Source organism: Candidatus Limnocylindrales bacterium (assembly GCA_035626395.1).
GTDB lineage: Bacteria > Desulfobacterota > Binatia > UBA1149 > CAITLU01 > DASPNH01.
Map to the genome: position 1 here is coordinate 1 of DASPNR010000035.1, position 40,971 is coordinate 40,971.

Here is a 40,971-nt window from a genome sequence, read left to right on the forward strand (position 1 = left end):
CGGAGCTGTTCGAGTGCCTGCTCGCCTTTCAGCTGCTGCAGGCCCAGTTCGAGGTGCGCCTTCAGCTGCGCGAGCTGCACGTCGCGCTCGCCCTTGACGGCATCCGTGTCGATGATGCGCTGCAGCTCCTGGACCTTCGCCATGGCCGCTTCGACCATCTGCTGTGCCTGGGCGAGCTGCTGCTGGACCTGCGGCGGCAGCACCTGGCCGCCGTCCTTCGCCTGCTTGACGGGCGCCGGCAGCATCGTCTCGAGCCGTTTGGCCATCTCGTCGCCAATCGGCCCGAGGTTCTTCAACTTGATGACGAGGTCGCCGATGAGCGCGAAGACCTCCGGCCGCGCGCCGATGAGCGTGTCGGCGAATGTGCTCGCCTGCTCACGCTCGCTCTCGAAGCTGGGGCCGGTCGAGATCGTCACGTCGTAATCGCCCTCGGTCAGGATGATGGGCTGCTGCGACTCCTCGTCGACGGTGTTCGGATCGTTGATGCGCAGCTGGATCGGCGTGTCGTCCGGCTTGCGCACGTGAATATCGCGCGCCGTGTCGTAGTAGTGGGGAATCAGGTCGTTCAAGACGACGCCGCAGTGCCGGAGCGCGTCCTCGTAGTGGTCGATGAAGTGATACGAGCCCTTTTGCGCGCTCGTCTCGATCTGCCGGAGTGCGACGCCGCTCTTTTCGTTGCGCCGCTGGGCCTGCGTCGGGAGAAACCCGCTACCCATCGCCGACTGGATGGCCCGGCGAGCCGCTTCAGCGCCGACCTCGAGGCCGGCAATCGGCGGCTCGTACGGTTGCCGCGCAGGGAATGACAGCACGGTCCCTGCCGGCACACCCTCGACGGTCGGCTTCACCGTGACGACGGCGACTGGCTCGTGCAGCGACTTCTGGAGGTTCTTCAACTGCGCGGGCGTGAGTTGCCCCTCGTACGCGAAGTACGGGAACTTCGGCGTCATACCTACGAGCTCCGCCTCGCATGAGCGGTAGTAGCAGTAGAGCATGTAGGGATCGCGGGCCAGGCGAATGAGCGACAGAACCTTGCGTTTCGGACCATTCCCTTCGTCGACCCAGATCACTTTGCCGAGGCACGCGACGATCGGGATGTACTCGCCTGGCCAGTCGACCGTTTTGAAGATCTCGAGACCGTTGGTGAGCTTTTGACAGACGTACGGCGCGTCGACCTCACGCTCGCGGATGACGCGACCTTTCTCCGCGCGCCAGTCGGCATCGGTCATCGTGTCGCGCCAGACCGCCTGCGGTTCCCCGTCCTTTGGATGTGTCGGATGCGGCAACAGCACCAGCGTGCGCGGCTTGGACTCGATAGCCCAGGCCTCCGCGACCCACACTTTCTTGTCGTTCAGCCAGAGCGGCCCCGCCTCACTGAAGACGTTGTTGCCCGAGAAGTTCTTGATCGTCGCGCCGCGAAACAGCGGGTTGCGCTTGAAGTCCTCGTGCAGCCAGGCCTCGCGCACGAAGGCGTACCGCTGATCGCTCATGTCCGGACGGAGCGCGTCAGGGTCCGGCGTCACCAGGTCGGGATTAACGATCGGATCGATGCGCAGCTCCTGGTCGAAGCTGCGGGCGGTGGGTTTGTCCACGGTGCGCTGCGCGTACGTGGCGGAGACCCGCAGAAACCCGTACCCACGCTGGACCGCGTTCTCGAATGCGGTGGTGTACGCCATCTGCGCGTGCGACTTGTATTCGATCTGGCGAATCAGGTTCGCGCGCGCGTTGGCGAGGGCGTCGTTGGCGCCGTTGCCGGTCGCCGTGATCCGGATCGCGCGCTTCGACGCGCGGACGTCGTTCACGAGCTGATTGACGTACTGCCCGAGCTCGTCGAGCGAGAGCACCGGGCGCTTCGCCTCCTCGCGCGCCCGGCGATCCTTCGGATCCCACGGGTCGCCGGCGATGTAGCGCATGTCCTTGGCGCCTTCCTCGCGGATCGGCTGCCACTCGTTATGCGCGTATTCGAAGCGCTCGCGGAGTTCCTTCAGCGCGCCGTCGTCGGTGTCGGCCATGGTCAGACGTGCCGCGTGAAGATGCGATCCTTACACCCGCACCGGAGCCGGATCTCGCCGCCGAGCAGCGGCTCACGCCGAATCGTCGGATCCGGACACGCCGGCGCCTCGCACCGGAACACGAGCGCCAGCGCGCGGCCCTTCAGCAGCTTGCTGGCCTTCTCGATCGCGCGCCATTCGTCGAACGTCCACACCTCGCGGGCGCGGGCGTGCTCTTCGGGGACGTAGAGACCGGCGGCGTTCGGCTTGAAGCCAGCGGTGGGGACCATCAGGCGTGCCCCTGCGGGGCGGGGATGACGGCGACGAGCGCGGCGCCGTGCGGCCAGTCCCGTGCGGCCTCAGCGGCTTCGCGCTGCTGGTCGGCGAGCTCGCGGGCGACGCGGGCGAAGGCGACGCGGGCGCAGAAGTCGTGCACCGTGCGCTCGGTGGGGGTCACGCGCAGCAGAATGCGCGAATGGTTGAGATCGGCGCAACCGATTACACGGTTGAGTCGGGGTCGACGATCGTCTGGATGTGCTGAAAGTAGTCGCGCACCTCTGGCACGAACTGCGACCCAGACCCGTCACCGGCGAGCTCGTAGCGCAAGATGCCGTTCACTTGGCGCTGCCCGCGCGCATCTTCGGTCGGCGGGTGTTGCTCGATCACTCGCCATCGCCGTCCGCCGAGCGCAAATTCGTCGCCAGGCCGCAGTTTGTCGGCCGGCACGCTGTACAGGTTGCCGACGAGAGCGTTCGCCGCTGTTTTGAGGTAGCTGGCGCGCAGTTGTCGCGAGAGCCAGACGAGGCGCGCCATGGCCGGATCCGCCGGCGGGTCCGCTTCGGTCTCTGCCCACTCCCGCGCCAGCGCCGCCAGGCGGGCGTCAATCAGCTGCTCGCGAAAAGCCCGTTCGAGGAACAGCGCGAGCGTCACGTCGTCACGCGTCATCCCCATGGGCTCACCGGCCGATACGGCTCGGGCTCTTCCTCCTCGACCGGCTTCTTCCACGGCGCCCCGAAGTTCACCTCGAGGTACTCCGCGCAGTTCTGGCCGTGCTCATACCAGCCGTCCTTCTTCGGCACCCGCACGGGCTTGTTGTTGACGCTCACCGTGTGCGGCGACCAGACGTAGCCGGCCTCGAACCCGTCGGTAAGGAACCGATCCACGACGACGTTGTCGGCCGAGATGCGCAGCCAGCGATCACTGTTCGACACGAGGAAGGCCTCGCTCCCGTCCGCCGCCCGCTTGCGCATCTGCCCCGCCATGCGCTCGATCATCGCCAGGCGCACGATCGGGGAGTTGCTGTCGGGCACGGACCGCGGGTGGACGCCCTTCTCACGCAGCGTGGCGACCGCCCCCTTCGTGCCGTGACTCGTGTCGGTCGCGCCGGCCGGGTCGCAGCACTCGGCGATCTCGATCGCGCCCGGGAACCAGAGCGCGCGGTAGTGCAGCACCAGATCCATGAACGCGTCGAGATAGAGCGACTGCCCCAGGATGCCGGCGAGGAACCGCGCCTGGCCGAACGCGCTGATCTGTTTGAACACGACGCAGGGATGGTGCTTGCCGAAGTCGAGCGCCATCAGCAGCCGCAGCGTCGCGTCGAACTCCGCCGGGCCCTCGTGCCGCTTCCGCTCGAACGCGCCCTTGTAGACCGGCTCGCCGATGACGTTCAGCCCGCGCTTGCCGAGCACCATTGTGCGGTGCTTCGGGTGCGACGGCGGATAGAGCCGCTCAAGCGTCGGGATGACCTCCGGCGCCAGGTTGTGGGCATTGTCGTGCACGCTCAGGGAGATGTACTTGCGCTGCGGGAGAAAACGATTGTCGGTCGGGAACTCACGGGCGATCCAGTGCGTTTCCTCGACCGCGTTCGGCGAGATGGTGATCTGGTGCGGAAAGCCCTTCTGCGAGAGCCGCGCCGCGAGCTCGAGGTACACGTCGTGCGGCAGCTCCTCGGCCTGGTCGACGTAGACCCGTGACAACGTCAGGCCGCGGAACTTCGCATAGCGCAGCGTCTGATCCTGCGTCTTCAGTCCGCGGATGTAGACGCGCGCCTTGTTCGGGAGCTCGTCGTACTGCTCCTCGGCGTGCCACTTGAGCGCGACGCCGGCCTTCGCGCAGATCGCGCGCCACACCGGTTTCAGGAGTGAATGCGTCGCGTCGTCGGTCCAGCGACACAACATGCCGTGCATGCCGGGGTGATTGAGATAGGCGTTGAGCTCCTTCCAGAGGCAGATGGTCGTCTTGCTGGCGCGGAGCGCGCCCTCGACGTCGAGCTCGCGCGTGGTGTCCTTCAGCGCGACCGACTGCTGGCCGCGCCAGTGCATGCGGCACTCGTCGTCGGCCGGCGGCGGCAGCGTAGCCGCGGCGGCCTTACGCCGGCGTGCCATCTTCGTGCACGTGGACGATCTTCTTGATGACCATCGAGAGGTCCCCGCCCTCGGGCCCGGTGATCGCTTGCGGGGCCTTGCCGTGGGCGCGATCGAGGATCTCCTTCGCGGCGGCGATGCGCGCGCGGTCGTCGGCCTTCGGGTTCTTCATGATCGCGACGAGCGTCTTGATCGCCTCGTCGGAGTGCTTCGCAGCCGCGGCTTTCACGTCGGCGGTCGCTTTATTCGGCGTGCCTTTGCGACGGCCGCCGGTCTTCTGGCCCTTCATGTCTAGATCGCTCTACTTTTGAAAACTGTCGATCGCCTGCTCGATCGGCCGAGCGAGGACGTTCATCGCCGGGTGCAGACAGCGCCGCAGCAAATCTGCACGATCCTCCTCAATGCGGCCCAGGTCGATAACCCACGCAGCGAACGGCTTTTCGCCGGCGTCGATGCGCGCCTGCAGCCGCGTGCCGGTGTCATCACCCTCGAACAACTCCGCGCGCAGCACCAGAATCACAACCGCTCCTTGGGAATGACTTTCAGCGTCCGCGAGCTGGCCGCGCGCTGGTACGACCGCTGATAGACGCCGGCGCGACGGCCGCCCGGCTTCGTGCCGACCTTCACGACGCGCCCGGTCCGCAGCAGGTAGTGCACCCACGAGTGCGCGGTTTTCCAGGGCCACCTGAGCGCCGCCGCGACGTCGGCGATGGTGCGCGGCTGTTTGAGGGCGCGCAGCACTCTGCGGACCATGCGGCCGTCGTGGGCGGGCCGATCGCCGTCGTCGTCGAATCTCACGGCGTCCACATCAGAGTGCATGGTTGAGTCGGCGGGCGCAAACGATTACACGGTCACTCGCCGATGCGGCCGCGCAGCACGGCACGCTCAAGCTCGGTGAGGTCCCACACGGCGACGACGGCGTAGAACGGTCCACCGAGCGGCTTCAGAAGCATCGGATCGCGGGGCGCTTCGCGCGTCCACACCGCCTCCCACAAGATGCAGAACCGCTCAAGGCTCGCCTTCGGACGCAACTCCGCGGGCACCGTCGGCGTGAGGGCCTTCGCCTTTCGTGACCAATCACTGGGGCGATTCACGTATTGGGCGGTGTTCCGCTCGTTGTTCCAGCGCGTAGACCAGGTCTCAAACGTGCCAGCGGGCAGTTCGGCACGGGTCGATGCCGCAGGGCGACCGCGGTAATACTTACCAGGGTCGTAGCCGGTGAACACCGCCCCGCCGCCGGCGAACATCTCCACCCAGCAGTGCGCCTTGTCGGCCCGGCCGATGGCGAGCTTCGGGTAGAAGTCTGCACCGAGACCGGCGGCGCGCATGGTGTGCGGCAGGTCGATAACGGGGTTGCCGCGCGCGATCTCGCGATACGCGCGCATCAAGGCGGCGTCCTCGTTGCGCCGGCGCTGATCCTCGGCGTCGCGATCGCGGGTCACGAGTTTGCGGTACTCGAGGTACGCCTTCCGGGCTTGGGTGCGCGGCATTACGAGCGTGACGGCGTGCATGGGGCCTCCTGTGCGTTGCGAAACGTGGCGGGCCCGCGCGGCGGCCCGAAATACACATTGGTGAGCGGGACGCCGTTCGACACGATGACCCACTGGTCACCTTTCGGCCCGCCCGGCTGCATGTGCAGATCCTCGATGCGCCCGAAACGCGTCACCAGGTCGACCAGGTCGACGACGTGCGCGGTCGGTTTCGAGGGATGCGGACGCAGCACGCGCCCGACCATCTGGTAGTAGAGCGCCAGCGACATCGTCGGCCGCGCGAGCACGACGGTCGTCAGCTCGGGATAGTCGAACCCCACGGTAAGCACGCCAACGTTCGTGACGACGCGGATCCGCCCGTCGCGAAACCCCTGCAGGATGCCGGCGCGCTCATGGTCCGGCGTGTCCGCGGTGACGACTGCGGCGCCCGGGATGGCCTGCGCGAGGGCACGCGCTTCGTCCGTGAACCGCGTGAAGACGAGGACGTTCCGATGGCCCTCGGCGAGCAGCTGCTCGACGCGGGCCCGGAGCCGCGCGGCGAAGCCGATCTCCGCGAAGTGCTGCTGCACCGCCTGGTTGTCGTAATCCGCGCCGGTCGAATTCAACCGGAGCTGCGCCTGGTCGAGGAGCGGCTCGCGGTGATACGCGATCGGCGCCAGGAAGCCGGCGCGAAACAACGGCGCCAGGTTCGTGTACTGCACGACGTCCTGGAACACCCGCGGCCGCGTCCGCGTGAGGAAGCGCAACTGCGAGCCGAGTGCATTCGAGGCGAGCCGATAGGGCGTCGCTGTGAGCCCCAGGATGCGCGCGTGCTGCAGGCCGTCGAGAAACTGGCGATACATGCCCTGTTTTGCGTTCACGAGGTGACACTCGTCGATCAGCACGTAGCGGAATGCTTGGAACTGCGCGGCGTGCTTGACGACGCTGCCGATCGTCGCGAGCGTGATCGCGCCGATGCGCTTGCGATTGAGCGAGGCCGAGAAGATCTCCGGCGCGTAGCCGTAGCCGCGCAGCTTCTCGGCGTTCTGCGCGAGGATCTCGCGTGAGGGCTGGAACACGATACAGGGCGCGTCGAGCGCCGTCGCGATCGCCGCGATGATGAGCGACTTGCCGGATCCGGTCGGCGCGACGATGACGCCGTGGCGGCCCGTGAACCGCCGATCAGTCAGATACATCCGCGCGCGCTTGACGGCGTTGTCCTGGTAGACGCGCAACTGGTAGCCGGTCGACGCGGCGGCAAGCAGGCTGCTCATGCGTGGGGTCCGACGCGGTGCCGCTTCTTCGGCATGGTCATACTCGGTTTCCGCTTCTCGGGCAGATCGGGCTTCGCGTCCTCGCGCATCGGTTCCGCCGTCGACGCCGAAATGCCGGACGGGATCCGCGCCCAGCTGCACACGCGACACTGGCGACGGCCGCAATCGCGGAGGGCGCAGCACATCGGCTCAGCCTCGCTGTTCCTCGCGGCTCGCGTGTTCGTAGAGCCACACGTACGCCTGGCGCCGCACCGTCGGATCGATCGGCCGCGCCGAGCCGTGGAGCTCCGCGAGCAGGGCGACGATCACCCGCTCGGCGGCGCGCAGCTCCTTCTCGCGCGACTGTGCCAGCGCGAGGTCGATCGTGCGCTCGAGCGCCGGCGTGTCGTCGAGATGCGGCATGTCAGGCATGTCAGGCGATCGACTTCTTCTCAATCGGCAGCCCGAGCTGACCGCCGAGCCAACGGTTGTATCTGATCGCCGGCCCGCGCGTGAAGAACGGCCGCGACATGCGTTTCCCACCGGGTTGCACGCGGAACACCTGCAGGCACCGCACCGCGCAGCTGTCCCCGACGCGCACGAGCCAGCTACGATCGAGCCGCAGTCGGTCACTACCACCGTTCGCGATCCACATCGTGTGAAACCAGATCACGCGCTCTTTCGCGATGAACGCGGCACCGCGGAGCAGCTGCTGTTTCATCTGCTGGTTAATCGACACATACGGCGGATCGAGAATGACGACGTCGAACGCGTCCTGACGAAACGGAGGCAACCATGCGTCCGCGATCACGTCTGGCCGCACGATGGGATCGATATCGATTCGCGTGCCGAAACGGGCTCGGCCGCCGAACAGATGACAGACGCGCTTGCCAGCCGTCATCGCTCGCAAGTGCCGATCGACGGCTGGCGGGAATGACCAGCCGTTGCCGAACGCTTCCGTTGGTTGCTGCACCACAGCACGCCGATCGGGCGACGACCGCCCCCCCCTGTCATGCCACGGTCCTCGGCTGCTGAATGCGGGTGATGATGGCGGCCAGGCGCCAGAGGCCGCTCTCTACTTGCACGAGTGCGAGTCGCTGCCCGCGCGCGGCGCCGTAGCGGGCCCGTGCCTGCTGCGACCGCACGACGCGACACAGGAAGCAATGCGCGAAGCCGAGCGCGTTGGCCGGCAGCGACTGGCCACAGCGCCGGCAGCCGCCACGTCGCGAGACGCGACGGCTCCATGCGGTGCGCCGATCGACGCGGCGATTCATGCGCGCCTCGCGATGGGCTCGTCCCATTTACCGTGTCCGCGCCTTCGCGACCTTCTTCGCCGGCGCCGCGGCTGTCTCGGGCCCCGGGTTCGGCGCGTGCTTGTCGCGCACCGCCTCGAGCTTCTTGATGTCCAGGCCGAGCGGCTTCGCCGTGTCTTTCACGAATTCGTCGAACGACTCGTAATAGCCGCCCTCGATCGCCAGCACCATCAGTCCCGCCGCCAGGTTCTTGTGCCAGTCCGAACCGAGGTGCTTTTTCAGTGTGGTGACGGAGCTATACAGATCGAGGCTGGCGTCATCAAAGATCCACCGGGCCTGAGCCGACGTCAGCGCCTTGATGGACTTGATCTGGCTGATCGCCGCGGCTTCGATCAGCGGCTCGAGCTTCTTCCACGCCTCCTGCGCACGTTGCCGTGCCGCAGCCTCCTCCCGCCGCTTCGCCTCTGTTGCCGCCTCGCGCTGATTCGCCTGTCCGCCCTTGCCCTGGACGCGGAGCTTCTGATTCTTCTCGCGATCGCGAATCACCTTGCCCCAATGCACCAGGCACTTGTCGCGATTGACACAGACGCGCAGCGTCGTGCCCTGGCCCGGACCGGCGACGAACACGCCAAGGACGCTGTGATCGCAGATCTTCGAGCCGTCCTTGCCGTCGGCGCGTTCCCACGACTCGCGACCGAACGTCCGTTCCTTGTCGTCGCGAGCGTCGTCGCTGACGCGGTACTCGTGCGTGATCGCGATGACCTTCTTGCCGCGGCCGGGCTCGGCCTTCGCGGCGTCGACCTCCTGCTTGACGGCGGCGAAGTCGAGCGGCGCCGCGGCCGCCATGTGCTCGACGTCGAACCGCACGTGATGCGCGATCCAGCTCTCGAGCTCCTTCACGGTGACCGGCTTCAACCCGCGATAGAGGTTCTTCGCGGTCGGCTCGCCGTCCTCGTCGTCGTCGATCGCGAGGCGGGCGTGTTCGTCCTGCCAGAGCCCCTTCCCGCGATTGAAGCGATCCGGCACGTCGAGCGCGCGCTCCTGATCCTCGGGCTTCAACTTCGCGAGCAGCTCCGCGTGCCCTACGAGGATCCGCTCGGCGTCGAGCAGCTTCTGCAGCACCGGAATCAGATCGAGCAGCTTCATCCGGTCGTGCACGTACTTCTCGCTGCGCCCGATCTTGTCGGCGATGTACGCGGCGCTGTAGCGCGACGGGTTCGACTTGATGAGATCGCGATACCCGCGCGCCTCCTCCAGCGGCGTCAGGTCCTGCCGCTGAATCGCCGACACGAGCTGAATCTCGAGGACCTCGCCGTCGGTGAGCTCGCGCACGACGACGAGCGCCGAGCGGAAGGCCTCGCCGTACTCGCCGTTCGTGACCTTCGCCAGGTCCTGCAGCGCCCGAAAACGCCGCTCGCCGTCGACGATCTCGACGCGACCCTTCTTCCCCGGCCGGCCGAGCATCGGCACGAGGACGCCTTTGTGTGATTCGATGCTGCGCTTCAGGTCCTCGAGGTATGCGGTCTCGAAGCGCTTGCGCGGATTGAGCGGAGACGGGTCGAGCAGCGTGATCGGGATCCGCTCGACGCGATCCGCAGGTGCCGTAACAGTGTCCATCGTGACTGTGCTCCTGTGAAAGCCGGACGTTGACGGGGGTCAGTGCGCGTGCGGCCGCTCCTCGGCGGCCGCCTGACGCGCGGTCGGTTCGAGCTCGTCGAGCGGCGTGCCCGTGATGCGGGCCTGCCAGGCCTTCCAGCACGCGCAGCGCTTTACCGCGCCGTCGGTGCGGGTCGGGTCGGGGACCCAGCCCGGCGTGCCCGCGCACGATTCGCACGGGCTGAAGCCGACCATCGCCGCGCGACGCAGCGCCTGGGCCATGCGCTCGAGGTCGTGCTTGTAGAGGCCGTGGCGCTCCGGCACCACATGGAACTCCTCGATGTCATGCTTGCGAAGGCGATACACGGGTCGCCCGCGCTCGTCGACCACCGGCTCGCCGTCGCGATCGAGCGTGATCGCCGCATGACAGAGCTCGTGATCGAGCAGCGCCGCGCGGTGCCGGTCCTCGATCAGCGGATCCGTCCAGTAGGCCTTCGACAGCAGAATCACGAAGTCGAACGCCATGAACTCGCGATCGAGATCCGAGGCCTTCTTGCACTTGCCGATCGTGACCTTGCCGTCGACGTCGGGCTTCCACGACGTGCACCAGGCCAGCGCGATCCGCGCGAAGCGGATCTCGTGATGGTGCTCGCGCACGAGCGCGTCGAGCAGGCGATACATCGGCTCGCCGCGCGGCGAGTCGCGCGGGATGAACTCGTAGCTGACCGTCTTGCCGCTGCTCGTGCGCGGCTGCTTACGTCTCGGGCGAGGCATGATCGCGTCCCTTCGTGTAGTGCGCGGCGACCGCGTCGGCCCGGAGATAGCCGTGCGTCACCAACCAGGCAATGACGGCGTCGATGCCGCCGACGACATGCGCGATCCCGGCGGCCTGGCAGCACGCGCGGTACTCGCGTTGTTCCGGCCGCAGGCGGCCGCCGGCGGCTTTGCATTCGATCTCGAGCAGCACGCGCGTGTCGGGCGTCTGCCCCTTCAGGAACGCGCGCACGTCCGGGAGCCCGGGCGTCTGCATCGTGCCCGGGTAGTCGCCGCGGCGCCGCACGGTGCCGAGCACGTAGACCTTCGCGCCGAGCGATCGCAGCAACCGCACGATGCCCGCCTGTTCTACCTTCTCAGGGCGAGCCGCGGGCTCGCCCACCAGACGCCGGCGGCTCATGCCGTCCCGTCCTTGCGCGCCCCGTCGAGCAGCACCGTGAGATCTGGAATGCCGGCGGTCTCGCGCACCAGGTGCGTGACGGCGCGCGCGAACAGCCGCGCGTATTCCTCACGCGAGACGCGCACGCGATAACTCGCGAGCTCCGCGGCCGCCGCGGCTTCAATCTCGGGAATGACGACGGCCGCGCGTGCGGCCGCGAGCAGCTCCGCGTCGAGCCGCCGCAGGGTCGCCTCGCTGCACGGCTCACTCAGCGCGCGCGACACCTTCGCGCACACCTGGCCGAGCGGGGTGTCCGCCGGCGGCTGCGCGAGCTGCCGCAGGATCCGCGCGTGCGTGTCGGCATACCAATCGCGCGGCGCCGCGGTGCGGAGGGCCCCTTCGGTGCGCAGCTGCTGCTCGTACTGCGTCACGCGGTGCTTGAGCACGTGCACGCCGTAATCGCTGTTGCGCACCCAGGGGTCGCGCCGATCCGCCCACATACGGAGCGTGATCGCCTGCAGCTCGCCGATCGAGCGCCCCCGCAGCAGCTCGCGCACGACGCGCTCGGCTTTCACCGGATCGACCTGGTAGAGGCCGCCGCGATGCGTCGGGTACTCCGCGACGAACCAGTCAAGGAAGACTTCTGCTGCTGCTTTCGCGTCGTCGGACTCAGCAGTAGCAGTACTCTTCTGGATCAAGGTACGTACAGCACGATCCTCAGAAGAGATCCCGCGCAAATCCGGACAAGTTGACCGCTTTTTTCCGGACATCTTGTCCGCCGATGAATCGGACATCTTGTCCGCCTTTTCGGCGCGCGGCGGCGATTCAAAACCGGACAAGTTGTCCGCTTTCTCGTCGTCGCCCACCACGAAGAGCGGCCCGACCAAGCGGGGCATCGCGTAGATCGCCTTCTTGCCGCGGCGCACGCGCCGCACTTCGCCGACGGACTCGAGGACGTCGAGGCACCGGCGCACCTGGCGCTCGGTCAGCAGCGTGAGGCGCTGCAACTGCGCGAGCGACGTCGGGCCCGTCTTGGCCTTCTGGCGTCGCACGCGTGTGGCGATCGCGAGCAGCACGAGCCGCGGGCTGCCCTTCACCTCGGGCTGCTGACAAGTCCACGCGTATTTGATCGCGTGCCAGCTCACACGCGCGCTCCGATCGATCGATGCGTGCGCCGAGTACGCCTCGGCGAGATCGCCCCGAAGGTTGGCAGTGCTGCGACCGATCTCCGGCGTGGCCCTCTCACGCCGACACGCATCGAACCTGAAAGCCGCATCGCGTCAGAACCGATTCAGGGAGGCGATCGTGTGACGGCGTTCGAGGAGCTCGTGCACGTCGATGTAGCCGAGCGCGATCGCTTCCTGCAGGCACCAGAGGACAGTTTCGATTTCTGGCGTGATGCGCTGCGCAAACTGCTCGTGACGCCGAGCGTCCACGATCGCGGTCTGCGCACGGCGCTGCGCGCGTGATCGGATCGACTCAGTGAACGCGCGCGTCTCGCCGCCGGCGTCGGCGAGGAAACCGGATTCGGGATTCGCACAGCCGGAAACGGTGCCATGGGGGCGCTTGGGAACGTCCGCGTAGATCTCGTCCATCACTACTCCTTGAAAGGGCCGGATTGCTCTCCCTCCGGCGTAAGTCACGTCTAGCCGCGATCCGTGCGACTGCTCGTGGTGTATCTCGCTCTTCGCTCTCTCTCCGACTTGCTGTTCAGTGCCCGACCTCTGATTTGCGCGGGGGTCGATCTCGCATCGACCATCGGTCAGCACCTCAGGACCGCCGACCCACCCGGCCCGCGCAAGCTCTCGTTACCGCGCCGGCGTCGGCAACTTGCCGCGGCCGCCGCGACTGGCGATGCCGCCGAGGCGGCCGGCCTCGCGCGCTTCCTCCGGCGTCCACGTGTGCGCGGTGCCCTTCGCGTGCGCGGCCTTGCCGCCCTGGCTCGCGATCGCGCGCTGCTTTTCAGGCGGCATCGAGCCAAAGCCTCGTCGTGCCTTCTTGGACGGGATCACGCGGACGCTCCTTCGACGGCGGCGACGGCGGGCGCCGGAATCGGTTCGCCGTCTTCGGTGACTTCAAACACAGGCGCACAGACGCGCGGCGCTTTCACCTTGGTCGGGTAGTCGGGGTTCGGATGCACGCGAATGTCGTCGACGCGCACGGGGCAGGCGATATACCGCGCATCCTCGGCGTTATAGAACGCGCGCGCGTGGCCCGGTGACGGGCAGAAGTGCAGCCCGACGCCGCACTCGTGCGCGTCCATCCGCGGCACCGACGGCAGCGTGCCAGGCCGCCAGAAAAACGCCGGATCGTGGTTGCTCGCAAAGTCGTGACGGACTGCCTTGTAGAGCGTGACCACGCCGTCGACGATCGGGAGCCCATAGAACGCGCACCATTCCGCTGCGGTGCTGCGCTCGAGCCGCGTCTGCTGTCCGCCCTCGACCTGCGGCGCTGCGCCCTCAATCAGGACCGAGCACTGCGGGCCCGCGGTAACCGTGGTGCGGCCGCTGACCGACAGCTGGACGTAGCCCCTCGCCTCGACGCGCGGCTGCGAGCTGTCCCTCGCCACGACGCGCGGCTGCGAGCTGCCCCACGCCTCGACGCGCGGCTGCGAGCTCTCCCTCGCCTCGACGCGCGGCTGCGAGCTGCCCCACGCCTCGACGCGCGGCTGCGAGCTGTCCCTCGCCACGACGCGCGGCTGCGAGCTGTCCCTCGCCACGACGCGCGGCTGCGAGCTGCCGACGACCTGCAGCAGCAGCTCGTCGGCGCTGGTGACGACGATGGTGACGTCACCGTCGATGGTGATCTCGCGGCCGCCGGCGGCGATCGCGGCGTCGAACTCAGCTTGTGTGCGGACGACGATCACGATCGCGCTCCTGCGGTGAGAGAAGCGGCCTGGCGCTCCTCGCGTGCGATCGCGTCTTCGCGGCACTCGATGGCGCTGACAGTGACGGAGCTCCCCGTGAAGCTCTCGTAGACGGTGAGCGTGCGGCTGCCGACATACAGGTCGCGGCCGCCGTTGAATCCCACTTCGGTGAGCACGAGGACCTCGTCGCCGAGGCGTTCGCGCACGTCCTCGAGCGCGCGCAGCAGCTCGCCGAGCGTGCTGCGCTGCAGAATGATGGGCGCCGGCATTACGCGGCCTCCGCTTTGTGCTGGCGCTCGCGCAGTAATCCGTCGAGCCCTTTGGCGCGGACGTAGTCGGCAAACCGCGCGACGAGCTCGCGGCACTCCTGATGCAACGCCGGATATGGATAGAGCGTGAACGTCTCGATGCTCTTGAGCTCGATGACGCCGGTCGACCCCTCGTAGAGGCAGAACACGTGATAGGTGCACGCGGCCGCTTCGAACAGGTCGAGCATGAAGCGCCACTGGCAGCTCTTGGCGTACTTGTCGAAGTCGAACGTCGAGAGCGTCGTCTTGTTCTCGATGATGCGCGTCCCGATCAGTTGATCGGCCTTCGCGACGACGGTGCAGTCGCCGTACGCCTTCGTCGTCTTCGCTTCGAACACGCCGCGGCGATCGAACAGCGCGAGGGGCTCGGCCATCACGTCGTCGCCGAACGCGAAGCCGTTGCAGATGTAGCCGCTCCGCACCCTGTAGCGGTCTGGATCCTCGAGCACGCGGCCGAAGGCCTGCCCGAGGAGCACGGCGTGCGTCGGGACGAACTCCCCGCGGATCGTCGCGAGGAGCTCGTCTTCGGTCATCCAGTCGTTGTCCGGCTCGCAAAAGAGCCGGTACGACTCGAGCGTCGTGGTGCTGATGCGCATGGCGTCGCTCAGAGCAGGCTGCCGACCGGTTCCGGCTCCGGCGTCGCCGGCGCAAGGAACCGCTTCGTCACCTTGTCGAACGGGATGCCTTTGCGCTCCGCAGCCTCGAGCAGCAGCTTGGCCACCTGCGGCAGCACCACCGGTGCGAGCTGCTTGATCTCCGTCACCGCGCGGTTGAATTCGTCGGCGGTCGTGAACGTGTCGATCTGCGCGCGCCAGTCGTCGACCTGCTGCGTCGCGATCGCGCTCGCCTCGCTGATCTTCCCGAGCGCCTCGCGGCCCTGCGCGTAGAGGTCCGCCATGAAGGCCTGCGCTTTGCCGATCGGCGGGATCGGGAACGGCGCCCAGCCCGCCGGGTTCTTCCCGATCCAGCGGTCCGTCGGGTTGAAATCGAGCACGCGCTCGCGGCCGTTCATGTAGACGTAGCCGACGAAGTCCGCGATCTTCATCACTTCGCCGTAGGAGCCGCCGACGATCTCGGGCCGCACGACGCGGACGTCGCCGTCTTTGTCTTCCTTGTCGTGCGCGATGAGCAGGACGTCCTTGCCGAGCGCGCGCAGCGAGGCGATCCACGTGCGGAAGCGCGTCTTGAGCGTGCCCCAGCCCTGTTGCGACAGGTTGCCGTTCGGCGCCAGCTTCGGGCTCTCGCGCGCGATCTCCGCGGTCATCACATCGAGGCAGCGGCCGACCGTGTCGACGACCACGGAGCGATACGGGTCGAGCGCCTGGCCGGCGTGCATCAGCGCGGTGACGTCCGCCCAGCTGTCGATGATGAGCGTGTCCTTGCGGTTCGCCGCGCGGTGCGCGCCCTTGTCGAAGTCGAGCGTGAGCACGTCGGGCATCGAGTAGCCGAGGCTCGACTTGCAGATCCCCGGCTGGCCAAACAGCAGGAAGACCGGATGCTCGACGGGGATCGCATCGGTCGCTTTGACAATCTTCATCATCGGGAGACTCCTTCGGGATGGACGTGACCAGGGGACCGCAACGCGGCGCAGCTCGCGCACGTGGCGACGGTGAAACGGCCGCAGTGCCGGACTTTGCACAGCCAGCCGGTGCGGCAGACGAGACAGGTGTGCGTGTGCCAGTGCTGCGAGAGGCGCGCGACGAGCGCGCGGACAACGCGCGTCATCGCACCCGCCCGTCGGCTTTGGCAAGCAGGATGAGGGCGTCGTCGGCGAACGCGGCGAGGCTCTCATCGCCGCTGTGGACGGTCTCGCCAACCTGCTGCCACCAGGTGACAAACTCCCGCACGAACGCGAGGAGATCTGGCGCGACACTGGGCCCGACCTTCGAGGCCTCGACGACGTGCGGCAGGGCGGGCGCGCGATACCCGCCGTGGGCGTCGAGCTCGAGCAACATGAAGTCCGGCAGACGACCATGGCGCAACTGGTCGACGGCGCTACGGCCGGCCTCCGTGACCGTCTCCGCCTCGACCGTCACGATGACGTGCGCTTTGAAGGTCATGCCGGCACCTGTCGCACGAGCGCGAGCCGCCGCCGGCGCCGACGCGCACCCGGCGCGTCATGCTTCGCGTAGCCGCCCTCGTACCAGTTCTGGAGATCGACCTTGCGCCACTCGAGCGGCGTCGTGCGGCCGCTGCGCGGCAGCGGCGGCGGCACCATCGTGCCGGCGCGCACTTCGCGGTAAATCGTCGTGACCGACCGCTGCAGCACGCGCGCGACGTCGTCGATGTGGCAGATGAGCGGCACGTCGTCCCACGAGGTGAACGGCGTCGGGCGATCGCTCATGCCAACCACCACGCGGCCCCGACGAACACGTAGCCGAGGCCAGCCGACACGAGCGCTTCCACGTACACCCCGCGCTGCTCCGGACTGCCCACGGGCAGCAGCTGCGCGGCCGCCGCGGATGCCACCGCGAACACGAACGCCAGGAACGCCGCCACGAGGCACCCGATCACCGCCGCACCACCCGCAAGTAATTCGCGGCGCTCACCATCAGATCGGCGACGGCGTGCCGCTCGTCGTCGACGCCGCAGATCGACAGCCCGGTGAGCTCGCCAAGGACCTTTGCGCACTCGCGCGCGAAGGGCGCCGGCAGCGTCGTCTTCATTACGCGGTTGCGATCCGTGACGGCCGCCGAGAATGCACGCGAGAATTCCGGCGCGGTCAGATCGAAGATCGCCGCCATCTCCTTGTCCTGCATCCCAAGCCGTGACCCGGCCAGCAGGCACACCTTCACGAAATCAACGGCGGGCGCGTCCGCGACCGCGACGGCATCCGAGTTGCCATAAGTTGCCGTCGCGGCGGCAACTTTGTTTCGTGGTGTTGCCAGCCCCATCGGCGGCAAATTGACCTGCGTGCTACTCGACGACGACGACACGATCGACTCCTTGCCGGGGGGAAACGGCATCGGACAACTGGACAAAGCCAAGGCGCCGCAGCTCGCGCAGGCGGCGGGCGCCGATCTTGAGTTCCGCGGCGACAGGACAGAGATCGCGCATCGCGTCGAACGCCGTGGGGTGATGGGCGCCGACGGTGCGATGCGTGCGGCAGACCATCACGTAGTCGGTGAGGCCGGTCGCGGGGCTGGTGCGGCTGAAGACGTCCCGCACGCACTGCACCTGCAGGCTCTCCGCCGCCAGCGCCTCGAGTACGCCGAGGTCCTGTGCGCGATCGAGGTGCGGCGCCAGCAACTCTGCGCGCTGTGCGCGCGGGAGCGGACCCTGCGGGCGCGCCTGATCGACGGCCATTAGGCGGCCCTCCGGATCGTGTAGCGGCGGATGTTCTTGCCGAGGGCGTCGGCGATCTGCTTCCAGGTGCGTGGGTTATGGCGTTGCCCCTTGAGCACCCGGGAAATGGTCATGTCCGACAGTTGGGCGGCGCGGGCCAGGTCGGTGGGCAACCAGCCGCGTGCGGCGAGGTCGTCAACCAACTTGTCAACGTCGAACCGCGTGTCTGTGCTCATGTAAGCACAAACCCTAAATCAGACGTGCTTGGGTGTCAACACCTTTTTTAACCGCGTTTCTCTTTGAGCACGAATGCGGCGCTAGACTGCCGGTCAAAATGCCAGTCGTGCGCGGCGCGCGGACGCCGCAGTTCGGTGACAGGCTCCGCGGCTACCGAGAGACTTTGCTAGGGAAACGCAACTCACTCGATCAGGTTGCTGAGCGGCTACAAGCCCTCGGGTTCAAGACGGGCAAACGCACGGTTTCGGAATACGAGCATGGGCGCCCCCCCAACATGGCGATTCTCTGGGGTCTCTGTCAGGTGTATCGGCTGGATTTTGTTCAGCACTGCATGCTCGTCGCCAACGAACTTACGGGTGGCCTCGTGAACGCCGCGCCGACGGAGACGCCGATCTCGGAAGAAGCGACGGAAATCGCGCGGGCGTTCGATCGTGGCCCAGACGATCTAAAGGATCTGATTCGTCACGCGGTGCGGATGAACGAGACCGCCGAAGCGCAAAGGCAATCGTCATTCGAACGAACCGCCGATGCTCGGGTGACAGCGCGCGATAGCCGCGAACGACAGAGAAGATCTCGGAGGGGTTGACCGACGCCATGACGACTCCGGCCGCGGGCGAGGGAGAGCCCGAGAAGCGAACCCTACCGCTGGTCTGGTACTCGATGCAACGACGAATGCTGATGTGACGGTTTCATTTTCGTAGGTCGCGCTGAGCACGCCTCCCCCCGGCGGCGCCTTTAACCAGGAGCAGCGACGATGATGACCCGGACGGCGACCTTGATGTTGGCGATCTTCGCCGCAGCGTGCGGTAGCAGCAGCTCGCCGGCGAACACCCCCACCGGGCCGAGCACCCAGCAGCCCCCGCCAGCGCAGACCCGAATCCTCGCGATCACCGGCTCGTTGACCTTTGGCCAGGTATTCGTGGGTGCCTCGCGCGATCTGACGATTACGTTGGCCAACAGCGGCACCGCCACCTTGACCGTCCGCGGGCTGTCGATCACGGGTGGGCTTGCGAATCACTTCTTTACGAGCTGGACGAGCGGAACCATCGGGCCTGGCGGGTCGCAGGTCATCACGATCACCTTCGCGCCCGAGAGCGGCGGATCGTTCTCGGGGACGATCACCATCGACGCCGATCACACCAGCGGTACGAACACAATTCCAGTCACCGCGACAGCGCTGTTCAATGCCGCCGGCACCTGGCGCGGCAACTACGTCGTCGAGCGCTGTGATGGCACCGGCTCGGTGCAGGACCTGCTGTGCAGCACGCAGCGAGGAGTGTTCCCGCCGGGGTCGCTCTTGCCGATTCGCCTATCGTTTTCACAAAACGGCGCGAGCCTCGCCGGCACAGTGGAGTTCGGCCAAGTCACCGGCCCTGTGTCCGGCGTCATTGGCAATGACGGCACGATTACCCTTCAGGGCACGGCGACGTCCGGCACGCTCACTGCGGCGATCAGTACGTGGAGCACGCGCGTCAGTGGTAACAGCATGGCGGGAACCGTCACGTACAACGTCACGGTGAGCGGCACGCCCGGCATCGGGGTGCTCGTCGCGCGGTTATCCGGCGTGTCGCGCTGACGCATTACGGCCAGCTCGAGGTTCAATGGGCAAGCTAGGCAAGCGCGTCGCCGAAGGCATCTTCCGCAGCGCGACCCAGCTGACCGCGGTCGTGCAGGTCGGCACCGGCCCGCACAAACGCGGCCGCCGCGTGCGCTTCGAGCTCGGCACGCCGTACCACGAAATCGAACGCGAACGCGAGCGGATCCGCGTCGAGCTCCACGAGGAACAGCCGATCGTCCGCCCGGGCTCCTTCGCCGCCGACGTCGCGCGCTACCTCGAACGCGCGAAGAAGCGGCCGGCCTCCTGGAAATCGAAGCGGTCGGAGATGCGCGCCTGGATCGCGCAGTTCCAGGACAAGCGCCGCGGCACCATTCGGCCCGAGGACATCGATCGCGCCATCGCGACCTGGCGCGCCGCCGGCGTCTCGCTCAAGACGATCCAGAACCGCTGCCGCACGCTGCATCACTTCTTCGTGACGCTGGCGAACAACAAGAAGGCGCGCACGCCGCTCGATCACATCGACGTGCCCGTGCCGCCGAAGCGCAAGCCGACCTTCGTCGACGTCGCCACGATCCAGCGCGTCGAGCAGCAGCTGCGCACCGGCGATCCGCTCTTCCACGCCGTCTACATGGTGATCGCGAGCACCGGCCTGCGGCTCTCGCAAGTGAATCGCCTGCTGCCGACGCTGACCCGCGACGACGTCGACGCCGGCGTCGTGACGCTCGAGGGCGGGAAGGGCGGCGAGGCGATCCCGATCGTGCTGAACAGCGACCAGCGCGCGGCCTTCGAGGCGCTGCTCCGGACGCGCCGGCCGTTCCCCACGGTCGGGCCGATTCGCTACACCACGATTGACGCCACGGCGTTCGCGCGTGCGGTCCGGGCCGCAGGCTGGCCGGCCGGCGTGCGGCCCTATAACGCCCGCCACGCGGTCGGGATTGAGCTCGCCGAGCGTGGCGCCGAGGACGCCGACATTCAGGCGCAGCTGGGGCACTCGGATCTGTCGCTGGTGCGGAAGCACTACACCGGCATTCGGCTGTCGAAGATGCGGCGGATCAGTGAGCTGCTCGAGGGCCGGCTGGGGTGGGGCCACGGGTCATCCTCGGGGTCATCCTCCGACGACCACAAGAGCCCGAAAGCGCCTGAAAATGACAAAACCGCGGACGCCACGTTGGACGCGGCGCCGCGGTCAGATCGTCGAATTTCTTAAGGATTTCGTGGTTGCGGGGGGGGGATTTGAACCCCCGACCTTTGGGTTATGAGCCGCGCGCACGCTCGCGCGAAATCGAATCTAAGCCGCTCTCGTGCAATGACTTACGAGCAGGCGGGTGTCCGCGAGGGTCATCCTAGGTGACGGCAGCCGAGTCACCTGCCTCGCCGATCGGAGCATCGGCGCTCCCAGCGGCAGGCGCTCGGCCTTCCGGTTGCCGCACGCTCCACGCGCGCCCGCAACAGTCGCAGACGTAGTGATCGATCACCGTCTGCTGCGTCTCGAGAATGGTGAAGCCGACCAGCGTCGGCGCCGCGGCGACGTCGCACCCGCACGGCCGCGCGATCATGGCGTGCCTCGCACGGGCATCGGCACCTGGCCGGTCAGAGCCTTCACCGCGTACGCGATATCGCGCTCGAGGTACTTCGCGCCCCCAAAGGCGTGCTTGTGCATCGCCAGGTAGCGCGCGGAGATCTCGAGGTACCGCGCATAGCCATAGTGCTTGGCGATCCCGACCGCCACGAGCTCGGCGAAGACTTGCGCCGTGGAGCTGTCCTCGAGCGCCGGCGGCTGGAACAGGTGCGCGGCTTCGTGCGCGAGGACCTCGAACCGCGCGTTCACCGGCAGGCCTTCGCGGATCAGGATGACGCCGCGGCGCAGGTCCGCGAGCCCGTAGGCCCGCAGCGGCTGCTCGTGAATTTCGATGCCCCATCGCGTCAACCGATCGTGCAGCTGCAGGTAGGCCGGCCCCATCTCGTCGCCGGGCGTCGGCTCGTAGCCGGCGTCGACGTGCAGGATCGCGGTCGACCGTCGGATGAGCGCCGGCGCGCAGCCGGTCAGGCACGCGATCGCCCCGCCGCACGCGATCACAATCGCGAGCGACACGCTCACCGCCACCGGAGGATCGTCGTCGCGACTCAGGGACATGACCGACCTGCCTTTCGCCGTGCGTCTAGAAGTCCCACCGGGCCCGCACGCCGGCCTCCGGGGATGCGTGGCGCACCCAGCCCACCCAGCCAGCGACGCGCACCCCGCCCGCGCGGACCGCGCCCTCGACGCGTGCGCCGGTGTTCGTGGCGTCGACCTGCACGAACCCGCGGCCGCTCGAGGGCGGCAGCTTGGCGAGCGTGTCGCTGAGCGCCTTGTCCATCGCCGAGCGAATCGGCTGCGCACTGGTAACCGGCGGCAGCGCCGGCTGCGCCTCCAAGGGCGACGGCATCAGCGCACCCCGTTCGCCGCCGCCCGTCGCAAGTCCGAGAGCGCGGCCGCGGCGCCGGCGCCGATCGCGGGCAGCTGCGCGTGAATGACGCGCAGCGCTTCGTCGCGCGTGATGCCCGGCACCTTGTCGACGAGGGACGCGATCGCGCGTTCGAGCTTGTCGGCCGAGTGCACAACGATCGACGCGCGCAGGCGCTGACTCGCCCACTCCTCGGCTTCGGCAGCCGCCAGGCGGGCGTAGTGCTCGAGCCGCGCTTCCTGCTCGCGGGTGATCTGCAGCCCCATCTTGCGGAGCTGCTGCACGAGCGCGGCGACGGCGAGCGGCACGAGCGCGACGATCGCGGCGTTGAGGATGGTCCGGAGACTCTCGTGAATCAGGTCATGCATGGCGTCAGGTCCTTTCAGGCCAGCTGGCCGACGACCACGCGGCCGCGGCGGAAGGGAATGTGCACGTGCTCGCCGGCGCGCGCCTGCAGCGGCGTCGCCTCGCCCGTGCCGGGGTCGATCAGCGATCCGGTGAAGCTGCGGTGAATCGGGAACGCGCGATCGGGACCCGGCCCGTACAACGTGGCCACGAAGCGGCCGTCGTCCGCGATCGCGTGATCGCAGCGCATCGCGTCGTTCGGGACCGTGAACACGCGCGTCGGTTTGTCGTGATAGCCGTGCGTCATCCCAAACCGCATGACGTCGCGCGGCAGATACGTCTTGGCACGCGCCACGGCCGCGTACCCCGCGTTCGCCTTGATCGGCTGCCGCCGCCAGATGCCATCGCCGCAGAAGTAGATGTAGGCCTGGCGGAACGTGAGGCTCTGCGCGGCGAACAGGCCCATCGCTTCGTCGTCGAGCTCGTGCGGGTTGTCGGTCACGGTCACGAGCTCGCCGGGCCCGGTGTGCTCGGACTGAATCCCGAGGCGGCGCAGCGGCCGCACCTCCCACGGAATCGAGAAGATGTGCCGCGCCTTGTCGTACCAGTGCCCGCCGCGATAGCCGTGCACGTCGAACACCTGGGCGGGATCGATGCTGTAGGCGTCGAGCTCGTGCTGCTCCTCTCCTGGTGGGGACGTCAGCGATCGGATGCCGCGGCCGCCGGCGTCGCGATACCAGCGCATCATGGTGGCGAGCTGCTGCGGATCCGCCTCGCCCGTCTGCCAGGCCTCATTGCCGGCATCGCAGAACGCCGCCGGCAGCGTGGCGAGCCGCTCCATGAAGCGGCGGCGATCGCGAATCGCGCCGACGTCGCCCTGCGACCACACCGGCAGCAGCTGCCGCGCCGTGAGCTCCGCGCTGAAGGCCTCGAGCGCGTCGAAGCGGTCCTCCCCGCTGACCTCGCGATCCTTGCGGCGCCAGTAATCACCGCTCAGATGTGTCCAGACGCGCGGCCCGTGATAGCCCGCGTCGGCCATGTCGTCGAGCTCCTGCAGGGCAACCGCCGGCTCCCGCACGTAGAGCGCGAAGAGATCGCCGGCGTGCAGGAACGTCGGGAGAATCGGCCCGCGATCGTCGACGTAGAGGCCGCCTTCGATGCGCAGCTGCCCGACGATGGGATCCCGCGCCGGCGGCGGCGGGACCTCGAGGCCGAGCGCGCGCTCGAGCTCGCGGAGGTGCTTCGCGCGCGCCTGGTCGGCCGGCATGAAGGCGCTGTCATAGGCGGTGCGTGCGGTCCAGACGGTGTTCTCGAGATCGAGCGGATGCCCGGCGCGCGCGTAGCGCTCGGAGACGGCGCGCTGCGTCTCGATCAGGAAGGCATCACCGGGATACGGAAACGTCGGCGGCATCAAATCCTCACAGTTCGCGGTTCACAACACAAAGGGGCGGCCGTCTGGCGAGTCTTCAGACCCGCCACACGACCGCCCCTTCGGTCGCTCTCAGTTGTCGTCGCCGGCCGGCGCGGGTCGCGACTCCCGCGCCGTGTCGTGCGACGGTGCGTTACGTCGTCGGCTTCGAGAGGAAAAACGAGAGCGCCCGGCTCTCGACGCCTTCCTCGTCCGCCTTTCGCATCGCGCCGGTATCGACCGCGCGATCGATCATGTAGCTCCGCGCGGCCACGAGCGCGTCATTCACCAGGCGCCCGGCGTGCGCCGTGAGCGCGCGCTTCGTGCGATCGTCCAGCGTGCTCGTCTCCGGCACGCCGAGCACGCGCTGCAGCCAGCGGATCGCCCGCGCCGGGCCGCTGTTGATCCCGAAGTCGATCAACTGCTCGCGCAGCGGCGCGAACGGCACATTCACCGGGGTAAAGCCCGGCCCGATGATGTAGCGCATGCGGAAGATCTCGCGCGCTTCACTGATGGGCATCGCCTGCAGCTCCGCGATCGTGGCGGGCCGACCGAGCTTGCGCCACTCGCCGAGCACCGGCGCCGTCACGCCGTACATCGTGTCGGGGTCGATCGAGCCGTCCGGGCGTCGCACCGCGGCGCGAAAGCCGCCCTCGCGCGCGAGCACGGCGTCGAGGATCTCGTCGTCGGTCATCGCTGCACCTGTGACAGTAACCAGATCACGATCGGCACAATGGCGCCGCCGATCGCCCACATCGCTTTGCCGAACCGCGCGACGCCGCGCGCGTCGCGCGCCAGGTCGATCAATTCTCGGAGCTCGGGCGGCAGCGGCGCCGGCACGTCCACACGCTTCAGGTTCTTCAGCTCATGGTCATGCCCGGTGACGCGCTCCTCGAGCCGCGTCGTGCGGCCATTGGTGATCCGCACTTGCGTGGCAATCTCGTTCAGCTGATGACTGTGCCGCTCGTCGATGTCGACCAGGCGGCGATGAATCTCGCCGATCGTGACGTCGTCCGTCATCGTCACCCCTCAATCACGCCGTCGATGCCGCTGTACGGTCCCTGGTCGGCGCCGCCGTTGTCGCCGTACCAGGTCGTCGTCCCCGTCGCGGCCGAGTACTCGAGCCAGGCGTAGTAGTGGTACCCCACCGCGGGGATGAGGCGCAGCAGCGCGACGTGCCCGACGATGTAGTTCGCCACGGGGCTCGTGGCCTGGCCGAACAGCCCGCCCGTCGTCGGGAGGCCCGACGTCCAGTCCTGCCCGATCCCGACGCTCATGCCGACGCCGGCGTTGTCGTTCGAGCTCCCCGCGCGGAGGCGCAGGTCGAGGGGCACTTCCGCGACGCCGATGACGACGGCCACCTGATTGCTCGTGCTGCCGTTCGCCTGTCGCCAGGTCGCGGTCGTGTAAGTCCAGCTGTTCGTGGCCTCCGTCACGCGCAGCGGCCGCGGCACCCGGTTGTAGTAGTTCCACACAAATCGCTTCGCAAAGGAGTCCTCGGTCTGATTCGTGCCGGTCGCGCGAATGGTGCCGAGGTAGCGCCGGGTGTGAGCGTCGGACTTCACGTACACCCCGTCGCGTAGCGCCAGCGCCACCGCTCGCGTCGTGTCGTTTGTCCAGATGCGCAGTTCCAGCGTGAGCGTCCCGTTGGCGTCAAACACGAAGACATCCGCGTTGAAGCCCGATGTGACCGACAACGCCAGCGACCGCTCCGTGAAGGCGTAGGTGATCCACTGCGAACCGTTCCAGAGCGCACAGCGATTCCCCTGGTACGGCGTCCAATAAATCGTCGCAGCGCCCGTGACATCGGTGGTCGTGACGGGGGTACCGCTCGTCAACGTGAGTCGACCGTCACACGGTCGCGGATCCGCGAGCGGATTGACGGGATTGGTTGCGACGTTGAGCGACGTCGTGGAGGCCGCGACCCCCACGGCCCGCGCGCTGGTGGGGGCGGTCGCGGTGATCGCGCCGGCCGTGGCACTGACGAAGTACTGCGCACCCGGCGTCAGCGGGCCCGCCAGCGTCATGGCGCCGGCCTGGCGAAACGTGCCCGATTCCCCGACTGAAAGTGTCGCGAGCACGAATCCGAGTTGGGGCGTCGTGGACGCGTAGGGGAAATCCGCGTCCGCCTTGTACCAGGATCCGGCAATACCGCCGCCGGTGCCGTCGGAGAGGTAACAGAGCTCGCCCGCGAGCAGCGACTCGCCGGCGATGCCGGTGATGTCCTGGTTGGTCGACGACGCAGGGACCGCCGGGATGTTGTCCTGCGTCCAGATCGTCACGTCGGCGCTCGTCTTGAGGACGAACTTGTACGACTTGCCGGGCGCCAGATAGAACGTGAGCCAGCCGCTCGCGTCGGTCACCGCCGGATTCGCATGCGGCGTCGTCAGCGTGACGTTCTGATAGACCGGCTCCGGCGTGTTGGTGCCGGCGAGATAGGTATAGAGCTTGCCGCCGTTGAGCGGGTTGCCGTTGGCGTCGTGGAACTGCTGCCGGCCGACGGGCGCCATGGTGCCCTGGGCGGCGGCGATCGCCGGCAGCACGAGCGCGAGCACGACGAGGCACGTGACAACGCGGCGGCGTCTGACTAGACTGGGGCTCATGTCCCGCTGGCGCCTATGGCTCGATCGAATCTGGCTCACCGCGATCGCGCTCGCGTTTGGCATTTGGGTCGTCATCACGGTCGCGCGCTGGGCCGACTGGGTCGGTTGGCGCCCGGTCCTCGTGTTCCTCGTCGTGTTTCTATCGGTGCTCATCGTCCGCTCTCGCGCCCCACACCCAGATAGACCTTGACCCAGCGTCGCTGCTGCGGATCCCATCGCAGGTATTCTCCGGCGCGCGTCGACTGCACGCGGCTTCCATCGGCGGGCGGCGGCGTCACACGTGTCTGGCGTGCTGGCGGCAAGAGGCCGCGCACGTCACGACGGGCCGGTTCCGCAGGGACCCCGCGCACATAGGAATCGTCCGCTGGCGGCGGTGTGAACCGAGGGCCGCGCGTCAGCAACCCACGAACCGCCGGGCGGCGTGGCATCTCCACCGGCGCCGGGCGACCGTCAAAGGACGCAAACGCACGGCGAATCAAGGCGTCCGTCGTCTGCTGCTCCTTCATGAACTTGGCAGCGCTGCGCATCGCGTGCGCGCTCGCGATGTCCGCGAAGCCGGTGAGATCCTTGTGCGCGAGCCGCCACGCGCCGCGAGCGAAGTCACCCGCCGCGCGCGCGTTGCTGATCTGCTCGTTGAGGCTCTCGGGCTGCTGCCGTTTCGCGACATTCGCACGACGATAGGTCTCGTGCTCGACGCTCATCAGGGCACCGTAGCGGCGGTTCAGCTCACGCGCCGCCGCGCCCTGGCCAGGGTGATCCAGCGTCATGTAGATCACGTTGCGCAGTGCCGTGGCCTGCGCCTCGAGCGCGGCGATCTCCGGATCCGACGCGAGCGCCTTGCGCTGCGCGGTCGGGTACTTCGCGTAGAAGCCGTCGAGCTCCGCGTTGGTGTCGCGAAGGATCTCCTCGGCCTCTTCGATCGGCAGGCGTCGGCGATAGACCGCGCTCCGCTCGATCAACGCCTTGGCCTTCGCGGGGTTCTCCAGCAGCGTCTTGCGCGGAATACTTCTCGCGGCGGCTTCAGCGACCGGCGTCAAGTCGACCGTCGATCCCATCTCACGCATTGGTCCCGCGAGCTCGTCGTACTGCGCGCGGACGCGCTGTTTCGCGGCGCGTGTGGCTTCGAGTAAGTCGTCGATGCTCGCGATCGGCCGGCCGAGCGTTTCCTCGGTGATTTTTAGCTCCGGCATCGCGCGATCGAGGGACTGCTCGAATCGCGTATTTGTCGAGCGGGGCTTGAGTGCCTGCACCAACATGGTGCGCGGCTGCTGCGGCGCGGCCGTGCGAATGGCGCCGGCAACGGCACCGCCGATCCCTCCCTCGCGTGCGCCCGCGGCGGCGCGCTGCGCAGCCCGGCCGCTCGCGCGCAACGCCACGCCAGCGACGGGGAGCACCGCACCGGCCACAACCGCAGTGCCAACCGTGCCGGGATCGCCGCCCGACTGCAGCGCCGCCACGCCTCCGCTGGCGGCCGCCTCGCCAACAGCCCGAGTGCCCAGGCGCGATCCGCTCAGCGCGCGCGACACGCGCGCCAGCGGTGACGCGAACTCGGCGATCTGCTCACCGTAGAAGCCGATTTGTCCGGCCACGGATTCCGGCGGCGTCATCGCCGCTTGCGCCTCGGGATGGTCGATGATGCGCTCCATGCCGAACAGACGCCGCACGAGATCGCCGCCGTGATACACGGTCGAAGCGAGGCCGGCTCCGACGCCGCGCGCGAGATCGGCCGCCGGGTGCGACGGCCCCGTCGATGAGCGAAACACCACGTCGCGGCGGTCGTACACGTCCGGCGCGCGCCCCGCACTGGGGTCAGTCGACACAAACGGGGACCGTGATGGCGCGGCTGACGGCGACGTCACACGCCGCGCGGCGTTGGGATCCGTGGAGACGAACGGCGAGGCCTGCGGCATCTACGGCTTCCATCCCTTCGGCACCCAGCCGCTCTGGCCGTTGATGGTGCGCCACTCGACGGGCTTGCCGTCGATGACACCCTGCTCGCCTTCACGGGGCGTGGCGGTGCCGCCTGCCGGCCGATCGGGCACCGCCGCCTGCGTCGACGTTGACGATAGGTTCTGCAACGAGTTGGTAATCTCCAGCACGCGCTTGATCTTGCGATCGCGTAGCGACTTCGAATCACCCGGCTTCGGGAACATCGCCTTCACGCTGTCCACATCCTGCTGCGTCAGCACGCCCGTGTGACCGTACGCCCGCGCCACGAGTGGCGTGAAGCTCTCGATCAGCGCCGTGTATTCCGCCACGTCGTCGTCATAATTGGCCTGCGCGGCGAGCTTTGCGGCGCCGCCCGCCATCTTCGCGAGCAGGCCCTGCTGGGTATTGATCCGCTCGGACAGTTCGGAAAGTGCGTTGAGAATCGGACCGGCCTGTTGAAACTTGCGCGCGTCCTGCGTCTCGAGCGCCGACGGCACTGGCCGCGGATTCGTAATCGGCTCGCCGTCCGGACCGACATAGCGACCGGTGCGCGCGTCGAAGTTGGCCATGACCGGCACACCCTCGTCGTTCAGCACCTCTTTCGCTTGGAACGAGGGGCCTGGATCCGGTCGCTGAGGCGGAACCGGACTCAGCTCGGCGATCGGATTGCCCTGGAGATCAAAGTACTCGCCGCTCTGTGGATCGAAGTTGACGAACGTCGGCCGACCGCCGACCATCGCCGTTTCGCGCTGCAGGTTCCGCTTCTCCGGTGGCCGGATGCCCTGTGCAATGGTCTCGCGCGTCTGAGGGTCGACGAGCAGCTCGTTGGGTCCGAGCTTCACGGGCTCTTTCGGCTTGATGAGCGACGCGAACTTCGGCGACGAGCCGACGACGGCGCGCGTGAGCTCGGCGATCGATGCCGGGTCCTGGCTCGCCATGCGATCGAGCACGTCGAGCTCGCGCGCCGGCGCCAGATCATTCGCGCGCGCGTACTCGAGCGCCGCGGCGAACGACTCCGGACGATTGCCGCCCTGCAGCACGCCGTAGAACACGCTCGCAACCGCATCCCGCCGGGCGTTCAGGACCGCGAGCGCCGCGTTGTCCTGCTCGTCGAGCCGCTGGAACACGTCCGGCAGTCGATCGGCCAGGCCGGCGTTGGTGAATTCCTGCGTCAGCAGATCGCGATCGAACCGCGTCACGCCGTCCTCGCCGCGCTTCAGCGCGAGCGGCAGCATCGACCGCTCGAACGCCTGCCCGCGCTGCTCCTGCTCGACCGCGGCCGCCTGGGCGCGGCCGGTGCGCAGCTGCAGCTCGCGCGCCTCGTCCTCCTGACCGCGCCGGCGATCCTCGATCGCCCGCTGCCGCTCCATGTCACGCGACTGCTGCCAGCCGCCAATGGTGCGCGCGATCGTGTCCCCGACCGACTGCCACATCTGTGCCTGGCTGTCGCCGCGGCGCAGCTCGAGCTCCGCGGCGCGGCGGCCGGAGAGCCCGAGCAGCTCGCCGATCGTGTCGCCGTACCGCGAGCGGTAGGGCTCACGCACGAACGGCTGCGGCACGTAGTCGACGCGGGTGTAGGGCATCGCGCGCTTACTCCATCGGCGGCAGTGTGGCCAGCCGCGTCATGGCATCAAGCTGGTCCCGCCAGCGCTTGTACGCGTCGTCCTTGTCGGTCGCCCAACGGCGATACAGATCTTCGAACGTCAGCTCGGCGCCGCGGAACTCGGGGTTGAACGCCGCTTGCTCCGCGGCGAACGTGCGGTCATACGCGCCCTGGCGATTCGCGACGTTGCCGCTCCACGTGTCGCGCGCGATGTTGTAGTTCGTCGTGTACGCGTCGGCCGCGTTGGCGCGATTGGCCGTGTAGGTACCGAACGCATTCGCCCGATTGCGATCGTAGGTGTCCGCGAGCTCGCCGAACCGCTGCTGGCGCGCCTGCAGCGTCTGGCCGACGTTGCGATCGTGCGTGTCCGCCGCGCGGTTGTAGACGTTGTGGTAGTTCTGCTCCGCGAAGCGGTTGCCCCACCCGAGCAGCTCTTTCAGCGTGCCGCCTGTGCGCAGCAGACCGCGCGCCGCGGCGCTGTTGGTCATCGCGCGCAGTCCCTCGTCGCGCGCGAACGCATAGCCGGGTTCGCGCGCGGCGTCCTCGAGCGTCGGCGCCTGGAACGGCGTGAGCTCGAGCGGGCCGAGATCCGGCCGGAACGCGTCGTACGCAAACTCGGCGTACGAGAACGGCGCCGGCGCCTCGAAGTCGGCCGGGCGCTCGAACGGCGTCGGCCGAAAGCGCGGAAATGCAAAGCCGTCCCGCGTCGGGGCCCCGGGACTCGTCGGCGGGGGCAGCGCGGGCGGGCGGTAATTGGGAAACGTACGCCCCTGATCGTCGACCGCGCCGTACCAGACATCATCGCCGCCGCCGACGAGATCTTCCCCCGGGGGCAGCACGGCGCCGCCGCCCATATCGCCGCCGGGGCTCGGCGCGCCGTCGGCCGAGACCATCGGCACCCACTGGCCGCCGACCATCTGCCACGTGATCGGCCTCTCAGGGACGTACGGCGTGGCCATCTAGGCACCCCTCCGCAGGTTGAGCAGCTCGCCGAGCGTGTACGCCGCCGTCGCTGGCGTGAAGTTGGCCATCGTCGCCGGCGTGTACGGCGCGGCCGCGGCGCCCGGCGCCTGACCGCTCTGCGCGGGGAAGTTCAGCAACGTGGCGAGCGTCGGCGCCGCGCTGCTCGACGCCCCGGCCGGCGAGGCGCCCGGGATCGCGCCCGGCGAGAGGCCGAGGAGCTGCCCGAGATTGGCCAGCGCGCCCGTCCGCAGGTTGTTGTAGGGCGCGTAGCGCGCGGCCCGCGCCTGGCGCTGGCGTTCCGCCTCGGCCGCCCAGACCGGCGCCATCTCGCGCTCGTAGGCGGCGTGCTCGTCGCGCGCACGCTGCTGCGCGGCGCGCTCTTCATCGCGGAGGCGGCGTTGCTCGAGCTCGTAGGCGCGATCCTCTTCCGCCCAGCGGCGCTGCAGCTCGCGCTCGGCTTGATCGGCGTCCCACTGCCGGCGGCGGAATTCCTGTTCGGCCTCCCAGCGCGCTTTGGCGTCCGCGTCCGCGAGCGCTTTGGCGTCCGCTTCGGCCTTGTCTCGCTCGCGGTAGTAGTCGAGCGTGCGGCCTTCCGACGCGGCCGCGGTCGCCGCGGCCCGTTCTGCCGATCGCGACTGCGCACGATTCGCCATTCCGGTGGTCGCAATGCCGGTGATCCCCGTAATCACGTGTGGTAGCCAGCTGCTTGCTGCCATGCCTGCCCCCGCTGCTCCCGCCGCGGCGGCGCCCCCGGCAGCCGCGGCCCCTCCACCAGCCGCTGCCGCGCCTGCACCCGCGGCACCCGCCGCCGCCCCTCCGCCGCCAAGCAGCCCGGCGAGCGCCGGCGCCGCAAACAATGCCGCCGCGCCCGCCCCAGCGCCGATCGCGACGTTGCGCCAGAGGTTGTTGCGCTGATTCGCATTGCCGTAGTCGTCGAACTTCATGCCGCCCGGCAACGCAATGCCGTGCTGCCGCGCGTAGTTCGCCAGGTCCTCGCGATCGCGCTCACTGAGCTTCTGCCGCCCGTCGAGCCGATAGCCCCGCGACGCCATCCACTGCTGATACGGGTCCGACGCCCGCCAGGCCTGATTCCACTGGTCGAGCGTGTACTCGCTCGTGCCGCGATTCGGCGTCTGCGCGAGATGCACCGGCGGCCGCGTGACCGGCACCGCCGCGTTCGCCGGCGCCGCCGGCACGTACGGATTGGTCTCGTCGCCGATCGGCGGCACCGGCGGCGCGTCGACCGGTGGGTCGAGGCGGTTGCCACCGTCCGTCGTGTAGACGTCCTCCTCGCCGGTGATCCACTCGGACGGGCGCTCGTAGCGGGTGTAGCGGTTACGCGGCGGCATCAGGGCTCCTTCTCACGCATCGATCCGCTGAAACACGATCGAGAGCTCGTACCGCATCGCCGCGGCGGGGTTCGACACGTACGCCGTCGAGTAGCTGACCGGCGTGGCCGCGTCGATTTTGAGCAACCACGTGTGCGCCTGCGGCGCGTTGGTCGCGTTCGCCGTCAACGCGGCGCCGCTGAACGTGCACGTCACGCCGCCGCTCGTGAACGTGATGGTCAACGTGACGGAGCTCGAGACGCCGGCGGCGGTCGTGACGCGCAGAAACGCCGTCACGAGGTACAACCCGGCCGGCAGCGTCGCCGTGGGGATCGCCGTGAGGCCGATCGCGGCGCTCTGGCCCGTCACCGTGATCGGCGTCGTTTCGGCGCGCGGCGTGCTGTCGAGATCGGTGCGCAGCCCGCGAAACCACGTCACCCACGGCAGGCGCATCAGCCCCTGCCGATCGACGAGCGGCTCCCCGTGCGGGATGCGCGGCCGCGGCGTGGCCATCAGGCGCCCTCACGACTGCCCCGCACCTGCTGATACGCGTCGGTGATGCGCCACGGCACCGCCGCCGAGACCACCACCTCGTAGACGCGGCCGCGGCCGCTCCCGAGGTTCCAGAACCGCACCCGCCGCCAGAACTCGCCGATCTTGCCGGCCGACGCGGTGTGCTCGTGTCCCCAGGTCTGCCCGAAGTCGTTCGACACGCGCAGCATCACCTGCGGGTCGACGTCCTGGTCCTCGCCGTCGGCGACGCCGATGCCGGTCTGAAACAGGATCTCGAGCGTGTCGAAAAAGAGGCGTGTGTGCTGATTGGTGAGCGCCGGGGTGCGGCGCAAGCGCCGAATCGGCCGATCGTCGACGTCCGTCGCAAACGCGTGCGACATTTCGTAGAGCACGTTCGACTCGCGATCGGCCATCAGGTGTTTGTGGAAGCCGAAGCAGTGGAACGTCGGCCGCAGGTAGGTGTAGGCGTTGTCCGCGGCGATCCAGGTGCCGCGCTGTGCCCAGCGCTGCGTGGTGAAGTCGTACGCCCAGGTGACGCGCGCGCCCGGAATGGTCAGCAGGTAGAAGGCGTGGCCGCGGTCCTCGTAGGTCTCGCCGATCGCGTTCGACACGTCGCCGTAGGTCGAGAGGGCGAACTCGAGCGCGTGATCGGAGATGCGCTCCGGCGTGAACCCGCTCGCGCGCATGACCTGATACCCGCCGTTCGCGTTGGTCGCCAGCCACACGACCGATTTGCCAGCCTGCTGCAGCGAGAACGGCGCCGCGATGCCTTCTTCGGCCAGGCCGCTGGGATCGACCGCGAACGGGAACCCGGCGCCGCCGACGGCGTACCAGAATTCGCTCGTCTTGCTGCCCGGCAGGAACACGTAGCCGTACGGGTTGACCAGCATGGCTTGCCAGTCGTCGGCGCCGCTGGTGCGCTCGGCGATATCGGTCGGGTCCCAGCTCGTGCCGTCGAACGCCGCGGACGTGCGGATGCGCGCATTGGTGCGATCGAACGCCAGGAAGAAGCTCGCGGCGTAGCCGCCCATCGTCGCGCCGCTCGAGAGCTCCTCGGTCAGCGTGTTCCCGACCAGGTCGTAGCAATAGCCCTTGTCGCCGCTCGTGATGAAGAGCTGCTGGCCGCCGCTGCCGTTGCTGCAGATCGTGGCCGGGTTGTCGTCGACGGCGAGCGTCATGCCGCCGCGCGCTTCGAAGCTCCAGTCCTCGTAGACTTCGTAGAGCGTGTTGCCGAAGATGACAAACACGCGGCCGTTCTCGGCGAACGCCGCGCGGCCGACGGACGTCGGGAACTCGCGGCGCGCGCGGAACCCGGGCGTCGGGTACAGCGCCCAGCGCGACGTCGCGCCGGCGGACTCGATCTGCTCGACGTACCAATTCACCAGCGCTTCGTTCGCCGAGACGGGCGACTGCGAAGCGTAGGCGCCGCCGACGAAGGCCGGGAAGGGCGTCAGCATCGCGAGCAACACCACCAGCGCGCGAGCGGGCATGGCATTCACCTACTCGTTCGTCGCGCAGCCGGACAGCGCGTTCCAGATCACGCGATACGCCTGTTGGATCGACCCATCCGACGCCGAACTGTCGGCCGTCGCGCCGCTGCCGGTCGCGGTGCCGACGATGACCGCACCGGACACGTTGACGCCGACGATGAGGACCGCGGAAATCGACGCATACCCGGCAGGACCGATCAGAAAGGCGCGCGCCAACGCGACACGCCGGGTATGACACGCCGCGGTGTACGCCGGAATGACGCCATTCGCGCTGGCGGAGGCCGCCTCTTCGAGCACTTCCTTCGCCACCTGTGCGCCGAGGTACTGCAGCCGGTTGGTGAACTGCGGGGACGAGACGAGCGCCATCATGGTCGTCGACGTGTTCTGCGCGTGGACTGGTACGGCTGGTACGGCCAGGGCCAGCAGCAGCGTCAGGATCAGCAAACGGGTTCGCATTGGACTGTCCTCCGGCGCGGTGCCCTGCTGTTCCGCCTCGCGCGCCCCGTGCGGAACGATTGAACCGATCATGCGCGCGTCAGCACCCGGTGACGCCGGAGCCGATGTTGTCCAGCACCGTCGTCGCCGTCGTCGACGTGCCCGCGTAGGCGATGATCTTGGCGCTGCCGGCGTTGGTGCCACAGACGACTTCGAGCTTGAGGCCCGCGGCGCCCGGAGCGGTGCCCGAGGCCGTCATCTTCGGCAGCCCGAGGGCACCCGCCGTCAGTGCCGCCGTCCAACTGCCAATGCGGAGCGCCCCGGCGTCGAGAATCGCCATGTTCACGGTGCTGCCGGCCCCGTTGTAGAAGTTGATCGGCAGGCTCGGCTGACCTTGGATGTAGCTCTCAGACGCATTGCCGCCGACCAGCGCCCGCACCGTCGCGCCGGACTGAATACTGATCAAGCCAGCGGTGCTCCCCGTCGGGGACTTCAACACGATGGCGGTGTTCGCGACCCCGCTGTCAACTGACGGCGTAACGAGTTTCGTCACCGTGAGCGTGTCGGTGGCGAACGTCATATCCGGATCGCTGACACACACGCTGCTCCCGTTGAAGAACAGCACCTGATTCGCGGACGCGGTGCAGGTCGTGCCGCCGCCGCTACTCGTCGACGTCATCGGCAGCGGTCGCGGCGCTTGCGCGAGCGACGGCACCGACGACAACATCAGCGGCCCGACCAGGAGCGCCAGGCCGACCGCTATTGCGCGAAGAAGTGGCAATTGAGTTCTCCGCTCGTGGCGCCAGTGCGAATGCCACGGAAGTTATTGAGGAGGTCGTTGCCGACGATCGTTTTGGTCTCATTCACCGACCAGACGTCGCCGACGGTGGTCGTCGGGGCGGTGCCATCGAGGCGATACCGAATCTCCGCCGTCACCAGCTTGCAGATCCCGAGCGTTGCGGCCGGATGGCCGCTGCCTTCGTTGATGGTCGCCGCGGTGAACTGATCCGCGGAGTTGTCGATCGTGAACTGCTCGTAGACGACATAGCGCCACGGCTGCGCGACGACGGCCGAGGCGATCAGCAGCAACGAGAGCGAGAGCGCGAGCGCGCGCGCGCGCACGCGAGGAGTGATCGTCATCGGTACGGTCCTCTCCGGTAGTCGTAGTCAGCGCCGACGCACGCGCCCGGGATGCCGGCATCGGCCGTCGCCAGGCGCGGCGCCGTGTCGTTGTTGCCGAACACCGTCGATCGCGCATCGCGCGCGTGCTGCACGGTCTCGGCTGTCAGGGCCACGCCAAAGGACGGCGCCAGGCGCTCGGCGACGGTGAGCCGCAGCGCCTCCTCGTAGCCTTCGGGCAGGGTGAAGGCGTCCTCGAGCGCAAGGGCCGCGAGGATCCCTTTGGTCTGCAGCCGCACCTGATACGCCGTCGTGGGCACTGGCCAGAAATACAGCGAGCCGTTGACGGTCGTCGGGTTGTAGAACACGTCCGTGACGATCGCGCCGGTCTGCGCCGGCGACGGCAGCGCCGCGTACCATTGCGCGTCGCGCACCGTGATCGGCGAATAGACGCTCGAGACGATGAGCGACGCGCTGAGGATCGCTTTCGGGCGCTTGGCCAGCGGCCAGGTCGCGGTCGAGGGCCCGATCGTGTGCGGACTGAGGCTCGGCGTCAGGGTGAACGTCGAGAACAGCTCCGCGTACGGGCCCTGCCCTTTCGCGTTCCAGAGATCGAGCAGGCGATTGAGCGTGTCGAGCGCGTACTGCAGCATCTCCGGCGGCACCGGATCGATCGGGTCGATCAGCGCGAGCTCGCGCAGCGACCCGATCAGCAGTTCACGCGTCGTGGCCATCAGCGCTCACTGCGGCGCGCTACTTCTTCGCGCCCTTCTTCGGCTTGTCGTCCGCCGCCGGCGACGCGTCGGCCGCCTCGGCCTGCGGCTCGTCGACGATCGGCTCGAGCGACCAACCCTGTTTCCGCGCGGCGTCACACTCGGCGTCGTTCGCCACGACGAGCTCCTTGCCGCCGGCCTTGTGGAGCATGCGTGGGTACTCGAGGTACTGGCCGTTCTTGTCGACATTGCGATGCGGGCTGTTGGCGTCACCCATGTGTGAGGTCCTCGTGCAGGAAAGGGCCCGGGCAGCGGCGCCGCCCGGGCAACAACCACGGATCAGGGAACCGGGCGGCCGCGCTACTGCGGCGGCGCCGAGATCTCGACCCAGTTCACGTAGATCGGGCCAGGCCCATCGGTGCCGGCCGCGAGATACGAGAGGAACGGATACATCTGGACGCCGGCGGTCGCGGTCTTGCCGCTGTTCGTCATCGTGACCGCGCTGAACGTGGAGCCGCCCGCCGCGGAGTAGAACGCCGAGAAGACGCCCGCCTTCGAGACGCAGGACCGCAGCAGGCGTGTCTCGCCGTCGGCCCAGTCGACGGTTGTGTCGTCGGTCCCCGTCGCGCTCGAGACTTCCGCCTTCGAGGTAATCGAGCCGTCGGTCGCGGTGACGCCGATGGTGTGCCAGACGGTGTAGCCGTCGAACGCGGCCGCGTCCTGCCAGGTCTCGTTCTGCCGCCAGCCAATGAGGACCTGGTCGGTGCCCGAGATATCGGTGATGGTGATCGAGGCCGTGAAGCACCCGCCGCTCGTCCCCGCGACGATGACGCCTTCGGTCGTGTTCGCGCCATCGCCGCCGAACACGATCTCGACCCCTTCGTTGTCGGTCGTGTTGTCGGCTTCGATATTGAGCTTACCGTCGACGATCGCCCACGAGGACGCCGTCTTCGCCTGTTCCTCGCGATACGAGATCAGCCCGAGCGGCGAGCCGATCACGACGTTGTCGTCGGTGTCCGAGACGGACTTGATCAGCAGGCCGGTCGCGTCATTCTCCGCGACGATGAAGCCCTGATCGAACTCCTCGCGCACATACAGGTGCCCATTGATATGCGCATCGCCGCCGACCTGCAGGTGGCCGTTGAAGCCCGCCGGCGCGGCATTGAGGCGCGTCCAGTACCCAGTCGGCGTTTTTGCCCCGCCCGGTGCGACGCAGTCCCAGATCACGCCCGCGGCCGCGTCGATCTGCGGCAGGAACGGCTCATTGGCACGCGTGCAGGTGCCGCCCGGGCGCTGATCGCTGCGGAAGACACCCGCCTTCTGCGAGGAGGACGCGACGTAGACGACGGCGCCGCTCGCGTGCGTCGACGCGCGCGAGCCGCCCATACCGCGGCGGACCTGCGCGGTCGTGCCGCTGACGGACACGACGTCCATCCGTTCGCTACCCACATAGATCGCGCCGCCGGCGTCGACGTTGGTCGCCGACGCGAGAACAACGGTGTTGGCGCTGGTGCTGGTGACCGCGCTCGAGAGCGTGGTCGACGTGGTCGCCGTCTGCGTGGGGACGGGGACCGTGTAGAGGAGCAGTCCGAGCAGGACCGCAACGGCTGCGCGCGAGAAGGTCTTGAGGGTCATGATGGTCTCAGGTCTCCTGGTTGTCAGCCGACTAGGCGCAGAGGATGCGCATCGCCGCGAGCTCGCAGTGCAGCCGGCCGAAGCCGAGGAGCACGTCGAAGCGATTCACCCATTTGCGGTTGACCGCGTCGAAGCTGCGGATGAACGCGATGGAGATGCCGGTGTCCGGGTCGGTCGTCTGCGAGACGAGCTCCTCGTTCTTCGGCATGGGGAGCGGCAGGCTGATGCCGGCGAAGGCGTCACGCGTGAACGCGAGGCCCTGCTTGCCAGATTTGCCGTTCGGGGACGTCGTGCCCGGGAAGAGCGTCAGCGTGGCGCCATTGGCCGGCTGCGCGTCGATGTTCTGGTAGTTGCCGCTGAAGTACAGCGTCTCTTTGATCTGCACCGTGGCCGCCGAGATGACGCCGACGGTGTCCGCCGCCACCGTCACCGTCATCGTGTTCGCCGACTCGGTGCGCTCGCGCGTCACGGGGTTCACGCGATACACGCTGCCCAGGCCGATGACGTCGCCTTCCTTGAACGTGTCGCCGGTCGTGCAGGTGACGGCGAGCGACGTGGCGCCGTTGGCGACCGCGCCGTTCAACGTGACGGCACCCGCCCACGTGCCGGCGGTGTGTGACTTCAGGGACATCGACTCGGTCCACTCGAAGCCGTCCGCTTTGCCGACGACGCCCTGGCGGTACAGCTTCTTGATGTCCTCGACCGGCCCGAACCGGGCCAGGTTGCCGTCGGAGCCGCCCTTGATGGCGCGCATCACGGCCGGCGGCACGTAGATGCCCTGGTCGTCGGAGAGCGAGCTCATTTCGACGAACCGCTGGCGCACGGCGGCGGACGTCGCATCGAACGTCGTCGGGTTGGTCCCGAGCTGCCCCGTGATGTTGCCGGTGTTCTTGTAGGCGAACGCCGCGGCGCGCTTGTCGGCTTCGGCCGCGAGATACAGCGCCGCCGGCCGCAGGTACTCCTTCTTCACGCGCTCTTCGCCGCGCTCCATGTTCAGGAGCTTGTCGATCGTGTCCCATTCGAAGTCGATGCCGAAGGGCTGATCGACGACGATGGTCGTTTCGAGGCGCTCGATATTCTGCGGCGTGTACGTGAACCCGTCGCGGATGACAGGCCGCCACGGGAATTTCACGCGGATGCGATCGCCCACGGCGAACTCCTTTTTGAAGTCCTCCTCGTGGTCGTGCCGCATGTTCGCGAAGATCTCCGAGCTGTGCATGAACAGCCGGAGGGTCTCCATCGTGACGTAATCGACCTTCTTGAAGTTGTTGGTGACTGGCATGGCTACCTACGCGCGTTCAGGTCCTCGCGGTCGGCGAGGCGCTTGTATGCGCGAAAGTCCCCGTTCTTCACCGCGCTCTCGGCCTGATCGACCGGATCGGTCGCCTTCTTGCCGAGGGTCGTCGGCGGTTCCGGGGCTGTCGTGACCGTTTTGGCGGCTGGCTTCTTCTCGCCGGCCGCCGCTGTGCCCGCAGCAGGCAGAAAGCGCGCTTCGATCCGTCCGAACCCCAGGAGCAGCTTCGTCGGCGGCAGCGCCATCAACGAGGCCCATTCCTGAATGCCGTCTGGCGTCGAGAAGTACTCGAACAGCTGCGGCATGACCTTCGACTCGAGGATTTCCTGCGCCACAACGTTGTGCGGCCCGATCGCGGCGTTCGGCTGCAGCGCGAGGAGGCCGGCCGGCACGATCTCGAGCAGGTCCGGGTGCACCTTGTCGCGGAACGCGGGATCCGCCTGGCAGTGCTCCTCGATCCGCTTGTTCGCGTCGGCGACGGTGCGCTGCACGCGCTCGACGTGCGCGCGCTGCGACGCGTCGACGCGCGAAGCCTGCTCGCGCTCCTCGAAGCGCTTGTCGGCGATGAACACGCTCATCGCGGCCGTGAAGTCCTCGTAGTGCTCGAACTTGTCCGGCTGCGGAGCGTCCGGCATCGCGCGATAGCGCTGCCACTCTTCCCGCGTCGTCTTCGGCCGCTCGGGTGACGAGTCCGAGGTGCGCGCGTCAGGGGTCGGCCGGTCGGTGCGGGCGAGCTCTTCGCGGAGCGTGGCGCGCAGGCGCAGCTTCTCTTTCAGCTCAGCGATCTCGCCATCGAGTTGCGCGTTGCGCGCCTTTACGTCGGGGCGCGGGGCTTTCTGCTTGTCTGCGGGGTTGGCCGGTTCCGAGGCGGCCGCACGTGACGCGTCCGTTGACGCGGCCTGGTCGCCAGGCTGGGCGGATGACGAGTCCGCAGGGGTCGTCGCGTCCGGGAGCGTCCCGGTCCGGTTCCATTCCTGACGCTGTTCACGCGTCAGCGAGGCGAGGTACGTCGAGCCGTCGACGGGTGCCGGTGACGAGGCGGCGGCTGGGGCGTCGGGTCCCGTGGTGGTCTCGGTGTCCATGTCCCTCCGGTGAAGAGCGGGATCACCCCGGACAACGAAAAAGGCCGTGTGCAGCTCCGCGATCGCTCGCGTGCGTCACACGGCCCCAATTCCGTGGTGATCCCCTTGTGCGCGTCGTGCAGGTTGGGGAACCCGCTACACCGGGCGCGACTCCGGCGGCACGACGGTCAAACCGCTGAGCAGTATGCGGAACGGTTGAGATCGGCGCAACCGATTACACGGTCGAGTCGGCCTCAGAACGGCGCGTTCGGCGCCCGATGCGGGTTCCGGGATCGGCCGTGGCCGATGTGCCAGCCGCGGCAGAGCACGCACTTGTAGGCGTCGAGCGACCCGCCGAGCAGCCGCGCCCGGGCGCGCGCGTTTTTCTTCGAGGGGAACTTCACCTTGCCGTGACAGCCCCGCGCGTCCCGATACGCGACGGCGTTCGGGTCGTACGGGATCGTCGCCATCTCACAGCCCGGCGCCGGCGGGCCCGGGCATGGGACGCAGCGCCGCGGCGCGTTCGGCCTGGCTGACCGCCTGCGCGGCGTCGGCGGCGTGCATCCCGAGCTCGTGCGCCTGGCTGTCTTCGCGGTCGCGGTCGGCGATCGCGCCCTTCTCGCGGAGCTGTTCGAGTGCCTGCTCGCCTTTCAGCTGCTGCAGGCCCAGTTCGAGGTGCGCCTTCAGCTGCGCGAGCTGCACGTCGCGCTCGCCCTTGACGGCATCCGTGTCGATGATGCGCTGCAGCTCCTGGACCTT

The 40,971-nt window shown here is 68.2% G+C and carries 55 protein-coding genes; 3 read left to right on the top strand and 52 right to left on the bottom strand.

What is annotated here, in order from left to right; all coding sequences use genetic code 11:
• The 28 genes from VEC57_14865 to VEC57_15000 all read right to left on the bottom strand — a co-directional run.
• A partial coding sequence (locus tag VEC57_14865) for a portal protein (GenBank protein HYC00416.1) occupies nt 1-2,009 on the bottom strand: 2,009 nt, incomplete at its 3' end.
• 2 nt (nt 2,010-2,011) lie between these two features.
• Nucleotides 2,012-2,278, bottom strand: coding sequence for a hypothetical protein (locus VEC57_14870; protein ID HYC00417.1), 267 nt, complete (start codon nt 2,276-2,278; stop codon nt 2,012-2,014).
• A complete protein-coding gene (locus VEC57_14875; protein HYC00418.1) occupies nt 2,278-2,445 on the bottom strand; it encodes a hypothetical protein in 168 nt (55 codons plus the stop codon). Before VEC57_14875 ends, VEC57_14870 begins: the two co-directional genes overlap by 1 nt.
• Before the next feature lie 41 nt (nt 2,446-2,486).
• The gene (locus VEC57_14880; GenBank protein ID HYC00419.1) at nt 2,487-2,939 is read right to left on the bottom strand and encodes a hypothetical protein; all 453 of its coding nucleotides are present in this window, start codon (nt 2,937-2,939) and stop codon (nt 2,487-2,489) included.
• Nucleotides 2,930-4,372 carry a phage terminase large subunit gene (locus VEC57_14885; GenBank protein HYC00420.1) on the bottom strand — a complete coding sequence of 481 codons (1,443 nt, stop codon included), beginning with the start codon at nt 4,370-4,372 and terminating at the stop codon, nt 2,930-2,932. The genes VEC57_14880 and VEC57_14885 overlap by 10 nt, the downstream gene beginning before the upstream one ends.
• A complete protein-coding gene (locus VEC57_14890; protein ID HYC00421.1) occupies nt 4,356-4,640 on the bottom strand; it encodes a hypothetical protein in 285 nt (94 codons plus the stop codon). The genes VEC57_14885 and VEC57_14890 overlap by 17 nt, the downstream gene beginning before the upstream one ends.
• A 12-nt stretch (nt 4,641-4,652) precedes the next feature.
• On the bottom strand, nt 4,653-4,871 hold the full coding sequence (locus VEC57_14895) for a hypothetical protein (protein HYC00422.1): 219 nt from the start codon (nt 4,869-4,871) through the stop codon (nt 4,653-4,655).
• A complete protein-coding gene (locus VEC57_14900; GenBank protein HYC00423.1) occupies nt 4,868-5,149 on the bottom strand; it encodes a hypothetical protein in 282 nt (93 codons plus the stop codon). Before VEC57_14900 ends, VEC57_14895 begins: the two co-directional genes overlap by 4 nt.
• A gap of 53 nt (nt 5,150-5,202) precedes the next feature.
• Nucleotides 5,203-5,862 carry a hypothetical protein gene (locus VEC57_14905; GenBank protein ID HYC00424.1) on the bottom strand — a complete coding sequence of 220 codons (660 nt, stop codon included), beginning with the start codon at nt 5,860-5,862 and terminating at the stop codon, nt 5,203-5,205.
• Nucleotides 5,841-7,094: a DEAD/DEAH box helicase gene (locus tag VEC57_14910; GenBank protein ID HYC00425.1), complete on the bottom strand. Its 1,254-nt coding sequence runs from the start codon at nt 7,092-7,094 to the stop codon at nt 5,841-5,843. The genes VEC57_14905 and VEC57_14910 overlap by 22 nt, the downstream gene beginning before the upstream one ends.
• A 189-nt stretch (nt 7,095-7,283) precedes the next feature.
• A complete protein-coding gene (locus VEC57_14915; GenBank protein ID HYC00426.1) occupies nt 7,284-7,505 on the bottom strand; it encodes a hypothetical protein in 222 nt (73 codons plus the stop codon).
• 1 nt (nt 7,506) lies between these two features.
• Nucleotides 7,507-8,046, bottom strand: coding sequence for a hypothetical protein (locus VEC57_14920; GenBank protein ID HYC00427.1), 540 nt, complete (start codon nt 8,044-8,046; stop codon nt 7,507-7,509).
• 328 nt (nt 8,047-8,374) lie between these two features.
• Nucleotides 8,375-9,943: a ParB/RepB/Spo0J family partition protein gene (locus tag VEC57_14925; GenBank protein ID HYC00428.1), complete on the bottom strand. Its 1,569-nt coding sequence runs from the start codon at nt 9,941-9,943 to the stop codon at nt 8,375-8,377.
• Between the two features lie 39 nt (nt 9,944-9,982).
• Nucleotides 9,983-10,696: a putative metallopeptidase gene (locus VEC57_14930; protein HYC00429.1), complete on the bottom strand. Its 714-nt coding sequence runs from the start codon at nt 10,694-10,696 to the stop codon at nt 9,983-9,985.
• Entirely contained in the window at nt 10,677-11,078 is a 402-nt protein-coding gene (locus VEC57_14935; GenBank protein ID HYC00430.1) for a hypothetical protein, read from the bottom strand. The genes VEC57_14930 and VEC57_14935 overlap by 20 nt, the downstream gene beginning before the upstream one ends.
• Before the next feature lie 14 nt (nt 11,079-11,092).
• Nucleotides 11,093-12,220, bottom strand: a complete 1,128-nt coding sequence (locus tag VEC57_14940; GenBank protein ID HYC00431.1) for a hypothetical protein — start codon at nt 12,218-12,220, stop codon at nt 11,093-11,095.
• 135 nt (nt 12,221-12,355) lie between these two features.
• Entirely contained in the window at nt 12,356-12,670 is a 315-nt protein-coding gene (locus tag VEC57_14945; protein ID HYC00432.1) for a hypothetical protein, read from the bottom strand.
• 213 nt (nt 12,671-12,883) lie between these two features.
• Nucleotides 12,884-13,087 (bottom strand): KGG domain-containing protein, encoded by a 204-nt coding sequence (locus tag VEC57_14950; GenBank protein HYC00433.1) that lies wholly within the window; start codon nt 13,085-13,087, stop codon nt 12,884-12,886.
• Entirely contained in the window at nt 13,084-13,941 is an 858-nt protein-coding gene (locus tag VEC57_14955) for a hypothetical protein (GenBank protein ID HYC00434.1), read from the bottom strand. Before VEC57_14955 ends, VEC57_14950 begins: the two co-directional genes overlap by 4 nt.
• Nucleotides 13,938-14,210, bottom strand: coding sequence for a hypothetical protein (locus VEC57_14960; protein HYC00435.1), 273 nt, complete (start codon nt 14,208-14,210; stop codon nt 13,938-13,940). The genes VEC57_14955 and VEC57_14960 overlap by 4 nt, the downstream gene beginning before the upstream one ends.
• Nucleotides 14,210-14,845: a hypothetical protein gene (locus tag VEC57_14965; GenBank protein HYC00436.1), complete on the bottom strand. Its 636-nt coding sequence runs from the start codon at nt 14,843-14,845 to the stop codon at nt 14,210-14,212. Before VEC57_14965 ends, VEC57_14960 begins: the two co-directional genes overlap by 1 nt.
• Nucleotides 14,846-14,853: 8 nt before the next feature.
• Entirely contained in the window at nt 14,854-15,849 is a 996-nt protein-coding gene (locus VEC57_14970) for an ATP-binding protein (GenBank protein ID HYC00437.1), read from the bottom strand.
• A 121-nt stretch (nt 15,850-15,970) separates the two neighbouring features.
• On the bottom strand, nt 15,971-16,309 hold the full coding sequence (locus VEC57_14975) for a hypothetical protein (GenBank protein ID HYC00438.1): 339 nt from the start codon (nt 16,307-16,309) through the stop codon (nt 15,971-15,973).
• Nucleotides 16,306-16,593: a hypothetical protein gene (locus VEC57_14980; protein HYC00439.1), complete on the bottom strand. Its 288-nt coding sequence runs from the start codon at nt 16,591-16,593 to the stop codon at nt 16,306-16,308. Before VEC57_14980 ends, VEC57_14975 begins: the two co-directional genes overlap by 4 nt.
• On the bottom strand, nt 16,590-16,763 hold the full coding sequence (locus VEC57_14985) for a hypothetical protein (protein HYC00440.1): 174 nt from the start codon (nt 16,761-16,763) through the stop codon (nt 16,590-16,592). The genes VEC57_14980 and VEC57_14985 overlap by 4 nt, the downstream gene beginning before the upstream one ends.
• A complete protein-coding gene (locus VEC57_14990) occupies nt 16,760-17,185 on the bottom strand; it encodes a hypothetical protein (protein ID HYC00441.1) in 426 nt (141 codons plus the stop codon). The genes VEC57_14985 and VEC57_14990 overlap by 4 nt, the downstream gene beginning before the upstream one ends.
• Nucleotides 17,166-17,555 (bottom strand): hypothetical protein, encoded by a 390-nt coding sequence (locus tag VEC57_14995; GenBank protein HYC00442.1) that lies wholly within the window; start codon nt 17,553-17,555, stop codon nt 17,166-17,168. The genes VEC57_14990 and VEC57_14995 overlap by 20 nt, the downstream gene beginning before the upstream one ends.
• Entirely contained in the window at nt 17,555-17,770 is a 216-nt protein-coding gene (locus tag VEC57_15000; GenBank protein HYC00443.1) for a helix-turn-helix transcriptional regulator, read from the bottom strand. The genes VEC57_14995 and VEC57_15000 overlap by 1 nt, the downstream gene beginning before the upstream one ends.
• Nucleotides 17,771-17,802: 32 nt before the next feature.
• Here VEC57_15000 and VEC57_15005 point away from each other — a divergent pair, with 32 nt between their 5' ends.
• From VEC57_15005 to VEC57_15015, 3 genes are all read left to right on the top strand, one after another.
• On the top strand, nt 17,803-18,357 hold the full coding sequence (locus VEC57_15005) for a hypothetical protein (GenBank protein ID HYC00444.1): 555 nt from the start codon (nt 17,803-17,805) through the stop codon (nt 18,355-18,357).
• Between the two features lie 168 nt (nt 18,358-18,525).
• Nucleotides 18,526-19,347: a choice-of-anchor D domain-containing protein gene (locus VEC57_15010; GenBank protein ID HYC00445.1), complete on the top strand. Its 822-nt coding sequence runs from the start codon at nt 18,526-18,528 to the stop codon at nt 19,345-19,347.
• 130 nt (nt 19,348-19,477) lie between these two features.
• Nucleotides 19,478-20,536 (top strand): tyrosine-type recombinase/integrase, encoded by a 1,059-nt coding sequence (locus VEC57_15015; protein HYC00446.1) that lies wholly within the window; start codon nt 19,478-19,480, stop codon nt 20,534-20,536.
• Between the two features lie 136 nt (nt 20,537-20,672).
• Here VEC57_15015 and VEC57_15020 read toward each other — a convergent pair whose 3' ends face one another.
• From VEC57_15020 to VEC57_15135, 24 genes are all read right to left on the bottom strand, one after another.
• Entirely contained in the window at nt 20,673-20,885 is a 213-nt protein-coding gene (locus VEC57_15020; protein HYC00447.1) for a hypothetical protein, read from the bottom strand.
• On the bottom strand, nt 20,882-21,427 hold the full coding sequence (locus tag VEC57_15025; GenBank protein HYC00448.1) for a hypothetical protein: 546 nt from the start codon (nt 21,425-21,427) through the stop codon (nt 20,882-20,884). Before VEC57_15025 ends, VEC57_15020 begins: the two co-directional genes overlap by 4 nt.
• A gap of 61 nt (nt 21,428-21,488) precedes the next feature.
• Nucleotides 21,489-21,755: a hypothetical protein gene (locus VEC57_15030; protein ID HYC00449.1), complete on the bottom strand. Its 267-nt coding sequence runs from the start codon at nt 21,753-21,755 to the stop codon at nt 21,489-21,491.
• Nucleotides 21,755-22,081, bottom strand: a complete 327-nt coding sequence (locus VEC57_15035; protein ID HYC00450.1) for a hypothetical protein — start codon at nt 22,079-22,081, stop codon at nt 21,755-21,757. The genes VEC57_15030 and VEC57_15035 overlap by 1 nt, the downstream gene beginning before the upstream one ends.
• 74 nt (nt 22,082-22,155) lie before the next feature.
• The gene (locus VEC57_15040; GenBank protein HYC00451.1) at nt 22,156-23,529 is read right to left on the bottom strand and encodes a hypothetical protein; all 1,374 of its coding nucleotides are present in this window, start codon (nt 23,527-23,529) and stop codon (nt 22,156-22,158) included.
• A 151-nt stretch (nt 23,530-23,680) separates the two neighbouring features.
• On the bottom strand, nt 23,681-24,220 hold the full coding sequence (locus VEC57_15045) for a glycosyl hydrolase 108 family protein (GenBank protein HYC00452.1): 540 nt from the start codon (nt 24,218-24,220) through the stop codon (nt 23,681-23,683).
• Entirely contained in the window at nt 24,217-24,546 is a 330-nt protein-coding gene (locus tag VEC57_15050) for a hypothetical protein (GenBank protein HYC00453.1), read from the bottom strand. The genes VEC57_15045 and VEC57_15050 overlap by 4 nt, the downstream gene beginning before the upstream one ends.
• 2 nt (nt 24,547-24,548) lie before the next feature.
• Nucleotides 24,549-26,081, bottom strand: a complete 1,533-nt coding sequence (locus VEC57_15055) for a hypothetical protein (protein ID HYC00454.1) — start codon at nt 26,079-26,081, stop codon at nt 24,549-24,551.
• Nucleotides 26,082-26,278: 197 nt separating this feature from the next.
• Nucleotides 26,279-28,039: a hypothetical protein gene (locus VEC57_15060; protein HYC00455.1), complete on the bottom strand. Its 1,761-nt coding sequence runs from the start codon at nt 28,037-28,039 to the stop codon at nt 26,279-26,281.
• Nucleotides 28,040-29,491, bottom strand: a complete 1,452-nt coding sequence (locus VEC57_15065; protein ID HYC00456.1) for a hypothetical protein — start codon at nt 29,489-29,491, stop codon at nt 28,040-28,042.
• Nucleotides 29,492-29,648: 157 nt separating this feature from the next.
• Nucleotides 29,649-30,578: a hypothetical protein gene (locus VEC57_15070; protein ID HYC00457.1), complete on the bottom strand. Its 930-nt coding sequence runs from the start codon at nt 30,576-30,578 to the stop codon at nt 29,649-29,651.
• 42 nt (nt 30,579-30,620) lie between these two features.
• Nucleotides 30,621-31,973 (bottom strand): hypothetical protein, encoded by a 1,353-nt coding sequence (locus tag VEC57_15075; GenBank protein HYC00458.1) that lies wholly within the window; start codon nt 31,971-31,973, stop codon nt 30,621-30,623.
• A gap of 12 nt (nt 31,974-31,985) precedes the next feature.
• Nucleotides 31,986-32,465 (bottom strand): hypothetical protein, encoded by a 480-nt coding sequence (locus tag VEC57_15080; GenBank protein HYC00459.1) that lies wholly within the window; start codon nt 32,463-32,465, stop codon nt 31,986-31,988.
• Nucleotides 32,465-33,955 (bottom strand): hypothetical protein, encoded by a 1,491-nt coding sequence (locus VEC57_15085; GenBank protein ID HYC00460.1) that lies wholly within the window; start codon nt 33,953-33,955, stop codon nt 32,465-32,467. The genes VEC57_15080 and VEC57_15085 overlap by 1 nt, the downstream gene beginning before the upstream one ends.
• A gap of 9 nt (nt 33,956-33,964) precedes the next feature.
• Nucleotides 33,965-34,483, bottom strand: a complete 519-nt coding sequence (locus VEC57_15090; protein HYC00461.1) for a hypothetical protein — start codon at nt 34,481-34,483, stop codon at nt 33,965-33,967.
• A gap of 7 nt (nt 34,484-34,490) precedes the next feature.
• Nucleotides 34,491-35,171: a hypothetical protein gene (locus VEC57_15095; GenBank protein ID HYC00462.1), complete on the bottom strand. Its 681-nt coding sequence runs from the start codon at nt 35,169-35,171 to the stop codon at nt 34,491-34,493.
• The gene (locus VEC57_15100) at nt 35,150-35,512 is read right to left on the bottom strand and encodes a hypothetical protein (protein ID HYC00463.1); all 363 of its coding nucleotides are present in this window, start codon (nt 35,510-35,512) and stop codon (nt 35,150-35,152) included. The genes VEC57_15095 and VEC57_15100 overlap by 22 nt, the downstream gene beginning before the upstream one ends.
• A 14-nt stretch (nt 35,513-35,526) precedes the next feature.
• The gene (locus tag VEC57_15105; GenBank protein HYC00464.1) at nt 35,527-36,243 is read right to left on the bottom strand and encodes a hypothetical protein; all 717 of its coding nucleotides are present in this window, start codon (nt 36,241-36,243) and stop codon (nt 35,527-35,529) included.
• A 19-nt stretch (nt 36,244-36,262) separates the two neighbouring features.
• Nucleotides 36,263-36,499, bottom strand: coding sequence for a hypothetical protein (locus VEC57_15110; protein ID HYC00465.1), 237 nt, complete (start codon nt 36,497-36,499; stop codon nt 36,263-36,265).
• An 83-nt stretch (nt 36,500-36,582) separates the two neighbouring features.
• The gene (locus VEC57_15115; GenBank protein ID HYC00466.1) at nt 36,583-37,857 is read right to left on the bottom strand and encodes a hypothetical protein; all 1,275 of its coding nucleotides are present in this window, start codon (nt 37,855-37,857) and stop codon (nt 36,583-36,585) included.
• A gap of 31 nt (nt 37,858-37,888) precedes the next feature.
• Nucleotides 37,889-39,139, bottom strand: coding sequence for a P22 phage major capsid protein family protein (locus VEC57_15120; GenBank protein ID HYC00467.1), 1,251 nt, complete (start codon nt 39,137-39,139; stop codon nt 37,889-37,891).
• A gap of 2 nt (nt 39,140-39,141) precedes the next feature.
• Nucleotides 39,142-40,233, bottom strand: a complete 1,092-nt coding sequence (locus tag VEC57_15125) for a hypothetical protein (GenBank protein HYC00468.1) — start codon at nt 40,231-40,233, stop codon at nt 39,142-39,144.
• A 233-nt stretch (nt 40,234-40,466) separates the two neighbouring features.
• Nucleotides 40,467-40,682, bottom strand: a complete 216-nt coding sequence (locus VEC57_15130) for a hypothetical protein (protein ID HYC00469.1) — start codon at nt 40,680-40,682, stop codon at nt 40,467-40,469.
• Between the two features lies 1 nt (nt 40,683).
• On the bottom strand, nt 40,684-40,971 hold a 288-nt coding region (locus VEC57_15135), incomplete at its 5' end, for a hypothetical protein (protein ID HYC00470.1).

Excerpts from the sequence above, each read along its gene's own strand:
- VEC57_14870 (HYC00417.1), bottom strand. The coding sequence starts at position 2,278 with ATGGTCCCCACCGCTGGCTTCAAGCCGAACGCCGCCGGTCTCTACGTC.
- VEC57_14880 (HYC00419.1), bottom strand. The coding sequence starts at position 2,939 with ATGGGGATGACGCGTGACGACGTGACGCTCGCGCTGTTCCTCGAACGG.
- VEC57_14885 (HYC00420.1), bottom strand. The coding sequence starts at position 4,372 with ATGGCACGCCGGCGTAAGGCCGCCGCGGCTACGCTGCCGCCGCCGGCC.
- VEC57_14890 (HYC00421.1), bottom strand. The coding sequence starts at position 4,640 with ATGAAGGGCCAGAAGACCGGCGGCCGTCGCAAAGGCACGCCGAATAAA.
- VEC57_14905 (HYC00424.1), bottom strand. The coding sequence starts at position 5,862 with ATGCACGCCGTCACGCTCGTAATGCCGCGCACCCAAGCCCGGAAGGCG.
- VEC57_14910 (HYC00425.1), bottom strand. The coding sequence starts at position 7,094 with ATGAGCAGCCTGCTTGCCGCCGCGTCGACCGGCTACCAGTTGCGCGTC.
- VEC57_14915 (HYC00426.1), bottom strand. The coding sequence starts at position 7,505 with ATGCCTGACATGCCGCATCTCGACGACACGCCGGCGCTCGAGCGCACG.
- VEC57_14925 (HYC00428.1), bottom strand. The coding sequence starts at position 9,943 with ATGGACACTGTTACGGCACCTGCGGATCGCGTCGAGCGGATCCCGATC.
- VEC57_14930 (HYC00429.1), bottom strand. The coding sequence starts at position 10,696 with ATGCCTCGCCCGAGACGTAAGCAGCCGCGCACGAGCAGCGGCAAGACG.
- VEC57_14945 (HYC00432.1), bottom strand. The coding sequence starts at position 12,670 with ATGGACGAGATCTACGCGGACGTTCCCAAGCGCCCCCATGGCACCGTT.
- VEC57_14960 (HYC00435.1), bottom strand. The coding sequence starts at position 14,210 with ATGCCGGCGCCCATCATTCTGCAGCGCAGCACGCTCGGCGAGCTGCTG.
- VEC57_14965 (HYC00436.1), bottom strand. The coding sequence starts at position 14,845 with ATGCGCATCAGCACCACGACGCTCGAGTCGTACCGGCTCTTTTGCGAG.
- VEC57_14975 (HYC00438.1), bottom strand. The coding sequence starts at position 16,309 with ATGACCTTCAAAGCGCACGTCATCGTGACGGTCGAGGCGGAGACGGTC.
- VEC57_14980 (HYC00439.1), bottom strand. The coding sequence starts at position 16,593 with ATGAGCGATCGCCCGACGCCGTTCACCTCGTGGGACGACGTGCCGCTC.
- VEC57_14995 (HYC00442.1), bottom strand. The coding sequence starts at position 17,555 with ATGGCCGTCGATCAGGCGCGCCCGCAGGGTCCGCTCCCGCGCGCACAG.
- VEC57_15000 (HYC00443.1), bottom strand. The coding sequence starts at position 17,770 with ATGAGCACAGACACGCGGTTCGACGTTGACAAGTTGGTTGACGACCTC.
- VEC57_15010 (HYC00445.1), top strand. The coding sequence starts at position 18,526 with ATGATGACCCGGACGGCGACCTTGATGTTGGCGATCTTCGCCGCAGCG.
- VEC57_15020 (HYC00447.1), bottom strand. The coding sequence starts at position 20,885 with ATGATCGCGCGGCCGTGCGGGTGCGACGTCGCCGCGGCGCCGACGCTG.
- VEC57_15030 (HYC00449.1), bottom strand. The coding sequence starts at position 21,755 with ATGCCGTCGCCCTTGGAGGCGCAGCCGGCGCTGCCGCCGGTTACCAGT.
- VEC57_15040 (HYC00451.1), bottom strand. The coding sequence starts at position 23,529 with ATGCCGCCGACGTTTCCGTATCCCGGTGATGCCTTCCTGATCGAGACG.
- VEC57_15045 (HYC00452.1), bottom strand. The coding sequence starts at position 24,220 with ATGACCGACGACGAGATCCTCGACGCCGTGCTCGCGCGCGAGGGCGGC.
- VEC57_15050 (HYC00453.1), bottom strand. The coding sequence starts at position 24,546 with ATGACGGACGACGTCACGATCGGCGAGATTCATCGCCGCCTGGTCGAC.
- VEC57_15060 (HYC00455.1), bottom strand. The coding sequence starts at position 28,039 with ATGCCGCAGGCCTCGCCGTTCGTCTCCACGGATCCCAACGCCGCGCGG.
- VEC57_15065 (HYC00456.1), bottom strand. The coding sequence starts at position 29,491 with ATGTGGCAGTCGGTCGGGGACACGATCGCGCGCACCATTGGCGGCTGG.
- VEC57_15070 (HYC00457.1), bottom strand. The coding sequence starts at position 30,578 with ATGGTCGGCGGCCAGTGGGTGCCGATGGTCTCGGCCGACGGCGCGCCG.
- VEC57_15075 (HYC00458.1), bottom strand. The coding sequence starts at position 31,973 with ATGCCGCCGCGTAACCGCTACACCCGCTACGAGCGCCCGTCCGAGTGG.
- VEC57_15080 (HYC00459.1), bottom strand. The coding sequence starts at position 32,465 with ATGGCCACGCCGCGGCCGCGCATCCCGCACGGGGAGCCGCTCGTCGAT.
- VEC57_15085 (HYC00460.1), bottom strand. The coding sequence starts at position 33,955 with ATGCCCGCTCGCGCGCTGGTGGTGTTGCTCGCGATGCTGACGCCCTTC.
- VEC57_15090 (HYC00461.1), bottom strand. The coding sequence starts at position 34,483 with ATGATCGGTTCAATCGTTCCGCACGGGGCGCGCGAGGCGGAACAGCAG.
- VEC57_15105 (HYC00464.1), bottom strand. The coding sequence starts at position 36,243 with ATGGCCACGACGCGTGAACTGCTGATCGGGTCGCTGCGCGAGCTCGCG.
- VEC57_15110 (HYC00465.1), bottom strand. The coding sequence starts at position 36,499 with ATGGGTGACGCCAACAGCCCGCATCGCAATGTCGACAAGAACGGCCAG.
- VEC57_15115 (HYC00466.1), bottom strand. The coding sequence starts at position 37,857 with ATGACCCTCAAGACCTTCTCGCGCGCAGCCGTTGCGGTCCTGCTCGGA.
- VEC57_15120 (HYC00467.1), bottom strand. The coding sequence starts at position 39,139 with ATGCCAGTCACCAACAACTTCAAGAAGGTCGATTACGTCACGATGGAG.
- VEC57_15125 (HYC00468.1), bottom strand. The coding sequence starts at position 40,233 with ATGGACACCGAGACCACCACGGGACCCGACGCCCCAGCCGCCGCCTCG.
- VEC57_15130 (HYC00469.1), bottom strand. The coding sequence starts at position 40,682 with ATGGCGACGATCCCGTACGACCCGAACGCCGTCGCGTATCGGGACGCG.